Annotated in this window: 51 protein-coding genes, 1 pseudogene and 1 riboswitch; of the genes and pseudogenes, 34 read left to right on the top strand and 18 right to left on the bottom strand. The window is 63.6% G+C overall.

Annotated features, from left to right (window positions below; translation table 11 throughout):
• The first annotated feature begins 74 nt into the window (after positions 1 to 74).
• The 6 genes from ACW5W7_RS18785 (at position 75) to recD (ending at position 10916) form a co-directional block, all read left to right on the top strand.
• A complete protein-coding gene (locus ACW5W7_RS18785) occupies positions 75 to 407 on the top strand; it encodes a hypothetical protein (RefSeq protein WP_349920037.1) in 333 nt (110 codons plus the stop codon).
• Positions 408 to 436: 29 nt separating this feature from the next.
• Complete coding sequence (locus tag ACW5W7_RS18780) at positions 437 to 1123, top strand: pirin family protein (protein ID WP_456502685.1); 687 nt, start codon at positions 437 to 439, stop codon at positions 1121 to 1123.
• Positions 1124 to 1206: 83 nt separating this feature from the next.
• Positions 1207 to 1599 (top strand): DoxX family protein, encoded by a 393-nt coding sequence (locus ACW5W7_RS18775; protein WP_349920033.1) that lies wholly within the window; start codon positions 1207 to 1209, stop codon positions 1597 to 1599.
• A gap of 274 nt (positions 1600 to 1873) precedes the next feature.
• Positions 1874 to 5260: an exodeoxyribonuclease V subunit gamma gene (gene recC / locus ACW5W7_RS18770; protein WP_456502684.1), complete on the top strand. Its 3387-nt coding sequence runs from the start codon at positions 1874 to 1876 to the stop codon at positions 5258 to 5260.
• Complete coding sequence (gene recB / locus ACW5W7_RS18765; RefSeq protein WP_456502683.1) at positions 5260 to 8859, top strand: exodeoxyribonuclease V subunit beta; 3600 nt, start codon at positions 5260 to 5262, stop codon at positions 8857 to 8859. Before recC ends, recB begins: the two co-directional genes overlap by 1 nt.
• On the top strand, positions 8856 to 10916 hold the full coding sequence (gene recD / locus ACW5W7_RS18760) for an exodeoxyribonuclease V subunit alpha (protein WP_456502682.1): 2061 nt from the start codon (positions 8856 to 8858) through the stop codon (positions 10914 to 10916). Before recB ends, recD begins: the two co-directional genes overlap by 4 nt.
• A gap of 198 nt (positions 10917 to 11114) precedes the next feature.
• Here the strand turns inward: recD and ACW5W7_RS18755 are convergent, their stop codons facing one another.
• Positions 11115 to 12644: an aryl-sulfate sulfotransferase gene (locus ACW5W7_RS18755; protein WP_456502681.1), complete on the bottom strand. Its 1530-nt coding sequence runs from the start codon at positions 12642 to 12644 to the stop codon at positions 11115 to 11117.
• A gap of 92 nt (positions 12645 to 12736) precedes the next feature.
• Positions 12737 to 12850: riboswitch (TPP riboswitch) on the top strand.
• Between the two features lie 266 nt (positions 12851 to 13116).
• Here ACW5W7_RS18755 and thiC point away from each other — a divergent pair.
• The 6 genes from thiC to thiH all read left to right on the top strand — a co-directional run bounded on the left by thiC (position 13117) and on the right by thiH (position 19730).
• Positions 13117 to 15141 (top strand): phosphomethylpyrimidine synthase ThiC, encoded by a 2025-nt coding sequence (thiC, locus tag ACW5W7_RS18750; protein WP_456502680.1) that lies wholly within the window; start codon positions 13117 to 13119, stop codon positions 15139 to 15141.
• Positions 15138 to 16703 carry a thiamine phosphate synthase gene (gene thiE, locus ACW5W7_RS18745; RefSeq protein ID WP_456502679.1) on the top strand — a complete coding sequence of 522 codons (1566 nt, stop codon included), beginning with the start codon at positions 15138 to 15140 and terminating at the stop codon, positions 16701 to 16703. The genes thiC and thiE overlap by 4 nt, the downstream gene beginning before the upstream one ends.
• Positions 16693 to 17469 (top strand): HesA/MoeB/ThiF family protein, encoded by a 777-nt coding sequence (locus tag ACW5W7_RS18740; protein WP_456502678.1) that lies wholly within the window; start codon positions 16693 to 16695, stop codon positions 17467 to 17469. The genes thiE and ACW5W7_RS18740 overlap by 11 nt, the downstream gene beginning before the upstream one ends.
• Complete coding sequence (gene thiS, locus ACW5W7_RS18735; protein ID WP_456502677.1) at positions 17460 to 17672, top strand: sulfur carrier protein ThiS; 213 nt, start codon at positions 17460 to 17462, stop codon at positions 17670 to 17672. The genes ACW5W7_RS18740 and thiS overlap by 10 nt, the downstream gene beginning before the upstream one ends.
• An 85-nt stretch (positions 17673 to 17757) precedes the next feature.
• A complete protein-coding gene (locus ACW5W7_RS18730) occupies positions 17758 to 18525 on the top strand; it encodes a thiazole synthase (protein WP_456502676.1) in 768 nt (255 codons plus the stop codon).
• The gene (gene thiH, locus ACW5W7_RS18725; protein WP_456502675.1) at positions 18522 to 19730 is read left to right on the top strand and encodes a 2-iminoacetate synthase ThiH; all 1209 of its coding nucleotides are present in this window, start codon (positions 18522 to 18524) and stop codon (positions 19728 to 19730) included. The genes ACW5W7_RS18730 and thiH overlap by 4 nt, the downstream gene beginning before the upstream one ends.
• Positions 19731 to 20199: 469 nt before the next feature.
• On the opposite strand, the pseudogene ACW5W7_RS18720 reads toward thiH, so the two are convergent.
• Both ACW5W7_RS18720 and ACW5W7_RS18715 read right to left on the bottom strand, forming a co-directional pair.
• Positions 20200 to 20741, bottom strand: a pseudogene (locus tag ACW5W7_RS18720) (GNAT family N-acetyltransferase).
• On the bottom strand, positions 20738 to 21157 hold the full coding sequence (locus tag ACW5W7_RS18715) for a GNAT family N-acetyltransferase (protein ID WP_456502674.1): 420 nt from the start codon (positions 21155 to 21157) through the stop codon (positions 20738 to 20740). Before ACW5W7_RS18715 ends, ACW5W7_RS18720 begins: the two are co-directional and overlap by 4 nt.
• A 306-nt stretch (positions 21158 to 21463) precedes the next feature.
• Here ACW5W7_RS18715 and ACW5W7_RS18710 point away from each other — a divergent pair, with 306 nt between their 5' ends.
• Together ACW5W7_RS18710 and ACW5W7_RS18705 are read left to right on the top strand one after the other, a co-directional pair.
• Positions 21464 to 22039, top strand: coding sequence for a penicillin-binding protein activator LpoB (locus tag ACW5W7_RS18710; RefSeq protein ID WP_349920014.1), 576 nt, complete (start codon positions 21464 to 21466; stop codon positions 22037 to 22039).
• A 442-nt stretch (positions 22040 to 22481) separates the two neighbouring features.
• On the top strand, positions 22482 to 23381 hold the full coding sequence (locus tag ACW5W7_RS18705) for a GGDEF domain-containing protein (protein WP_456502673.1): 900 nt from the start codon (positions 22482 to 22484) through the stop codon (positions 23379 to 23381).
• 59 nt (positions 23382 to 23440) lie between these two features.
• Here ACW5W7_RS18705 and ACW5W7_RS18700 read toward each other — a convergent pair whose 3' ends face one another.
• Positions 23441 to 24079: an exopolysaccharide biosynthesis protein gene (locus tag ACW5W7_RS18700; RefSeq protein ID WP_434664538.1), complete on the bottom strand. Its 639-nt coding sequence runs from the start codon at positions 24077 to 24079 to the stop codon at positions 23441 to 23443.
• 248 nt (positions 24080 to 24327) lie between these two features.
• On the opposite strand from ACW5W7_RS18700, the gene ACW5W7_RS18695 reads away from it, so the two are divergent.
• Both ACW5W7_RS18695 and ACW5W7_RS18690 read left to right on the top strand, forming a co-directional pair.
• The gene (locus ACW5W7_RS18695) at positions 24328 to 24927 is read left to right on the top strand and encodes an outer membrane beta-barrel protein (protein WP_434476203.1); all 600 of its coding nucleotides are present in this window, start codon (positions 24328 to 24330) and stop codon (positions 24925 to 24927) included.
• 43 nt (positions 24928 to 24970) lie between these two features.
• Positions 24971 to 25498, top strand: coding sequence for a GNAT family N-acetyltransferase (locus tag ACW5W7_RS18690; protein ID WP_456502672.1), 528 nt, complete (start codon positions 24971 to 24973; stop codon positions 25496 to 25498).
• Here the strand turns inward: ACW5W7_RS18690 and ACW5W7_RS18685 are convergent.
• Positions 25479 to 25784, bottom strand: coding sequence for a monooxygenase (locus tag ACW5W7_RS18685; protein WP_434664533.1), 306 nt, complete (start codon positions 25782 to 25784; stop codon positions 25479 to 25481). The genes ACW5W7_RS18690 and ACW5W7_RS18685 overlap by 20 nt on opposite strands.
• A gap of 121 nt (positions 25785 to 25905) precedes the next feature.
• On the opposite strand from ACW5W7_RS18685, the gene ACW5W7_RS18680 reads away from it, so the two are divergent.
• On the top strand, positions 25906 to 26247 hold the full coding sequence (locus ACW5W7_RS18680) for a winged helix-turn-helix transcriptional regulator (RefSeq protein WP_434664532.1): 342 nt from the start codon (positions 25906 to 25908) through the stop codon (positions 26245 to 26247).
• Between the two features lie 5 nt (positions 26248 to 26252).
• Here the strand turns inward: ACW5W7_RS18680 and ACW5W7_RS18675 are convergent, their stop codons facing one another.
• The 3 genes from ACW5W7_RS18675 to ACW5W7_RS18665 form a co-directional block, all read right to left on the bottom strand.
• A complete protein-coding gene (locus tag ACW5W7_RS18675; protein ID WP_456502671.1) occupies positions 26253 to 27287 on the bottom strand; it encodes an acyltransferase in 1035 nt (344 codons plus the stop codon).
• Positions 27288 to 27487: 200 nt separating this feature from the next.
• Complete coding sequence (locus tag ACW5W7_RS18670) at positions 27488 to 28108, bottom strand: PepSY-associated TM helix domain-containing protein (RefSeq protein ID WP_456502670.1); 621 nt, start codon at positions 28106 to 28108, stop codon at positions 27488 to 27490.
• Positions 28109 to 28152: 44 nt separating this feature from the next.
• Positions 28153 to 30195: a TonB-dependent receptor gene (locus ACW5W7_RS18665; RefSeq protein WP_456502669.1), complete on the bottom strand. Its 2043-nt coding sequence runs from the start codon at positions 30193 to 30195 to the stop codon at positions 28153 to 28155.
• Positions 30196 to 30474: 279 nt separating this feature from the next.
• On the opposite strand from ACW5W7_RS18665, the gene ACW5W7_RS18660 reads away from it, so the two are divergent.
• Both ACW5W7_RS18660 and ACW5W7_RS18655 read left to right on the top strand, forming a co-directional pair.
• Positions 30475 to 30957, top strand: a complete 483-nt coding sequence (locus tag ACW5W7_RS18660; protein ID WP_456502668.1) for a GNAT family N-acetyltransferase — start codon at positions 30475 to 30477, stop codon at positions 30955 to 30957.
• Between the two features lie 474 nt (positions 30958 to 31431).
• Positions 31432 to 32202, top strand: a complete 771-nt coding sequence (locus ACW5W7_RS18655) for a class I SAM-dependent methyltransferase (RefSeq protein ID WP_456502667.1) — start codon at positions 31432 to 31434, stop codon at positions 32200 to 32202.
• Positions 32203 to 32406: 204 nt separating this feature from the next.
• Here the strand turns inward: ACW5W7_RS18655 and ACW5W7_RS18650 are convergent, their stop codons facing one another.
• A complete protein-coding gene (locus ACW5W7_RS18650) occupies positions 32407 to 33465 on the bottom strand; it encodes a porin (protein WP_456502666.1) in 1059 nt (352 codons plus the stop codon).
• 219 nt (positions 33466 to 33684) lie between these two features.
• On the opposite strand from ACW5W7_RS18650, the gene glpX reads away from it, so the two are divergent.
• Together glpX and ACW5W7_RS18640 are read left to right on the top strand one after the other, a co-directional pair.
• The gene (gene glpX, locus ACW5W7_RS18645; protein WP_456502665.1) at positions 33685 to 34695 is read left to right on the top strand and encodes a class II fructose-bisphosphatase; all 1011 of its coding nucleotides are present in this window, start codon (positions 33685 to 33687) and stop codon (positions 34693 to 34695) included.
• A gap of 163 nt (positions 34696 to 34858) precedes the next feature.
• Entirely contained in the window at positions 34859 to 35110 is a 252-nt protein-coding gene (locus tag ACW5W7_RS18640; protein WP_349919991.1) for a YkgJ family cysteine cluster protein, read from the top strand.
• Between the two features lie 155 nt (positions 35111 to 35265).
• Here the strand turns inward: ACW5W7_RS18640 and ACW5W7_RS18635 are convergent, their stop codons facing one another.
• The 4 genes from ACW5W7_RS18635 to hemC are packed head-to-tail and all read right to left on the bottom strand — an operon-like array spanning position 35266 to position 39205.
• A complete protein-coding gene (locus ACW5W7_RS18635; RefSeq protein WP_456502664.1) occupies positions 35266 to 36429 on the bottom strand; it encodes a heme biosynthesis HemY N-terminal domain-containing protein in 1164 nt (387 codons plus the stop codon).
• Between the two features lie 10 nt (positions 36430 to 36439).
• A complete protein-coding gene (locus tag ACW5W7_RS18630; RefSeq protein WP_456502663.1) occupies positions 36440 to 37510 on the bottom strand; it encodes a uroporphyrinogen-III C-methyltransferase in 1071 nt (356 codons plus the stop codon).
• Positions 37507 to 38241 carry a uroporphyrinogen-III synthase gene (locus ACW5W7_RS18625; RefSeq protein WP_456502662.1) on the bottom strand — a complete coding sequence of 245 codons (735 nt, stop codon included), beginning with the start codon at positions 38239 to 38241 and terminating at the stop codon, positions 37507 to 37509. The genes ACW5W7_RS18630 and ACW5W7_RS18625 overlap by 4 nt, the downstream gene beginning before the upstream one ends.
• A 34-nt stretch (positions 38242 to 38275) precedes the next feature.
• Positions 38276 to 39205 carry a hydroxymethylbilane synthase gene (hemC, locus tag ACW5W7_RS18620; protein WP_456502661.1) on the bottom strand — a complete coding sequence of 310 codons (930 nt, stop codon included), beginning with the start codon at positions 39203 to 39205 and terminating at the stop codon, positions 38276 to 38278.
• Between the two features lie 322 nt (positions 39206 to 39527).
• On the opposite strand from hemC, the gene ACW5W7_RS18615 reads away from it, so the two are divergent.
• The gene (locus tag ACW5W7_RS18615; RefSeq protein ID WP_349919984.1) at positions 39528 to 42047 is read left to right on the top strand and encodes a class I adenylate cyclase; all 2520 of its coding nucleotides are present in this window, start codon (positions 39528 to 39530) and stop codon (positions 42045 to 42047) included.
• A 76-nt stretch (positions 42048 to 42123) separates the two neighbouring features.
• Here ACW5W7_RS18615 and ACW5W7_RS18610 read toward each other — a convergent pair whose 3' ends face one another.
• Both ACW5W7_RS18610 and cyaY read right to left on the bottom strand, forming a co-directional pair.
• Entirely contained in the window at positions 42124 to 42777 is a 654-nt protein-coding gene (locus tag ACW5W7_RS18610) for an alpha/beta hydrolase (protein WP_349919983.1), read from the bottom strand.
• Positions 42774 to 43088 (bottom strand): iron donor protein CyaY, encoded by a 315-nt coding sequence (cyaY, locus tag ACW5W7_RS18605; RefSeq protein ID WP_456502660.1) that lies wholly within the window; start codon positions 43086 to 43088, stop codon positions 42774 to 42776. Before cyaY ends, ACW5W7_RS18610 begins: the two co-directional genes overlap by 4 nt.
• Before the next feature lie 73 nt (positions 43089 to 43161).
• On the opposite strand from cyaY, the gene lptM reads away from it, so the two are divergent.
• From lptM to ACW5W7_RS18570, 7 genes are all read left to right on the top strand, one after another.
• Positions 43162 to 43371 carry an LPS translocon maturation chaperone LptM gene (gene lptM / locus ACW5W7_RS18600; RefSeq protein ID WP_349919980.1) on the top strand — a complete coding sequence of 70 codons (210 nt, stop codon included), beginning with the start codon at positions 43162 to 43164 and terminating at the stop codon, positions 43369 to 43371.
• Between the two features lie 20 nt (positions 43372 to 43391).
• Positions 43392 to 44642: a diaminopimelate decarboxylase gene (lysA, locus tag ACW5W7_RS18595; protein WP_456502659.1), complete on the top strand. Its 1251-nt coding sequence runs from the start codon at positions 43392 to 43394 to the stop codon at positions 44640 to 44642.
• A 112-nt stretch (positions 44643 to 44754) separates the two neighbouring features.
• Positions 44755 to 45585 (top strand): diaminopimelate epimerase, encoded by an 831-nt coding sequence (gene dapF / locus ACW5W7_RS18590; RefSeq protein WP_456502658.1) that lies wholly within the window; start codon positions 44755 to 44757, stop codon positions 45583 to 45585.
• Between the two features lie 89 nt (positions 45586 to 45674).
• Positions 45675 to 46355: a DUF484 family protein gene (locus ACW5W7_RS18585; RefSeq protein ID WP_456502657.1), complete on the top strand. Its 681-nt coding sequence runs from the start codon at positions 45675 to 45677 to the stop codon at positions 46353 to 46355.
• Entirely contained in the window at positions 46342 to 47301 is a 960-nt protein-coding gene (xerC, locus tag ACW5W7_RS18580) for a tyrosine recombinase XerC (protein ID WP_456502656.1), read from the top strand. Before ACW5W7_RS18585 ends, xerC begins: the two co-directional genes overlap by 14 nt.
• 30 nt (positions 47302 to 47331) lie before the next feature.
• Positions 47332 to 48042: an HAD-IA family hydrolase gene (locus tag ACW5W7_RS18575; protein ID WP_456502655.1), complete on the top strand. Its 711-nt coding sequence runs from the start codon at positions 47332 to 47334 to the stop codon at positions 48040 to 48042.
• A 108-nt stretch (positions 48043 to 48150) separates the two neighbouring features.
• Complete coding sequence (locus ACW5W7_RS18570; protein ID WP_456502654.1) at positions 48151 to 48555, top strand: hypothetical protein; 405 nt, start codon at positions 48151 to 48153, stop codon at positions 48553 to 48555.
• Here the strand turns inward: ACW5W7_RS18570 and ACW5W7_RS18565 are convergent.
• The 3 genes from ACW5W7_RS18565 to ACW5W7_RS18555 form a co-directional block, all read right to left on the bottom strand.
• Positions 48552 to 49325, bottom strand: a complete 774-nt coding sequence (locus tag ACW5W7_RS18565; RefSeq protein ID WP_456502653.1) for a gamma-glutamyl-gamma-aminobutyrate hydrolase family protein — start codon at positions 49323 to 49325, stop codon at positions 48552 to 48554. The genes ACW5W7_RS18570 and ACW5W7_RS18565 overlap by 4 nt on opposite strands.
• Positions 49326 to 49695: 370 nt before the next feature.
• Positions 49696 to 50505, bottom strand: coding sequence for a sugar-phosphatase (gene yidA / locus ACW5W7_RS18560; RefSeq protein WP_456502652.1), 810 nt, complete (start codon positions 50503 to 50505; stop codon positions 49696 to 49698).
• 122 nt (positions 50506 to 50627) lie between these two features.
• Positions 50628 to 52292, bottom strand: a complete 1665-nt coding sequence (locus ACW5W7_RS18555; protein ID WP_456502651.1) for a DUF342 domain-containing protein — start codon at positions 52290 to 52292, stop codon at positions 50628 to 50630.
• Positions 52293 to 52545: 253 nt separating this feature from the next.
• Between ACW5W7_RS18555 and ACW5W7_RS18550 the strand changes: the two genes are divergently transcribed.
• From ACW5W7_RS18550 to ACW5W7_RS18530, 5 genes are read left to right on the top strand one after another with little or no spacing between them, the layout of a single operon-like run.
• Positions 52546 to 53514, top strand: a complete 969-nt coding sequence (locus tag ACW5W7_RS18550) for an HlyD family secretion protein (RefSeq protein WP_456502650.1) — start codon at positions 52546 to 52548, stop codon at positions 53512 to 53514.
• 7 nt (positions 53515 to 53521) lie between these two features.
• Entirely contained in the window at positions 53522 to 54451 is a 930-nt protein-coding gene (locus tag ACW5W7_RS18545) for an ABC transporter ATP-binding protein (RefSeq protein ID WP_456502701.1), read from the top strand.
• Positions 54448 to 54576, top strand: a complete 129-nt coding sequence (locus ACW5W7_RS18540) for a hypothetical protein (protein WP_349919963.1) — start codon at positions 54448 to 54450, stop codon at positions 54574 to 54576. The genes ACW5W7_RS18545 and ACW5W7_RS18540 overlap by 4 nt, the downstream gene beginning before the upstream one ends.
• Entirely contained in the window at positions 54573 to 54698 is a 126-nt protein-coding gene (locus ACW5W7_RS18535) for a hypothetical protein (protein WP_456502649.1), read from the top strand. Before ACW5W7_RS18540 ends, ACW5W7_RS18535 begins: the two co-directional genes overlap by 4 nt.
• A complete protein-coding gene (locus tag ACW5W7_RS18530) occupies positions 54695 to 55789 on the top strand; it encodes an ABC transporter permease (RefSeq protein ID WP_349919959.1) in 1095 nt (364 codons plus the stop codon). The genes ACW5W7_RS18535 and ACW5W7_RS18530 overlap by 4 nt, the downstream gene beginning before the upstream one ends.
• The last annotated feature ends 70 nt before the right edge of the window (positions 55790 to 55859 follow it).

Here is a 55859-nt window from a genome sequence, read left to right as displayed (position 1 = left end):
TGAATGACCTCTTGCATGGATGCATTGATTCGGGCCAGTCGGCCTTGGCAATGACATATAAAACAAGAGAGTGAATGAACATGAAAAACGTAATCAAGATGCTGGCCGTTGCAGGCCTGATGACCGCTGGTGTGGCTCACGCTTCCGTCCCCGCTGACTTCAGCGCCGCACCGGGTGTGCTGGTCGTGAACTGGCAGGCAAGCGCCGCCATCGACGGCAAGTCCAACCCCATGCTGGAGGTGCGTGACGAAGCCGGTGATGTGCTCGCCTCGGTTCATGCGAACCTGACCGGCACCCAGATCGTGAAGATCCCGAGCCGCACCCAGGGCAACCTGACGGTCAACCTGGGCAATGAAAGCAGCAATTACCGCATCCCGTTCGGTCTGGGTGACGGTCGCCAGCGTTAATACACGCCTTGCTACATGAGGAGCACACCATGATGAAATTGAGAGCCGCAGCAGAACGAGGTCACGCCAACTTTGGCTGGCTGGATGCCCGTCACAGCTTCTCGTTCGGTCACTACTATGACCCGGACTGGATGGGACACTCTGTCTTGCGAGTCATCAATCAGGATCGGGTGTCGCCGGGTGGCGGTTTTGCCACCCACCCTCATGCCAACATGGAAATCCTGACCTGTGTGCTGAGCGGCACCATAGAACACAGGGACAGCCTCGGTCATGCCGAGCAGATCCCGGTGGGGGAGTTCCAGTTGATGAGCGCAGGCTCCGGCATCCGCCACAGCGAGTACAACCCCTCGCAGACAGAGCCGCTCTCCCTGCTGCAGATCTGGATTGAGCCGAACGAGTTCGGTACCGAACCGGGTTATCAGCAGAAGAAGATTGAAACCCAGCCCGGTATGACCCTGGTGGCGTCACCGGACGGGGAAGCCGGATCCTTCAGGATCCGCCAGCAGGCCCGGGTATGGCGACTGCAACTTGCACATGGGGAGACCCTCGAATGGGCATTGCAAGGACGCCACGGTTACCTGCATATGATTTCGGGGGAGCTGACTGGCAACGGTCTGGCTGCCCAACCCGGCGATGGTCTGCTCAGCCGTGATGAGCAGAGTTGGTCGCTGGTGGCTTCGCAAGACAGTGAAGCCCTGCTGTTTGATCTGCCGTGATTTATAAATCATGGTGAAATTAATGAGTTACTAAATCGGTCTTACACTATTAACGAGTGATGTGTAATCAAAGGAATCTGGAGATGGACAAAATGAGAGACGTGGCACTGCTGGTAGGTCGTGTATTGCTGGCACTGATGTTTGTGGTGGCTGGCTGGGGCAAGATCGGCGGCTATGCCGGTACCCAGGGGTATATGGAAGCCATGGGGGTTCCCGGATTCATCCTGCCGCTGGTGATCCTGCTGGAGCTGGGTGGTGGTCTCGCCATCATGCTGGGCCTGTTCACCCGTAGCCTCTCCGTGCTGATGGCTGGCTTCACCCTGATGGCGGCCTTCATCTTCCACTATCAGCCTGCCGAGCAGATGCAGATGCTGATGTTCATGAAGAACGTCTCGGTGGCCGGTGGTTTCCTGGCCCTGGCGGCGGCCGGTGCCGGTGCCTTCAGCCTGGATGCCCGCCTCGGCAAGAACTGGTAATGCCCTGATAGTTGAAGTTTTCCAACGCCTTTGGCCGGTGCGAGTGCACCGGCCTTTTTATTGTCCGCGTTTCAGGGCCGCCCTGTCAGGAACTGTGATCGTCCCCCGCCATGGGGGGACAAGCGCCTTTTGCATCTTATCCCCCAATCCTCGACAATCTCCTCTCCCATGACGTGACGGGCCCCGGGTTCTTCCCGCGCCCTGTCTCGTCATGGCGGGAGTCGCCCACGTCGACTATCCACCCCATCATCTTCTGACCTGGCGGGCGTTGATCATGTTTACCCTCTACCACTCCAATTCACTGGACTTGCTCAAAGAGCTGCTGGTGAACCACATCCGGCAGGCACCCCTGGCTCACCCCTTCGCGCGGGAGCAGATCCTGGTGCAGAGTCCGGGCATGGCCCAGTGGCTCAAACTGGAGCTGGCCAAGGCGTTCGGCATTGCCGCCAACATCGACTTCCCCCTGCCTGCCAGCTTCATCTGGGAGATGTTCACCCAGGTGCTGGCGGACGTGCCCCGCCAGAGTCCCTATAACAAGGGGTCCATGAGCTGGCAACTGATGAGCATATTGCCCGCCCTGCTGGACAGACCCGCCTTCGCGCCGCTCGCCGCCTATCTGGGGAACACCAGTGAGGAAAGCGAGGCGCAAGGCTCTTCCCAACCGGAGCAGGTGCGGCTGTGGCAGCTGTGCCAGAAGATTGCGGATCTGTTCGACCAATATCTGGTCTACCGGCCAGACTGGATCGCCCGCTGGGAGCAGGGGGAGGGACTGGTCGGCACCGGCAGCCAGGAGCTGGCCGAGGTGAGTGGCCAGGATTGGCAGCCCGAGCTCTGGCGCGAACTGGTGGCGCGCACCCTGGCGCTCTCCCCGAGCGGCTATCACCGCGCCAATCTCTACGAAGAGTTCATCCACGAGCTGGCGCGCACCCATGATCTGCCGGGCACGCTGCCCAAGCGGGTGTTCGTGTTCGGTATCTCGGCCCTGCCGCCGCGCTACGTGGAGGCGCTGCAAGCCCTCGGCAGCCGGGTGGAAGTGCACCTGTTCATCACCAACCCCTGCCGCTACTACTGGGGGGATCTGCTGGACAGAAAGACCCTGGCGCGGCTCGAGCGCAGGCTCAAACCCGGTACCGATCTCGAGGCGCTGCAAGGCCCCGCCAACCCGCTGCTCGCCTCCATGGGCAAGCTGGGGCGGGACTACCTGCACCAGCTGATGGAGCTGGAGGTGCCGCAGATCGAGGCCTTCGTCGATATCGACGAGCAGGATGGCACGGGCAAAACCAGCCTGCTGCGCTGCATCCAGAAGGATGTGCTGGAGCTGGCCTCGCGGGGGGAAGGCCAGTTCGAACTCGACAGCAGCCGCCACAAGAGCACGCTCGACGCGAGCGATGGCTCCCTGCAGATCCACGCCTGCCACGGCCCCATGCGGGAGCTGGAGGTGCTGCACGATCGGCTGCTGGCGATGTTCGACGCGGATCCCACCCTCACCCCGAAGGACGTGGTGGTGATGATGCCGGATGTGAACAGTTACGGCCCCTATATCCAGGCCGTCTTCGGCAAGGAGCGGTCGGGTGACCGTGCCCGGATCCCCTTTGCGGTATCGGACCGCGCCGCCAGTCAGGAGAGTCCGCTGCTGCAAAGCTTCCTCGCCCTGCTGGGGCTGCCGAGCGCCCGCTTTGGGGCCGGGGAGCTGCTGGCCATCCTGGAAGTGCCCGCCGTGCTGCGCCGCTTCGAGCTCGGGGATGATGAGTTCAACCAGTTGCGGCGCTGGGTGCAGGAGACCGGCATTCGCTGGGGGCTGGACGATGCCTATCCCGCGCGCTTCGATCTGCCGCCGCTTGCCGGCAACAGCTGGCTGTTCGGTCTGCGCCGCATGTTGCTTGGCTTCGCCATGGGGGACGGAGAGCCGGTGGACGGTATCCTGCCTTACGCGGATATCGAGGGTCAGCAGGGGCTCATTCTCGGCAAGCTGGCCTGGTTCGTGGATTCCCTCGCCGAGTTCCTGCCGCGGCTGCAACAGCCCCAGCCCCTGGGGGAGTGGATCGGCTGCCTCAACGCCCTGCTGGAGCGCTTCTACCTTGCCGACGAGGGTGAGGAGCGGCTGTTGCAACTCATCCGCACGGCACTCGCCGACTGGCAGCAGGGGCTGGCCGAGGCGCACTTCGAGCAGCCCATCTCACCGGATCTGCTGCGGGACTATCTCGGCAGCGTGCTCGGGGAGTCCCGCTCCAGCCAGCGCTTCCTCGCCGGCCAGGTCAACTTCTGCACCCTGATGCCCATGCGATCCATCCCGTTTCGCCAGGTCTGCCTGCTCGGCATGAACGACGGTGTCTATCCGCGTACCCTGGCTCCCATGGGTTTCGATCTGATGGCGGTGGCGGGCCGGCGCGGGGACAGATCCCGCCGGGACGACGACCGCTACCTCTTCCTCGAGGCGCTGCTCAGCGCCCAGCAGGGGCTCTACATCAGCTATCAGGGTTTCAGCGCCGAGGACAACAGCGAGAAGGTGCCGTCCGTGCTGCTGGCGGAGCTCATCGACTATGTGCGCCAGGGCTTCGTGCTGGCGGGGGATGAAGCGCTCTTTGACGAGGCGTCCGGCGAGCGGCTGCTGGCACACCTGGTGACAGAACACCCCCTCACCCCCTACAGCCACAGCTACTTCTACCCGACGCCGGGATCCGGTCTCTTCACCTATGCCGCCGACTGGCTGCCGGCCCTCAATCCCGCCCCCGGGGCGGCGAATTTCCAGAGCGGCGAGCTGCCGCTGCCCGCCGAATGGGGCAAGGAGCAGGGGCTGGAGCTGGCCGAATTGCTGCGTTTCTACCGCCAGCCCGCCAAGTACTTCCTCAACCGTCGCCTCAAGGTGTGGTTCGAACTGGACGAGGCCAATATCGAGGACAGCGAGCCGTTCGAGCTGGACGGCCTGCAGCATTATCAACTCAAGAGCCTGCTGCTGGATGCCCATCTGGCAGAAGGGGAGGCCATGAGCAAGCGCCGGGAGCGGCTGCGCCTCTCCGGTCAGTTGCCCCAGGGCTGGTTCGGCAACCTCTTGCTGGACGATCTGGACGCCGACATGGGCAAGCTGGCGGCGCGCCTGCGCCCCTGGCTGGCGGTTGACGACGGGGACAAGCGAGCGGTGGAGATCGACATCTCCCTCACCCAGGGGCAGTTGCAGGGCTGGATAGACACCCAGCATGGCCGCGCCCTGGTGGTGAAACCCGGCAGCTTCAACGGCAAGGATCTGCTGCTGGGCTGGGTGCAGCACCTGTGCCTCTGCCTCAGTCAATATCCCGGCGAGACCCTGTTGCTGGACGCCAAGCAGGGCTGGCGCCTGCCCGTGCTGCCCGCCGAGGAGGCGCGCCCCCGACTGGCGGCCCTGGTGGCGCTCTGGCAGCAGGGCATGAAGCGGCCGCTGCCGTTTTTCCCGAGCACCGCCTGGGAGTGGCAGAAGGCCATCGAGAAGGATCCGGAGAAACCCGATGCCGCCGACAAGGTGGCGCTGGCCCGCTTCAATGGCGGCTACATGGTGACTGGCGAGGGGCAGGACATCTACGTCGCCCGCTGCTTCCCCGAACTCAATGACGAGGTGCTCGGCCAGTTGCAGGCCCTGGCCCGGGAACACCTGAGCCCGCTCTCTGCTGCCCTCGAGGGACTGGAATAATGGCGAATCTGCTCAATACCCTGCGCTTCCCCCTCTATGGGGAGCGCCTGATCGAAGCCTCCGCCGGTACCGGCAAGACCTACACCATCGCCGGTCTCTACCTGCGCCTGTTGCTGGGTCACGGCCCCGTGATGGAAGAGGGGAAGGCGGCGGGCGAGCCCTGCGCCCACGAACGTCCCCTGTCGGTGACCGAGATTCTGGTGGTGACCTTCACCGAGGCCGCCACCGCCGAGCTGCGGGGGCGGATCCGCGCCCGCATCCATGAGGCTCGCCTCGCCTTCCTGCGCGGTGAAAGTGGCGATCCCCTGCTGGCACAGCTGCTGGTGGAGGTGGAGGATCATGCCCTGGCGGCGAGCCGCCTGCTGGCCGCCGAGCGGCAGATGGACGAGGCGGCGGTCTTCACCATCCACGGCTTTTGTCAGCGCATGCTCAAACAGAACGCCTTCGAATCCGGCGCCCTGTTTGAAACGGAATTCTTGACCGACGACAGCCAGTTGCGGCTGCAGGCGGTGAGTGACTACTGGCGCGCCGAGTTCTACCCGGTGGACGAGGCCCTGGCCCGGGCGGTACGCAAGCTCTGGCCGAGCCCGGCGGCCTTGTTGCGGGAGATGAACGGCTGGCTCGACAACAGCGAGCTGGCGATCCGCCCGCCTCTGGGGGAGGAGACGCTCATCGAGCGCCACCGCGAGGCCATGGCCCGCATCGACGAGGTGAAGGGGCGGTGGCTGGCGCAAGGAGACGAGATCCGCCGCCAGACCGAGGGCCACATCAGCCGCTATACCGGCAAAAACTACGAAGGCTGGCTCGGCAAGCTGGCCGACTGGGCCCGGGATCCCGCCAGCGGCTACGCCATTCCCAAGGAGCTGGAGCGCTTCGGCCAGCGGGCGCTGGAGGATAACCTGAAGAAAGGGGGGACGGTGCCGACCCTGCCGCTGTTCACCGAGATCGACGCCCTGCTGGCGAGCCGTCCCGGCATCCGGGATCTGGTGTTGCAGCGGGCGGCGCGGGTGGTGCGTGAGCGGATGCAGGCCAGCAAGCGTCAGGCCCATCAGCTCTCGTTCGACGACCTGCTGAAAGATCTCGACGGGGCGCTGGGCTCCGGGCTCGGGGAGCGGCTGTGCGAGCGGATCCGGGCGACCTACCGGGTTGCCATGATCGATGAGTTCCAGGATACCGATCCCCAGCAGTACCGCATCTTCCACCGCCTCTACGGCGGCAGACAGGATACCGCGCTGCTGATGATCGGCGATCCCAAGCAGGCCATCTACGGTTTTCGCGGCGCCGATATTTTCACCTATATCCAGGCGCGCCGGAATGTGAGTGCCCACTACACCCTCGGGCGCAACTACCGCTCAAGCCGCGCCCTGGTGGCGGCGGTCAACGGTCTGTTCGAGCGGGCGAAAGATCCCTTCATCTATGAGGCGGACATCCCCTTCCTGCCGGTGGAAGCCCAAGGCAAGGGCAAGACGCTGCTGCTGGAGGGAGAGGTCGCTCCCGTGCTGCACTGCTGGCAGCTGGGCGGCCAGCCCACCTTCAACCGGGGGGAGTATCAGAGCCTGATGGCCCGCGCCACCGCCGCCGAGATTCGCCGCCTGCTCGGACTCGCCCGCGAGGGCAAGGCCATGATAGGGGACGCGCCGCTCATGGCGGGGGAGATCGCCGTGCTGGTGCGCACCGGCGCCGAGGGGCGGCTGGTGCAGCAGGAGCTGGCCCGCCTCGCCATCGCCTCCGTCTATCTCTCCAACCGGGAGAGCGTGCTGGCTCAGGTGGAGGCGCGGGAGATCCTCTTCATCCTGCATGCCTGCCAGAACCCGAGCGAGGAGCGCAGCCTGCGGGCGGCGCTCGCCACTGGTCTGTTCGATCTCGACGCCAGGGCGCTGGATGCCCTTGCCTCGGACGAGCGGGCCTGGGAGAGCGCGGTGCAGGAGTTCATGGACTACCGCGCGATCTGGCACCGCAACGGGGTGCTGGCCATGCTGCGGGCCCTGCTGCACAGGCGCAACCTCGCCGCCTCCCTGCTGGCGAGCCCCTATGGGGAGCGGCGGCTGACCAACTACCTTCACCTCGCCGAGTTGCTGCAACAGGCAAGCTGCGAGCTGGACGGGGAGTATGCCCTGCTGCGCTGGCTGGGGGAGGCGGTGAGCCACCCCAACGGCCAGGTGGCGGAGCAGGTACTGCGCCTCGAATCCGAGCGAAAGCTGGTGCAGATCGTCACCATCCACAAGTCCAAGGGGTTGGAGTACCCCCTGGTGTTCCTGCCCTTCATCTGCAGCCATCGGGCCGCCGAACTGCCCCTCTATCACGAGGAGGAGGATGGCCAGAACCGCACCGTGCTCGATCTGACCGAGTCGGAAGCATCCCTGGCCGAGGCCGACAAGGAGCGCCTCGCCGAAGACTTGCGGCTGCTCTACGTCGCCCTGACCCGGGGGGTCTATGCCACCTGGCTGGGGCTGGCCCCGGTGCGCTCCGGCAACGGCAAATCCGAGCAAACCGATCTGCACCAGTGCGCCATCGGTTACCTGCTGCAACGGGGGGAGGCCGGCGATGCCGCGACCCTGAACACGGCTCTTGGCGAGCTGGCGCAGGCCCTGCCCGGGGTGGCGGTCGGTGAGCCCTCGCTCACCCGCCCGGCCCCGCTGGAGCCCGATCAGGCGTCCCTCGGTGAGCCCCTGGTGCGCCGCTTCGAGGGGCGACTGGAGCGGGACTGGTGGATCAGCTCCTACTCCGGCCTCGCGGCCCAGGGCCAGGGGCACAGCAAGGGCGTGCTGGCCAATCCCGGCTTCGATGCGGAGGTGGTGACGGAGGCGGCCGCGCCGCTGCTGGAAGAGGTCCCCGAGGCCTCCATCTTCAGCTTCCCCAAGGGCGCGCGCCCCGGCACCCTGCTGCACAGCCTGTTCGAGACCATCGACTTCCAAAGTGCGCAAGGGGACGAGCTGTGCGCCCATATCGCCACCCTGCTGGCCCAGGAGGGGTTCGACGAGCACTGGGCCCCCGTGCTGCAACGGCAGGTGGAAGCGGTGCTGGATACCCCCCTCGAGACTGGGTTTGGGGAGCCGGTGCGGCTGCGAGCGCTCGGGGCGGGCAGCAAGCAGGTGGAGCTGGAGTTCTTCCTGCCCATGGGGCGGGTCACTGCCCCGGCCCTGACGGCCCTGTGCCAGCGCCATGATCCCTTGTCGGCGGGCAACAACCCCTTAAGTTTCAGTACGGTACAGGGGATGCTCAAGGGCTTTATCGATCTGGTGTTCGAATGGCAGGGGCGCTGGTATCTGCTGGACTACAAATCCAACCACCTCGGCATGAGCCCGGCGGATTACGACCGTCCGGCGCTGGAGTCTGCCATGCGGGAGCATCGCTACGACCTGCAATACCAGCTCTATTCGCTGGCGCTGCACCGGCTGCTCAGCCTACGGCTGCCGGGTTACGACTTCGAGCAGCACTTTGGCGGCGTCTATTACCTCTTCCTGCGGGGCATGCCGGCGGGGGGCGTCTTCCACTGCCGTCCGAGCCGGGAACTGGTGCTGGGGCTGGACGAGTTGTTTAGTCAAACTGTGATGCCTGATGAAGATCGTTTAGAAAAATCAAACAAGGTGGACGCATGACGGGCGCTGTGATGATCGAACGCTTGAAACAATTGGCCCTGGCGGGGCGCATTCGCCAGCTGGATCTGCAATTTGCCAAATTGGTGGCGGATCTGGGGGCCGGTCCCGAGCTGGTGCTGGGGGCGGCGCTCACCTGTTTCGAGCTCGGCCGTGGCCACGTCTGTCTGCCGCTCAACCTGCTGACGAGCCAGGGTGGCTGGCGTCCCTTCGGGCTGGATCCGGATCAGAGCCGGGATCTGCTGATGGATCTGGCAGACCCTGCGCTCTGGCCCGGGCTGTTCGCCACGAGTCCGCTGGTGGGCCAGGAGGAGAATGACGGGGAGGCGCCGCGCTGGCCCCTGCGGCTCTGGCAGGAGCGGCTTTACCTCACCCGCTACCACGACTTCGAGCAGGGGGTGGCTCGCCATCTGGGCGCCTTGAGCGAGCAGGCCGAATGGCCCGAGATAGCACCGACCCTGTCGCGGCTGTTTGCCCGGGATGACGCCTTGATCTTCTCGGCCCTGCTGGAGGCGCGCCTTGCCCCCGATTTCTCGGCCCCCCAGTTTGTGGAGAAGTATCTGGATCTGGTCTTCCCGGACGAGGTGAACTGGCCCGAGGTGGAGGCCTTGCTGGCCCGCGCCCAGGCGGCGAGCGACCTGGCTGCGCTGGATACCCTGGTGCCCGAGGCGCTCTGCTGCAACGGCCAGAAGCTGGCAGCGGCCACCGCGGCGGCGCGTCCCTTCGCGGTGATCTCCGGCGGCCCCGGCACCGGCAAGACCACCACGGTGGCCAAGCTCTTGGCCATCCTGGTGGAGACCGGCCTGCAACAGGGCAAGGCCCCCGCCATCCGGCTGGTGGCCCCCACCGGCAAGGCGGCGGCAAGGCTCACCGAGAGCATCGGCAGCGCCCTGCAGGCGCTGGATCTCGCCCCCGAGGTGGTGGCGGCCATCCCGACCGAGGCGGGCACCCTGCACCGGCTGCTCGGGGTCATCCCCGGTCGCAGCCAGTTCCGCCATCACAAGGGCAACCCCCTGCACCTGGACCTGCTGGTGGTGGACGAGGCCTCCATGGTGGACTTGCCCATGATGGCGCGCCTGCTGGATGCGCTGCCCAGGCATGCCCGCCTCATCCTGCTCGGTGACAAGGATCAGCTCGCCTCGGTGGAGGCCGGAGCCGTGCTCGGCGATATCTGCAGCTTCACGGAAGAGGGCGTGAGCCAGGCGCAGGCACAGTGGCTCTCCCGCCAGACCGGCTACCGGCTGCAGGGCACGCCTGCGGGGGCAACCGTGCGTGACAGCCTCTGCCTGCTCACCAAGAGCTGGCGTTTCGACCAGCATTCCGGCATCGGCCAGCTGGCGCGGGCCTGCAACGGCGGCGACACGGCCGCGGTGGAAGCGGTCTGGAGTCAGGGCTTCAAGGACATCAGCCTGCACCCCTGGGCGGGGGAGGCCTACGAGGGATTGATCGCCCAGGGGGTGGAGGGGTATGGGGCTTATCTCAAGGCGGCCCGGGAGGGGCAGGATCCCGCCGCCGTGTTCAAGGCGTTCAACGGCTTTCAGATCCTCTGCGCCCTGCGGGACGGCCCCTTCGGGGTGGAGGGGCTGAATCAGCGCCTCGAACTGGCGCTGGCGCGAGCCGGGCTTGTCCAGCGTGACGGCGACTGGTACGCGGGCCGCCCGGTGATGGTGGTGCGCAACGATCACGGCATCGGCCTCTACAACGGCGACATGGGGCTCTGCCTGCCGGACTACAGCGATGAGCACGATAAGAGCGGCCGATTGAAGGTGTGGTTCGAGCAGCCGGACGGCAGCCTGCGGGCCCTGTTGCCGAGCCGATTGCCCCCCCACGAGACCGTCTACGCCATGACCATCCACAAGTCCCAGGGGTCGGAGTTTGCCCATACGGTGCTGGTGCTGCCGGATGGCCCCAGCCCCCTGCTGACCCGAGAGCTGGTCTACACCGGCATCACCCGCGCCAAGCGCCGTCTCGATCTCTACGGCGATCGTGCCCTGCTGGCCCAGGCGGTACGGAAAAAGACCGAGCGGTATTCGGGATTGGCGCAGCGGTTGGGGGAGTGAGCGATTGGATGGTGGTGAAGGGATTTACCGGGATTCCCATCTATGAGGCGAAGATTCAAAAGGGAAAATAGAGAGTGGTATCAGATATGTCATCTTGGTCATGGGGTTGTGTAATGACATGGACAAGCTCTTCATGGTATCGATACGAATAATTTGGATACGAGAATAATGGCGCCGCATGACGGCGCCATTACATATTCAATTGTAAATTATGTTGTCCAGGGGAATTTGGATGGCATTCCAAGAGGTTGCGCAAGGTACTGTGCTGGGGTAGCTAAATTCGAAGAGTTTTTGCTTTTCCTTGTTCACTCCCTGGATCACCACGCGAGCTCTGTTGTCTGCTGCGGCATAATTTATAAGATAATCTCCTTGAGATGTTGTTTTATCTTGATAGATGCTTGAACAAATGTCTGAGTAGATACCGTCATCGAAATTCCATACCATCTGACCCATTTTATTCTGAGAGTTGATATCAAAAATAGCGACCTGACTGCTGGCCAGATCAATGCCAGCCGAGGTTCCTGATGGGTGATTGAAGCTTTGCCGTCCATTATTAAACAGCATTAATCTCCCCTCGTTGGTGATCGATACGGCGTGTTGACCTATGGGAACCTGGCCTGGGCTGAGAGAGACGGCCAGTTTTTGCAATGAAGGATAAGAGTACCAATGCTTGGTTTCATCCCCCAACAACCAGATTATTTTTCCTGTGTCGTAATCCAGTTTTACGACGAAATTTTCACGACTGGAGATAATCAATGAATTATCTGAGGGATCGTAGGTGGCTGCGTTCATATGAAACCAGTCAATGCCATTACGAACGAAGTTACTGGGGTCATCACCTTCCTGCAGCATGTACTCAGAGAATATCTTTCCGAGATCCCACTCTTTTATGACGTTGCCATCTGTATTCATTTCACTCAGAAAAGACTCAATTTTCAGTGCCCCATCAGTGGTGCCATCCAACTCAATAAGCATTCCATTTTTACCAGGATCAATATTGTGATGAAAATAGGCATCAGAGCCCATAGATGTGCCGGTGAGATTGATTTCTTTTTGTACTCCATAGAGTGACAGACTGTCAATTTTTTTACTCTTTGTGTTACCGGTAACAAATGTGTTATTCATAAATATGGATGAACCGGATTCTCTTTTAATATCCATATCCCAACGTATTTCACCATCTATATCCATGATGATTGGTGTTTTTAATGAGCCTTTTATATAAAAATAGCTAAAGCTGGGAGTGGACGTCGGCTTGGTAGTTATTTCAGGGGTGTCATATATACCCACGTTATCTATATAGCGCTGTGTTGTGATCGTTTTCTGGAATGAATAAATGCTGCTGTCGATGAATGAAATATTCAGGGTTAATATGTTGTCATAATTACTGTACAGTCCAAAAATAGGGACCTGTATTTTGTTGTTAGTGGGGTCGTATAGATTGTTACGGGATAGATATTGTTTGTTGTAGGTAGCTGATACTGCCTTCGAAAAACTTCCATTCTTAGGTTTTATTGTGAAAGAGATGCTTTTTATATCAGCTTCATTCAATCCTGAGAGATCAATGGCGGAGACGAAGACAGAAGGGCTGATGTCATTTTCTGTAGCGTGTTCCTCAGGAGCATAATTTAATTGTTCTGCCAGCGTCTTATTGTCGTTATCGCTATTGCAGCCATTGATTCCAAAACAAACTAGGCCAATCAAGCAGATTCGTACATGTATCTTCATAAATATCATCCCTATTTTAATGAAATACCGCTATTGTAGCTAGTTAGCGAAAAAATCATAGTTGAGTTCACAACAGAGCCGTATATACTGGCGCCATCTTGTCGGAGTGCTGACCGTCGAACGACGCTAAGCTGAGACCGTTAATTCGGGATCCGTGGAACCTGATCAGGTTAAGACCTGCGAAGGGAAACAAGGGTAACTTGCGAGTTGCCGCGCTTGGGAGCCTCCGCTCCCGACTTGCTACAGGGCAGCCCTCGGCAAGCCAGCGCACGAGAGGGAGCCTGCCTCGCCGAATCATCCCATCAGGGAGAGTCTGTGCGGGGCAGGAAGGTAAGCCAGGATAATCAGCCCGGTTGGCCAAGACAGCACCACCACTCCCTCTCGTAAGCACATCCGCTCGCAGGTTCATCTTCTCCTCGAACTCCAGACAAGCAAACACCCATAACTTCAACCAGTTAATGTGAGTTTTGCTATGTCTACCCCAATCCAGTCCGCACCAGAAGTCCAGCCCGTTTCCGACAACGCCAAGGCCGTCCCGGCCAGCCGCCGCGAGCAGCGTGCCAGCGCCCAGCGCTTTATCGACAACTTGAAGGGGATGGCCCATCCCAACTCCAAGCGCATCTTCATTCAGGGCTCCCGTCCCGACATCCGGGTGGGACTGCGCGAGATCCAGTTGGCCGACACCTTCGTCGGTGGCACCAAGGAGGAGCCCAAGTTTGAATCCAACGATCCTGTGCCTGTCTACGATACCTCGGGCGCCTACGGGGATGAAAACGCCCGGATTGACGTGCGCCTCGGCCTGCCGCGCCTGCGGGAAGCCTGGGTGCTGGAGCGGGGTGATACCGAGCCGCTGCCGGGCCTGAGCTCCACCTTCACCCAGGAGCGCCTGGCTGACGAGGGGCTGGATCACCTGCGCTTCGAGCACCTGCCCAAACCCCGTCGCGCCAAGGCTGGCCACTGGGTAACTCAGCTGCACTACGCCCGCCAGGGGATAGTCACCCCAGAGATGGAATTTATCGCCATTCGCGAGAACATGGGCCGCGAGCGGGTGCGCTCCGAGCTGCTGCTGCGCCAGCATCCGGGCCAGGGCTTCGGTGCCCGTCTGCCCGAGAACATCACCCCGGAATTCGTGCGCGATGAGGTGGCCGCCGGTCGCGCCATCATCCCCAGCAACATCAACCACCCGGAAGCGGAGCCCATGATCATCGGCCGCAACTTCCTGGTGAAGATCAACGCCAACATCGGCAACTCGGCGGTAACCTCCAGCATCGAAGAGGAAGTGGAGAAGCTGGTCTGGTCCACCCGCTGGGGCGCCGACACCGTCATGGATCTCTCCACCGGCCGTTACATCCACGAGACCCGCGAGTGGATCCTGCGCAACAGCCCTGTGCCCATCGGTACCGTACCCATCTACCAGGCCCTGGAGAAGACCAACGGCATCGCCGAGGATCTGACCTGGGAGTTGTTCCGCGACACCTTGCTGGAGCAGGCCGAGCAGGGGGTGGATTACTTCACCATCCACGCCGGCGTGCTGCTGCGCTACGTGCCCATGACCGCCAAGCGCCTTACTGGTATCGTCTCCCGCGGCGGCAGCATCATGGCCAAGTGGTGCCTGTCCCACCACAAGGAGAACTTCCTCTACCAGCACTTCCGCGAGATCTGCGAGATCTGCGCGGCCTACGACGTGGCGCTCTCCTTGGGGGATGGCCTGCGTCCGGGCTCCGTCTATGATGCCAACGACGAGGCGCAATTCGCCGAGCTGCACACCCTGGGTGAGCTCACCAGGATCGCCTGGGAGTACGACGTGCAGGTGATGATCGAGGGGCCTGGCCACGTGCCCATGCACATGATCGAGCGCAACATGACCGAGCAGCTGGAACACTGCCACGAGGCCCCCTTCTACACCCTCGGCCCGCTCACCACCGACATCGCCCCCGGCTACGATCACTTCACCTCCGGCATCGGTGCCGCCATGATCGGCTGGTACGGCTGCGCCATGCTCTGCTATGTCACCCCCAAGGAGCACCTGGGGCTGCCGAACAAGGAAGACGTGAAGCAGGGGCTCATCACCTACAAGATCGCCGCCCACGCCGCCGACTTGGCCAAGGGTCACCCGGGTGCCCAGATCCGCGACAACGCCATGTCCAAGGCCCGCTTCGAGTTCCGCTGGGAGGATCAGTTCAACCTGGCGCTGGATCCCGAGACCGCCCGCGCCTACCACGACGAGACCCTGCCCCAGGAGTCCGGCAAGGTGGCGCACTTCTGCTCCATGTGCGGCCCCAAGTTCTGCTCCATGAAGATCACCCAGGACGTGCGCGACTACGCCGCCAAGCTGGAAGCGGTCGAAGTGAAACTGGTGGGCATGGACGGCCAGCAGGAGCGGGTCGTGGCGGAGGTGGAAACCGGCATGGCCCAGATGGCGGAAGTGTTCAAGGAGAAGGGGGGCGAGCTCTACCATCAGGCCGCCGCGCTCAAACAGGATCGGGAAGAAGCATGAACGGCGAATCCAAACCCATCGTCTGGACCATAGCGGGTTCGGACTCCGGGGGCGGCGCCGGCATCCAGGCCGATCTGCATACGATGCATGCCCTCGGGGTGCACGGCTGCTCGGTGATCTCCGCCATCACGGCCCAGAACTCGGTGGCGGTGAAGATGGTGGATCCCGTGCTGATGCAGAGCTTCTGCGCCCAGATCGACGCCCTTGGCGTTGATCTGCCCCCCGCCGCCATCAAGATAGGCCTGCTGCCGACCCGGCTGCATGTGGAGGTACTGGCTCGGCGGCTGGATACCCTGAGCGCCCCCTTTGTGGTCTATGACCCGGTGGCCATCGCGAGTACAGGCACCCCCATGGCGGAGCCGAACATGCTGGCGGCGGTGCGCGAACACCTGCTGCCGCGCCTGTCTCTCATCACCCCCAACGGCCCCGAGCTGGAAGCCCTGACCGGCATTCCGGCGACCAGCCCGGCGCTGGTGCGGGCGGGCGCGGCGCGGCTGCGCGAACTCGGCGCCCGCGCCGTGCTGGTGAAGGGCGGCCACCTCGATTGGAGCGGGGATCACTGTCTCGACTACTACCAGGATGAGGGTCGGGAGTTCTGGCTGGCGGCGCCGCGCCTCGCCACCCGTCACGGCCACGGCACCGGCTGCTGTTATGCCAGCGCCATCGCCGCCGTCGTGGCGCTGGACTACCCCATCGAAGACGCCATCACACTTGCGCGCGCTTACCTGCAACAAGGGCTGGCAGGGGCGCAGGGGGTGGGAGCCGGCCCCGGCCCCATCGCCCACCTCGGCTGGCCGGTCGATCTCCCCCGGTTCCCTCGCGCCGTGTTGCCAGGTTCCGAGCTGGATCGCCGCTTCGGTCTCTGTCCTGCCAGCGAGGCCCGCCTGCCCCGAGGCCCTTTCGCCGAGACCGAACATCGCCTCGGCCTCTACCCTGTGGTGGATTCGGTGTTGTGGCTGGAGCGGCTGCTGGCGGCGGGGGTCAAGACCATACAATTACGGATCAAGGACTTGCCAGAAGCCGAGGTGGCGCCAGCTATTCGAACTGCGGTGGCTTTGGGCCGCCAGCATGGCGCCCGGCTCTTTATCAACGACTACTGGCAGCAAGCCATCGAGGCCGGTGCCTACGGGGTGCACCTGGGGCAGGAGGACATGGAGACGGCGGATCTCGCCGCCATCCAGTCCGCCGGCCTGCGCCTCGGCATCTCCACCCACGGTTACTTCGAGCTGATGCGGGCGCGGGAACTCGCCCCCTCCTACATCGCGCTCGGCCATATCTTCCCTACCAACACCAAGCAGATGCCCTCCCGCCCCCAGGGGCTGGTGCGCCTGCACCACTATCGCGCCCTGATGGCGGACTGGCCCACGGTCGCCATCGGCGGCATCGGCGAGCCCCGCATAGGGGCGGTGCAGGAGAGTGGAGTGGGCAGCATCGCCCTGGTCTCCGCCATCACGGCGAGCGATGACTGGCAGGGGGCCACGGCCCGGCTGCTGGCCGCCGTGGGGGCGGGGGATCCGGCGCACTCCGCCATCCCGGAAAAGGAGGCTGCCTATGCGCTCTGATGAAGGGTCTCTGAGTGACGAAGAGTACCTGAGATACGGCCGCCAGCTGATGCTGGCGGAAATCGGGGAAGCGGGACAGGTGCGGCTCAAAGGGAAGTCGGTGCTGGTCGTCGGCCTCGGGGGGCTGGGCTCACCGCTCGCCCTCTATCTCGCCGGGGCTGGCGTGGGCACGCTCTGGCTCGCCGATGGCGACGTGGTGGATTCCAGCAATCTGCCGCGCCAGTTTCTCTATACCGGGGAGGATCTGCGCCGCTCCAAGGCCGAGCTGGCCCGCGAGCGCCTTGGCCAGCACAACCCGCTGGTGGAGCTGATCGCCATCAACCAGCGGCTCGATGAACAGAGCCTGCCGGCGTTCGTGGCCGAGGTGGATCTGGTGATCGACTGTTGCGACAACCTCGCCACCCGCCACGCCATCAACGCCGCCTGCGTGGCCTTGGGCAAGCCCTGGGTCTCGGCCGCCGCGGTCGGCTGGCAGGGTCAGCTGATGGTGCGAAGCGCCCCCGAGCACGCCTGCTACGCCTGCCTCTACCCGGCGGATACCGACATCAAAGAAAGCTGCCAGAGCAGCGGCGTCACCGGCCCGCTGGTCGGCGTGATGGGCTCTTTGCAGGCGCTGGAGGCCATCAAGCTGCTGCTTGGCCGTGAGAGCCCGGTGGCGGGCACCCTGCGCCGCTTCGATGCTTTGACTCACGAGTGGCAGACTCTGCGCCTGCCTGCAGATCCCGCCTGCCCTGTTTGTGGCAGCGCCAACAAGGATTGCCCATGAATATTCGATTGAACGACAAGGCGCTGGCCCTGACGGCGGAAGAGGTCGCCAGTGTGGCCGCCCTGCTGGCGGCGCAAGCGGTCAACCCTCAGGGGGTGGCGGTGGCCCTCAACGGCGCCGTGCTGCCCCGCAGCCGCTGGCCAGAGACCCCCCTCAATGACGGGGATGAACTTCATCTCTTCACTGCCATTGCCGGAGGGTAACGCATGAAGTTTGCTCTCTCACTCCTGATGGGGCTGCCTTGCGGCGGATCGCCATCTCTTCCTACCACTATGACCGGAGGCTAAGATGCTGCGCATTGCCGATCACCATTTCTCATCGCGTCTGTTTACCGGCACCGGCAAGTTCGCCCGCCCGGAACTGATGGCCGCCGCCATCGAGACGAGCGGCTCAGAGCTGGTCACCATGGCCATCAAGCGGCTGGAGCCGGGCAAGCGCCACGACGATATCCTCACGCCCTTGCGAGCGCTCGGGGTCAAGCTGCTGCCCAATACCTCGGGGGCCAAGACCGCCGCCGAGGCGGTGTTTGCCGCCCACTTGGCCCGCGAGGCGCTGGGCACGAACTGGTTGAAACTGGAAATTCACCCCGACCCCAAATACCTGCTGCCCGATCCCATCGAGACACTTAAAGCCGCCGAACAGCTGGTGAAGGAGGGCTTCGTGGTGCTGCCCTACTGCGGCGCCGATCCCGTGCTCTGCAAGCGGCTCGAAGAGGTGGGCTGCGCCGCCGTCATGCCGCTTGGCGCCCCCATCGGCTCCAACCAGGGGCTGGTGACCCGGGAGTTCCTCGCCATCATCATCGAGCAGGCCAATGTGCCCGTGGTGGTGGATGCGGGCATAGGGGCGCCCAGCCACGCGGCGGCGGCGTTCGAGCTCGGCGCCGATGCGGTGCTGGTCAACACGGCGATTGCCGTGAGTGGTGACCCGGTCGCCATGGGCCACGCCTTCGCGCTCGCCTGCGAGGCGGGTCGCAGCGCCTATGCGGCTGGCCTTGGCAGCCGCGGCTTCCAGGCCAGCGCCTCCAGCCCGCTTACCGATTTTCTGGAGGCCCTATGAGCCAGGGAGTCGTCGTCACGGGACAAGCTATTATCTCCCCTCTCCCTTTGGGAGAGGGGGTGAGGGCCGCGGCCGAGACAAAGGAAGCGAGCTTTGTCGACCGCTGGCAGGCACTCGACTGGGACGATGTGGGCATGCAGATCCGGGCCAAGACGGCCCGGGACGTGGAGCTGGCGCTGGGGAAATCCCGCCGCAATCTGCAGGATTTTATGGCGCTGATCTCCCCGGCGGCAGAGGCTTATCTGCCCCGGCTAGCCCAGCTGGCAGAAAGTCTCACCCGCCAGCGCTTTGGCAACACGGTCGGCTTCTATGTACCGCTCTATCTGTCGAACCTCTGCGCCAACGACTGCAGCTACTGCGGCTTCTCCATGAGCAACCGCCTCAAGCGCAAGACCCTGAACGCAGAGGAGATAGAGCGCGAGTGCTTGGCCATCAAGGCGCGCGGTTTTGACAGCGTGCTGCTGGTGACCGGCGAACACGAGACCAAGGTTGGCATGGCCTATTTTCGCGAGATGATGCCGATCATCCGCCGCCACTTCAGTACCGTCGGGATGGAGGTGCAGCCCCTGTCCGAGGCCGAATACGCCGAGCTGAAAACCCTCGGCCTCGACGCCGTCATGGTCTATCAGGAGACCTATCACGCCCCCGCCTACGCCCGCCATCACCTGCGCGGCAACAAGCAGGATATCGAATGGCGCCTCGCCACCCCGGACCGGCTCGGCCGCGCCGGGGTGGACAAGATTGGCCTCGGGGCACTAATCGGTCTCTCCTCGGACTGGCGTGCCGACAGCTATTTTGTCGCCGAGCATCTGGCCTGGATGGAGCGCCATCACTGGCAGAGCCGCTATTCGCTCTCCTTCCCGCGCCTGCGCCCCTGCACCGGGGGGCTGGAGCCCGAGGTGACCATGACGGACCGCCAGCTGGTGCAGCTTATCTGCGCCTGGCGCCTCTTTTCGCCGACCCTGGATCTTTCCCTCTCCACCCGCGAATCCCCCGCGTTTCGCAACGGCGCCCTGCGCCTTGGCATCACCCAGATGTCGGCGGAGTCGCGCACCCAGCCCGGCGGCTACGCAGACGGCGGCAAGGATGAGCTGGAGCAGTTCGCCATCCACGACGACAGATCCCTCGGTGAGGTCGCCGCAGCCGTGCGGCAAGCGGGGTTGCAGCCGGTGTTTAAGGACTGGGAACCTTTCCTTGGCCGGTAGCCGCCCGGCGTGGCGGCGGGACTCCGCTACCTTCGGCAAGTCTGATGGCACGGCGTCGCCGTACCGTCGTAGGTTTGATTAGCGAAGCGTAATCAGACGATCGAGTGGGGAAATTGGCACGTTCCACAGGGTGGGGGAAATGGCACGGCTTCGCCGTGCAGGACGCGTGGCTGCCGGCCTCGAAGGGGTTTCGCCCGCCCTTCGGGCCGGGGCGAGTGACTTTGGAAAGACCCAAAGTCACCAAAGGTCTTCTCCCCCGCCAATCCGACCGCTACGCGGTTGCCCTCGGATCAGGTGCAAGGTTGGACGGATCGCCGCAGACGGCACATCCCTGTGCCGGCTGCGTCTGCGCCATCATCCCTGATGGCGCTCCTGACCTTGCCCCTTCCCCTCGGCGGATTGGAGGGGGACACCAAGAGCGTGCTCGCGTACCTCCGATAGCCATATGGAATACTCTCAGCTAAAAGATTTAGTCTGCGGGAATAAAGGCGTAGACATGTGCATCAAGGGTTGGTCATGAAGGAAAATGTGGTTTCTTGCCCGGCATTCGAAGGTGGCACCTGCGGCGATGGTGACGGCTTCGCTGGCGGTGTTGCCAACTCCCATCACGATCTCCAGCCGAAATAGACCCAACTGTGTAAAGTCGAAGTCACGCAGCAGGGCGACTGCTTGCCGGGCTATGCCTTGGCCCTGCTTGGATTGCCTCACCCAATAGCCGATATTGCCGTAGCGATGATGGGAAGACAGCTGATTGATACTGGCGCCACCCAAGAGCTGGCCGGTGGCGGCGCAGAAAATCCCCATGTCATAGGCGCGCCCCGCCGCGCGATCCTGATCGCAGGTGGCAAACCACCCTAGCGCCTTGTCCCGATTGAATGAGGGAGTGCACCAGCCCATCCAGGTGCCGACTGTCTCGATGGATTCGTGGGCCGCGCGGACAAACTCATTGGCATCGCTCGGATCGAAGGGCCGGATCAGGATCCTGGCGTTGGCAAGGGGCTGGAATGTCATTGGCAACCCTGCTTTTTGAGGAAATAACTGACATGCCCCGGCGGCATATCCGGCAGTTCGCCAAAGATGGAATATCCCTGCTTCTGGTAGAAGGGCAGGGCCTGGAAGCTGGTGGTTTCGAGGTGGAAGTTGGTGATGCCTTTGCTCTGGGCGTACTGCTCCATGGCGCCAAGCAGGCGGGCGCCCCAGCCATCCTTGCGAATGCGTTCGTCGATCCAGAGCCAGTCCACGTGCAGCCAGCCCCACTTGATGTCGGCGAGGATGCCTCCCAGTACCTTGCCCTCTTCGTCCTTGATAAAGCTGGCTATCTGCTCTCTCTGATGGGCGCCCGCCATGGCCAGGTTGTAGCCGGAGAGGCCGGCACGCAGGGCATCCAGATCATCGCTCTGTGGGACTTGGGGTGGGGTCAGTCTCATGGTGGTTAGCTCCAAATGAAGAGTGAGCAGCATCACCCGGCAACGGCAGAGGGTCAAGGTGGAGAGCGAATGGTTGTCGGCCCTCTCTCACTGTTGCCCTAGTGGAGATGAGATCTTGATTGGGCCAATCCCTGTCGCTGGGTGGGCAAGGCGTCTCGCGCTCGGGCCGGTTTTTCTCTAGCATGGAGGGGCGCGGAGCCGGGCTCCGCTATATGGATGGTTGGCGCTGCCCGGTTGATGGGCGTTGATGGCGCCCGATTGCGGATGTTGGCGGCGTCCGGTTACGGACTTTGGTGGAGAGAGAAGATGAAGCTGCGTTCCTTGTTGGTGTTGGGTGCCCTGGTGCTGGGCGGTTGTGCGGTCAATCCCTATGGCGGCACTCAGGCGCCGGTGTCAGAGCCCAAGCAGCCTGTGGTCCAGCCGGAGAAGCCGGTGACCGAGCCCGAGGTGGTGAAGCCTGCCCCCAAACCCGTGGCGCCGACCGGCCTGGCACTCGCCATGGCGGATGCCTTCTTGAAAGCTCCGGAGGTGAAGGCGCTGGCGGGCAGCAACCCCGTGCTGCTGCTGACCCCGCCGCGTAACGGCACCACTGAGCCCTTCAGCACCCAGCCCATGGCCATCGCCATGAGCCAGCGCATCCAGCAGCACGGCGGCTTCAGCTTCGCCGATCCCGGTCAGGTGGCGGCCATCACCGGTCAGCTGGAGTATCAGCAGGGGGGCAATCCGGCGTCCCTGGTGCGGCTGGGTCGTCAGACCGGCGCCAACTATATGCTGTACGGGGATCTCGTCTCCGAGGGGACCGGCTACCGGCTCGCCATGACCCTGATGGATCTGAAAAGCGGTGAACTGCTGTGGAACGCGAGTCGCTCCGCCAGTCGTTAAGTGCCTCCTTGCCCCCGACAACGCCACCCACGAGGTGGCGTTGTCGCATGGGCTGTTTGAATCTGCCTGGCCGACCCCTTCCTATCAGCCCATCCTCGCCACTTTGTGGTGGTGTATTGAACTGCCGCCACTGCATTTTACCTGTCAAATATGCTGATTGTTTCATCATGACGATATGAATGATGAGATTTGAGCGCATCCATTGAAATTATCGATTGCCAGACTTTCGGGGTGTCGGCTCTCGCCGACGGCTCGGCCTGAATAGGGGGCTGTTTGATTCCCAGTTCACCTATGCCATCGAGAGGCAGATGACCGCCATGACAGGGGTGTCTGGCTGGCGCAGAGGCGCCGTCCTGCCCGTAGAAAGACCGTGTGCGATATTTAACGGGTCGTGTATAACAGAACACACGGGGCCTGCGCCCGGATCCTGGAAGGAACACAGATGGCTCTCTCGGTGGCACAGCTCTACGAAGTGATGGCTCAGTTGCCCGATCCCGTCTTCATCCTCAGTGAAGATGGCTACTACGTGGAATACATCGGCGGGGTTGAGCAGCAGTCCTATCAGGATGGCAACCCCTTGATCGGCAAGCGCTTGCTGGATGTGCTGCCCCTGGAGAAGGCGCAGTGGGTGCTGGATCAGATGGCGCAGGCCTTTGCCAGCGGCGAGGTGCAGGTGGTGGAGTATGACCTCTCTCCGGTGGAGGTGGAGGTGGAGGGGATCAACGCAGAGGCGGGCCCCCAGGGGATGCAGCGTTTCGAGGGCAAGTTGGCCCCCCTGCCATCCCTCTATGACGGCAAGCGGGCGGTGGCCTGGATGACCCGCAACATCACCCGCCAGCACGAGTTGCAACTGCGGCTCAAGCGGCTCGGGGAGACGGATCAGCTCACCGGCCTCTACAACCGCCACTTCTTCTTCGAGCACTATCAGCAGCGGCTGCAGGGGGAGGGGGGGAGCGGTCTCATCATGCTGGACATCGATCACTTCAAGCAGATCAACGACCGCTTCGGCCATCAGGAGGGGGACAGGGTGCTGCGCAGCTTCAGTGCCTGCGTGGCGGCCCAGCTTCGGGCCGAGGACATGTTCGTGCGCAGCGGCGGCGAGGAGTTTTTGATCCTGCTGCCCCAGATAGGCGAGCAGACGCTGCTCAAGGTGGCGGAACGCATTCGCACCGCGGTGGCAGCCATGGCGCCGGATCCGGCCCCCATCACGGTGAGCCTCGGCACCACCCTGATCCAGCCGGGGGAGACGGTGGGCGCCGTGCTGGCCCGCGCGGATGAGTGGCTCTATCGGGCCAAGCGGGGCGGGCGCAACCGGGTGGCCCACGATGACATCTCGACGTGATGAGGCAGTCATGACAACAAGGGCGACCAGGAGGTCGCCCTTGTTGTTTCAGTCAGGCCCTAGCCGAACAGGGTCGAGACGCTCTGGCCCGCCATCAGCAGGCCGATGGCCAGCACGCTGAACCAGACCAGGGTCGCGCTCACCAGGGCGTAGCCGCCGGCGATGAAGAGACCGTCCCGCTGCAACATGCCGATGGCCAGCAGCAGGATGGCCCAGGCGGGCATGGCGTTGGTGAAGGGGATGGCGCCGAGGGGCAGCATCAGCAGCAGGGCTGCCAGCATGATCAGCAGGCCGTTGCAGCGATTGATGGTGGTGCTGCCGGTCAGCAGCAGCAGGCGCGGGCGGATGAAGCGATCGATGCGGGCCAGCAGATCGGCCCCCTTGTGCAGGGCTGGTTTCAGGTGCTCGGCAGCGAAGCGGCGCTCCATCAGGATGGCGGGCAGCCAGGGCACCCGGTTGAGGGTGATGCCGATGCCGATAAACAGGATCAGCAGGCCAAAGGGGGTGCTGACGCCGGGAATGGAAACCGGCAGCAGGAAGGGCACGGTGAGCAGCACGCAAAACAGCAGCATGCCCTGCTCACCCACCAGAGCCAGCATGTCCCGCAGGCTGATGTGGCTCTCCTCGATGGCGTGGGCCGTGGCTCGCAAGGTGTCTGACAGCTTGTTCTGTGGGTCGTTGAGTTGCGCGGCAACCATTCCTGAAATCCTCGTTCTGTGATGCCACCCCTGTGGCGCCGCCAGCTTACGGGCTCGAGGTTAATCCCAGATGAATGACGCATGCAGGATGGATCTTTATCTCGGGGGATGGAGAAGGACATGCGGCCTAAAAATATTCGATACAGCCCCTGTGCAGCATGGGGCGCCGGGGGCCCTGATATGCTTTTGGCACAACGCGTTGCAATCAACTGACGAGCAGGGAGAGAGCCGTGACGAGAGCGGGCATGATGGTGATGGGGCTGCTGCTGCCGCTGGGTCAGGGCTGGGCGGCCGAAGACGGGGATCGCGGCTGGCAGCTGACTCCCTTCGCGGGATACAGCTCGGCCATCGACTTTGACAAGGCGGATGACGCGGTCCCGACCCCGCATGGGGGCACGGTCACCTCCCTGCAGGGGGAGAGCTCGGCCAACTGGGGCTTCTTCATCAGCAAGGAGGTGGACGATCCCGGCCTGATAGAGCTGCTCTACAGCCACCAGTCCACCCCCCTCTCCCCGACGCTGCCGGATCGGCTGACGGTGGATACCCTGCATTTTGCCGGGGTGCTGACCCTGTCGGACAACGTCATGGCCCCCTACATCGGCGCCGGGATCGGGGTGACCCGCTTCGATGCCCATGACAGCGAGACGGCCCCCTCCATGTCCCTGGCGCTCGGAGTGCAGCCGCGCCTGACCGAGCATCTGGCGCTGCGGGCCGAAGTGCGTGGTTATGGCTCCCTGCTCGACGAGGATGGGGATTTCCTCTGCGACCCCGAGATCTGCGCCTTTCGGGTGCGGGGGGATCTGGTCACCCAGTGGCAGGCGAATGTGGGATTGACCCTGAGGTTCTAGGCGTCATCATGGGAGACACACCCATACCTTCAAGGGATTGAATTTGCTGAACCCGCTGCCCCATACACTCCCCGTGCTGCACACCCCGCGACTGTTGCTGCGTCCGCTCAACGGGCAAGACAGCGTGGATCTGTTCGCCATCTACGGGGATCCCGTCGTGATGCGCTTCACCGGAGAGCCCGCCTTTCCCGAACTCGCCACCGTGGCGCAGATGCTGGCGAGCGTCGAACGCCTGCTGGCAGCCGGGGAGTCTCTGGAGTGGGGGCTGGTTGAACGGGATGGCGAGCGCCTCGTCGGCACCTGTGGCCTGCACAGCTTCGAGCGGGCGAGCTGTCAGGCAGAAGTGGGTTGCATGCTGGCCCGGCGCCATTGGGGGCAGGGGTTGATGGGGGAGGCGCTGGGTGCCCTGATGGTATTCGCGAGGGAGCTGGGGCTGACCACGCTGCTGGCGGATATCGATCCGGACAATCTGCCCAGCCAGCGGTTATTCCGGCGGCTGGGCTTCGTCTGGCTGGGGGATAGCCATTACCGGCTGGGGCTTGGCGAGGGGATCAGAGGATACCGCGGGTGATCCGGCTCAGGGGCTCGTTGACCTCGAACAGCTTGTACTGCACGCCGCTCGCACCCATGGCTAGCACACGCTGCTCGTGCATGGTCGCGTAGGCAAGGGCGCTCTTTTCATCCTCGAACAGATAGATGCCGCCGGCCTCGCCGGTATTCGGGTTCTCGGTCCAGATCTTGGAGATGAAGCCGGGCTCCCGGGTGATGGATTCCGCCAGCGGCAGCGCCGCCTCGGTGAGGGCCGGCCCCATCATCTCGCGGGGAAAGTTGAAATGGATCTGCAGCAGGCTGGGCATGGTTTACCTCTCTCTGGACTGAACTGGCTGAGCCCACATCATAAGAAGCCGGCATCTTGGCTGCAAGAAGGCACCTTTTCGTGGCATAGTTACCTCAAAGTAACCACATATGAGCCTTGCCGTGTCTTCTGTTCCCTGTCCTGCCTATGAGGTGCTGCGCCTGCTGACCGGCAAGTGGAAGCCCGCCATCCTGTTTCATCTGCGTGATCAGACCCTGCGCTTCGGGGACTTGCGCCGCTGCCTGCCGGAGGTGAGCCAGAAGGTGCTCACCGCCCAGCTCAAGGAGCTGGAGGCCGACGGGGTGATCCGCCGTACCCTCTACCCCGAGGTGCCCCCCAGGATGGAATACGCCCTGAGCCCGCTCGGCACCGCCCTCATCCCCTTGCTGCAACAGATGCACGACTTCGCCCTGACTCACGGCGAGCTGTTGGCGCGCCAGAATGAGGCCGAGACCGCAGACTGATCCGGTCAGCGGGCCCGCAGCAACCAGCGGCTGGCCGGCGTGGCGGCCAGCAACCGATAGGCCAGCAGGGAGCAGGCGAACAGGGCCGGCACCTTCAGCAGCTCCCACCAGACGAGCTTGCCCTGGGGGCCGAACACCATCAGCCAGACCACCAGCATCATGTGCACGCAGTAGAGGCCGAGCACCTTGGGGGCCTGGCGTGCCAGCCAGCTCCCTTCGCCCCAGCCGGGATTGGCCAGTAGCAGGCCGAACAGGCCAATGGCCCAGGGGACGGATCCCAGCAGGAAGTCGTGACGATTGAGGGGTACCTCGCCAAAGCGCAGCAGTCCCCAGGCCTCCAGGGCGTAGAGGGCGAGCCCCATACCCAGCAGGCGAACGCCGAGGGCGGTGTCCGGCCGCCAGTTGCGAGCCTTGAGATAGGCGCCGAGGGCCACGAACAGCAGCGAGAAGAAGGGGCCGTTGCGGGTCAGCAGGGCCCACTCGCCCCCCAGCAGCGGCTTGCCATAGGAGCCGCCGAGCAGGGCCAGCAGATAGAGTCCCGCCCCCATCACCAGCGCCAGTCCGGGCAGCCCTGCACGCTGGCACAGCCCCAGGATCAGCACCGCCAGTATCAGGGCGGGCAGGAACCAGAGGTGGATCATGCCGCCCACCAGCCAGGCGTTGAGGCTATCCCCGATCTGCATCTGCCACTGGCCCGCCATGGTCGGCAGATAACCCTGCTGCACCGCCGCCACCGGGTTGAAGGGCACCAGCAGGTAGATGAGGCTCCAGCCCAGCCAGAGCAGTAGCAGCGGGCGGCAGTAACGCAGTGCCACCCCCAGGGGATCCTGGCTCAGCCTGGGTTGCAGGAAATAACCGGCGCATAGGAAGAACAGCGGCACCGCGAAGCGACACAGCTGGTTGATGATGCCCCCGAGCCACAGATAGAGGGGGTCCCCCCAGAGGGTGGGATCGAAGGGGTTGCTGAAGGGGGAGATGTGGATGGTCATCACGGCCAGGATGGCCAGCACCCGCCCGCACTCGATACTGGAAATGCGCATGATTCCTCTTGGGATCTGGAGTTCTGGCCGCACCCTAACAGCCGCATCCGACCCCCGCCAGCCGGTGTGCCGACAACTGTGACCCTTGCCCGCGCCGGGTTACCCTTTGTTACCTCCCCCGAAAATGACGTTACCCCCGGTGAGAGCAGGATCCCGTTTTGGTGTATGTAACGGGCCGGGGCCCCTGGCCAGGCTGGCGCCTAGAGCAAGGCGATCAGCAGGGTGACGAGAGCTCCGCCAAGGAGCAGGGCAATGCCACGGCGGGACGGGCCGTGCAGCTTGTTCCACATCAGCAGACTGGTGAGGGCGAGCAGCAACAGCGCCAGGGCGGCGAGATCTCCCATCAGCTGCCAGGAGAGCCCGGTGCCCATGCCGCGATGCAGCCGGTTGAGGCTGGCGGCGAAGTTGGCCTGCTGGCGCTCGATGCGTACTTCCAGGGTGCCGACCACATAGCTGGCAGCCAGGCTCTCGCTCAAGGTGACGCCCTTGAGCTCCCAGCGTGCGGGCAGAGTGAGCGTGCCGCTCGGGGTGGGCAGGATCTGGGGCGGGGTGATGGCGGTGCGCGCCTCTGCCAGTCCGTCGGCATAGTGCTGTTGCAAGAGGGCCGTGAGCGCGGCGGGATCCGCCAGCGGCGTCGTCAGCGTCAGGATTTCACTCTGTTTGTCGGTATGGGGGCCAGGCAGGGGCAGCACGGCCCTGTGTTGCAGCCAGAGGCCGGTGAGGCCGTAGATCAGCATCAGGGCCAGGGTGGCAAAACCGGCCCAGGCGTGGATGCGGCGCACCCACTTGTTGTTGTGGAGCGGGAGTTTCTTGGTTTTCATGCGTTTCTGGCCGGCTTGCGCCGGCCAGTCTGGTCAGGGGGGGATCAGAAGCGGTAGGCCGCGGTCAGGTTCAGCTGACGGGGGCTGCCCGGCATGATCTGGGCCGCGCTGGTGGCGCTGACGTAGTAGTGGTGATCGGTCAGGTTCTCCACGCTGAGCTGGGCATCCCAGTGCTGCCAGCGGTAACCGGCGCGGGCGTCATAGCGGGCGTAGCCCGGCAGCACCGTAGTGTTGGCGTTGTCGGCGAAGCGATCCCCCACCGCCGTCACCCCGGTTTCCCCATACCAGCCCTGCGGGCCGCTCTGGTAACCGGCGAACAACTGGCCGTTCTCGCGCGAGACGTTCATCGGCCGCTTGCCCTGCAGATCCGCATCCGCCTTGACCTGCTCCGCGTCCTGGATGGCGACGCCGCCGTGCAGGTAGATCTCGTCGGTCAGCTGGGCGCGGGCACTGAGTTCGATGCCGTCGGTGCGCTGCAGACCGGTCAGGATCACCCTGGTGGGGTCCAGCGGATCCTTGCTGCGCTTGTTGTACATCTCCAACCGGTAAAGGGAGAGGGTGGTGGCGAGCTTGCCATCCAGCCAGTCGCTCTTCACCCCACCCTCATACAGCCGGGTGTGCTGGGGATCCAGGTTGTTGTTCTTGTCCCCCGGGGTGATGCCGATGAGCTCACCGCCCACCGGGGTGAAGGTCTTGCTGTAGGAGGTGTAGAAGGCGTGCTCCTCGAGGGGGTTCCACACCAGGCCCAGGCGAGGGCTCAGGCTGGTGACCGAGAGGGTCTCCTCCTTGTCGAGATCGTTGCGGCGGCTGGTGACGGTGAACGCGTCCCGGCGCAGGCCGCCGAGCAGGTGCCAGTCACCCAGGCTGAGCTGATCCTGCACATAGAGGCCGTAGCCACGAACCTTGTGGTTGGCGTCGCTGGAGAGCTTCATGGCACCGTTATAGGTGGGCAATGAACCCGGATCGTAGAGGTTGCCCGGCGGGATGGCAGTGGCGTTCTGATAGAGCTTCGGCGTGCGCTCCTGCCAGCTCTGCTCCAGTCCCACCAGCAGACGATGCTCGACGGGGCCGGTCTGCAGCTCGCCTTCCGCTTCGGTGTTGCTGGTCAGGCTCTTGGCCTTGAGATCCTGCTGCCAGCGGGCGCGGGTGACCTGATCGCCTTTCACGCTGGTGACATAGGTGTTGTCGAACTGGCTGTCGAGGGTGGTGTAGCCGAGCTGCTGGCGCAGCTGCCACTGCTCGCTCAGATCCCAGGTCAGCTGGGAGCGGGTGGACTGGGCCACGTCATCAATGTAGTCGCGGCTGGTATCGCTGTAGACACTCTCGATGGGCACATCGGCGGGGCGGCCGTTGACCCCTGGGATACCGCGATCCGGGGTGCGGTCACTGCCGTTGCGCTCGTACTGTACCAGCCAGTTCAGGTTGTCGGTGATCTCCCAGTTGGCGGACGGGGCCAGCAGGGTGCGTTTGCTGGTTACGCCATCGCGGAAGCTCTCCTTGTCCTCCTGGGCCAGGTTGAGGCGCAGTTGCACCCGCTCACCGGCCTCGGCGTTGAGATCCGCCGCGAGTCGCTGGCTGTCGAAGCTGCCGACCCGGGCGGTGACACTGGAAGCCTGGCCCCGCTGAGGCTTCTTGCTGACCCGGTTGATGATGCCGCCGGTGCTGCCACGGCCGTAGAGCACGGCGGCCGGACCCTTGAGCACCTCGACCCGCTCGATGTTGCCGAGATCGCGGGTGTACTGCATGTCGTCGCGCAGACCGTCCAGGTAGAAGTCGTTGCTGGCGTTGAAGCCACGAATGGTGACGCCGTCAAAACGGGTGTCACCGCTGGCGTTGACCCCGGGAATGCCGCTCAGGGCCTCGCTCAGGGTGGGTTGGCCATAGGCGGTCAGCTCGCTGGCCGGGATGCTCTCTATGGTCTGGGGTACCAGCTTGGCCGGGGTGGAGGTGCGGGTCGCGGTGGCGACCTCTTCGTGTTGACTGCGTTTGCCGATGACGGTGAGGGTCTCGTCTTCGGCCCGGGCGCTGGCGCAAAGGGACAGCAAGGCGACGCCCAATAGGGCGCGCTGGGGGTTGGGGTTCTGCATCTGCGTGTGACTCTTCTAATCGACCTGTTGGCCTGAACTTATTGATTTATTTGTAGTTATTAAAAAGCTCCCGAAGCAGGAGGGCGCTAATGATATTCATTTACATTTGGCTGGCAAGGCAAAGATGCAAAAGTGGCACACCTAAGACCAGTTGTGCGGTCAGTTGAGGCTCATCGTCCTGAAGTAATGCATCGGATGAGTCTTGGTTGTGGCAAGGGGCTGGTTTACCATCCGGGTGCGGTGGCGCCCATGCCACCTTAAGGAAACAGGACACGGAACATGGAAGAGATCATCAGGGCAGATCTGCACAACCCGCACCACGGCGAGGCGCTGGTCTATCTGCTCAACGAATACGCGAAAGACGAGATGGGGGGTGGCAGCCCGCTCTCGGATGAGGTGCTGGCCAATCTGGCCAAGGCGCTGGCGGCGAGAAGCGGTGCTCATGTGCTGCTGGCCTGGGTGGAGGGTGAGCCCGCCGGGGTGGTTACCTGCTTCGAGGGCTTCTCGACCTTCGCTTGCCGCCCTCTGCTCAACATCCACGACATCGCCGTACACCCGGCGCATCGCGGGCGCGGTCTCGGCAAGCGATTGCTGGCGGAGGTGGAACGTCTGGCCCGGGAGCTCGGCTGCTGCAAGCTGACGCTGGAGGTGCTGGAGGGCAACAAGGTGGCGCAGGCCGCCTATCGTGCCAGTGGTTTTGCGGGCTATGAACTCAGCCCCGAGGTGGGCCGCGCCCTGTTCTGGCAGAAGACATTGCCGTGAGCCACCTGGCAGAGTCGGGATCCTCTGCTTGTCAGCGGGCTGCTCAGCCCCTAGAGTGGCGCCCAGTTTCTCCCTTCTCTCAACGGCCAGCCTTGGCCCGGTGAACCAGATGACACTTTATGCCTCGGATCAGCGAGTGACCCGAGTGAACTCCGAACAGATGCGTGCGATGAAGCATTGTCCGGAGCCCTGGGAGGCCTGAGCCTCCCACTCATTCATCGTGCCGTCACCTTCCGGATCTCGCCCTGACGCGAGCGCCGGGTCGCAACTGCACGATTGAATCAAGGCCATAGACGCTGCCTCGTCTATGGCCTTTTTTGTTGGCCCGCATCCTGGATGCGGGGACGAAGCAGAGCAGAGGCCCGCCCGGGTTCTCTGCTTTTTTTTGGCCGGTGATGGCGGTTCAAGGGGTATGCTCATGGCTGTACCGCTCAGCCTCCTGGCCGCGATGACCCTGAATAAGGAAAGCGTGAGATGTCACAAAATATCTATGATAACCAAGGCTTTTTTGAAGGCTATGCCCAGTTGCCCCGCTCCCAGCAGGGGCTGGCAGGGGCGCCGGAGTGGCCGGCGCTGCAGGCCATGCTGCCGGCCTTGAGCGGCAAGCGGGTGCTGGATCTGGGCTGCGGCTACGGCTGGTTCTGCCGGGCGGCCCGGGAGCTGGGGGCGGGGGAGGTGACGGGGATCGATCTCTCCACCAGGATGCTGGCCCGCGCCGCCGAACTGACCCGGGACGACCGGATCCACTATCAGCAGGGGGATCTGGCCCGGCTTGAGCTGAGTCGTGAGCCCTTTGATCTGGTCTACAGCTCGTTGGCGCTGCACTACCTGCCGGAGGTAAACAGCCTGTTCGCGCAGATCCACGGTGCCCTGGTGGCGGGCGGCAGCTTTGTGTTCTCGGTGGAACATCCCATCTTCACCTGCCCCCAGCCCCAGGGCTGGCTGGTGGACGAGGAGGGACGCCGATCCTGGCCCATCAACGGCTATCAGCGGGAGGGCGAGCGGGTCAGCAACTGGCTGGCGGAAGGGGTGATCAAGTATCACCGCACCCTGGGCACCTATCTCAATGCCCTGATCGGGGCGGGATTCGAGATCCGTCACGTGGAGGATTGGGGCCCCACGGCCGGGCAGATCGCCGCCAACCCGGCGCTGGCGGAGGAGGCGGAGCGACCCATGCTGCTGCTGGTAGCAGTGCAAAAGCCGCTTCGCCGAGAAACTGTCCATGATCTTGCTGCGAGGCCGTGATCAAGGCTCATGTGCTGCTCGCTTGTGTGTGGTAAAGAGGCTCATGTATTCACATACACTCCGGTTCCTGCGCTGCTCTTCACCGTGCTGACGACCTCTCGCGACAGATCGTGAACCGCTTCTGAGGCCAGGGATGAAATAGAAACGGCGCGCAGAGAGTTCTGCGCGCCGTTTTTATGGCATTCAGCTTGAGCGAGGCCCGACTTAGAAGTCGTAGCGGGCTGCCAGCTGGAAGTCGTCTTTGGTGTTCAGCTTGCCGCTGTCCTGGCTGTCCAGGTTGTTGATGCGGTATTCGCCGATGACCCGCAGGTTCTTGTTGAACTTGTACTGGGCACCCAGGGTGTAGTAGTCGATGGAGTCATAGTCGGCCTTGCCGTCCTGCTCTACCTTCTGCTTGTTCCACAGGGCCAGCAGGCCGATGCCGTTCTCGAAGTTGTAGCCGAGGGCGGCTTCCCAGCCGGTGTGATCCTGGCCGGTCTTGAGGAAGTCGGTACCGTCCGCATAGCTCAGGGCGGCATAGACGGCCTTGTTGTCATATTTGGCGGAGAGCAGCCACAGCTTGGCGTCTTCCTCGTTGTTCTTGTCGCGGATCCCCACGTTGTAGGCGGTGCCGAGCGCCAGATTGAACGGGAAGGTATAGGACACGGCGGCGCCGTAGGCGGCATCGCTGTCCTTGCTGGTGGTCTCTTCGGTGTCACCGCCGTCGAACTTGTAGCTGGTATCGACCTGGAAGCCGTTGAACAGGCCGGAGTATTTCAGGACCGAGCCGGCACGGTTGGTGGCGAAGGTGTCGGTCTTGGCGCCGAGGGCGTCGTTGCCATAGCCGTCGGAGAGGGAGACGTCAGTCCAGTTGGCCAGCATGCCGGGGGCGCCTTGCTGACGACCGAAGGTCACGTTGCCCCAGTCGGCGCCCACACCGGCGAAGGCCAGACGGGTGCGCAGGTTGTCGGAGTTCTCGCTGACGGTCTTCTCGCTGTCGTTGATGTAGAACTGCAGCTCGTACTGGGCCAGGGCCTTGAGCCCCGGGTTGATGGCGCTTTCTACCTTTGCGCCCAGACGAACAAACTGGTTTGCACCCTGTTTGTCGCTATATTCGTTTTTGATGCCACCGTTGGCATCCAGTTCCTTCTTCTCTCCGAAGAATTGGCCGGCATAGATGCGGCCGTAGATATCCAGCATGGTGCTGTCATTTTTGTATACTTCGACGGCTTGAGCCTGGAAGGCAGCGGTGAGAGCCAATGCGACTACTGTCAGCTTTTTCATCTTAATCCCTTGTGTTGCAAGCTTCTGTTTTAAAAGACGGGGCCATGCTAGAAGTGGCAGATGACAGCGGGGTGACCGTGTCATGAACAAGGGGTTGCGGTTGTGTGTCATTCCGATGAAAGCCGCGATTTATGTGGCGATCCGCCACTTTTACGCGCAAAGGTTTGCCCTTGTGGTAGAATGCCGCCCGTTTTCGGGCTCCAAAGGTTGGATATTGCGATGAGACGTGAACTGGCAATCGAGTTTTCCCGAGTGACGGAAGCGGCTGCACTGGCTGGCTACAAGTGGCTCGGACGTGGTGACAAGAATATCGCCGATGGGGCGGCCGTGGCGGCCATGCGTCACATCCTCAATCAGATCCAGATCGACGGTGAGATTGTGATAGGCGAAGGGGAGATCGACGAGGCTCCCATGCTCTACATCGGCGAGAAGGTGGGTACCGGTCTGGGCGACGCGGTGGATATCGCGGTCGATCCCATCGAAGGCACCCGCATGACCGCCATGGGTCAGGCCAATGCCCTGGCGGTGCTGGCGGTCGGCGACAAGGGCTCCTTCCTCAAGGCCCCCGACATGTACATGGAGAAGCTGATCGTCGGTCCCAAGGCCAAGGGCGCCATCGACCTCGATCAGGCCCTGGAGCTGAACCTCAAGGCCGTGGCCAAGGCGCTCGGCAAGCCGCTCTCCCGCCTGACCGTGATCACCCTGGCCAAACCGCGCCATGACAAGGCGATCAAGGAGATGCAGGGACTGGGCGTGCGCGTGTTCGCCATCCCAGACGGCGACGTGGCTGCCTCCATCCTGACCTGTCTGCCGGACAGCGAAGTGGACATGCTCTACGGCATCGGCGGCGCACCGGAAGGGGTCATCTCGGCGGCGGTGATCCGCGCCCTGGACGGCGACATGCAGGCTCGCCTGGTGCCGCGCCATCAGGTCAAGGGCGACAGCCCGGACGTGCGTGCCCTCGGCGAGCAGGAGATCGCCCGCTGCGAGGCCCTCGGCATCGACGTGAACAAGGTGCTCAAGCTGGAAGATCTCGCCAAGAATGACAACGTCATCTTCTCGGCCACCGGCATCACCAAGGGTGATCTGCTGGAAGGCATCACCAGCGATGGCGTCATGGCGACCACCGAGACCCTGCTGATCCGCGGCAAGTCGCGCACCATTCGTCGTATCAAGTCGATCCACTTCCTGGATCGCAAGGACAGCGTAGTGCGGGATATCATCCTCTGATGAGCAAGCGCTGAATTCCTGTCACAAAAAGCCCGACCGTCAACACGGTCGGGCTTTTTGCTGCCCGCAGTAGGCGAAGGGTTCTTTTGGCGGTAGCAGGGATAAGGCTTAGGGGAATGCGGACTCCTTGCTACACTGCTTCGCCCTACAGAGGAAGAATCACATGGAATGTCGTCAGGGTTGCGGCGCCTGCTGCATCGCCCCCAGCATCAGCAGCGCCATTCCCGGCATGCCCCAGGGCAAACCGGCAGGCGTCCCCTGTATCCAGCTCGATGCCAGCCTGGGCTGCAAGATCTTCGGCCAGCCCGAGCGTCCGGCGGTGTGCAGCGGCTTTCGACCCATGCAGGATGTGTGTGGCACCCATCGTCAGGAGGCCATCTGGCTCATCGGTGAGCTGGAGCGGCTGACCGCCTGAGCGTTGGATTTTCTCCCTCAGGGAGGGGATTGGATGAGGGCGGTTGCTTGTTGTCCTTCATCCCTGCTCCTTCTCCCGCGTGGCGACAACATTCAAAACCCCATTCATAAAAAGAGGCCGCGATTGCGGCCTCTTTTCCGTGACGTGGGCTGGACTCAGATCCCGGCCAGTTCCAGGGCCTGACGATAGTATTCGTTGGCCTTGTTGGTGAGGCGGCGCTTGTCCATCAGCTGGCCGAGGGCGTGGCAGAGGGCAGGGCTCGGCGCCTTGGCCACTTCCTGCTCCAGCAAACGCTGGGCCTCATCCAGCTGGCCCGCCAGCAGATAGACCTGGGCCAGTGCCGCTTCGGCGCCCGGTTGATCCTGCATCTTCTGGAGCTGGGTCAGCATGGGCTGGTAGTCATTGAGCTTCAGCTTGGGCAGACGGGCGAACAGCTCGGGGGCGGGTTGCTTGCGCAGTGCCTCCAGCCAGAGGTCGGCCGCCTCGCTGTCGGCACCGAGCCGGCGCAGGCGATCCCCGTAGCGGATGAGCAGGGCGGGATCCTGGCGCAGCTTGCGCGGCAGTTCCTGCCAGACCGGGCGCAGGCTGTCGAGGGCGTCCCCGGCGGCTTCAAGCCGGCCGCACCAGGCCTGCTGCAACAGTTCCTCTTCCTGCTGGGGGGTCAGCTTGCCGACCTTGCGCAGGGCGGGGGCCAGTTCGATGAGTGCGGCCCAGTCCTGGCGAGCCAGATAGACCTGACGCAGTTGGTCCAGCACCATGGGGTGGCGGGGATTGAGGGCATAGACGGATTCGAGGCGGCCGAGGGCGCTGTCGTATTGGCCCTGCTCTATCTGCAACTGGGTCTGGAGCAGGGTCAGCGCCAGCTCGGCCTTGGGGTTCTCCTCCTGCGCTTTTTGCAGGTAGTGATCCCGGCGGATGTCATCGCCGCGCGCCTGGGCGACCTTGGCGGCGCTCAGGTAGTTCAGCAGTGGGGTGTCGCTGTTGTCGGCCCCCTTGATCAAGAGTTTCTCGGCCTGGTTGTAGTGCCCCTCGGCCATGGCCAGGGTGGCGTTGACGGTTTGCAGGTTTGCCTTGCGACGGCGACGGGAACCGAACCAGCCCTGGGTCTTGCGGCGCAGGCCGAATACCCGGGTCAGCAGCCACTCGACGATGAGCAGGGCGCCGTAGAACAGCACCGCCAGGATCACGGCGCTGGTGACTGAGGATTCTACCGTGTAGTTGCCAAGGGAGATGAGCACATAGCCCTTGTTGCCGGAGGCTTGCGGGCCGAAGATGAGGCCCGCCACCATGACGGCGACGATGACGATCAGACGAATCATGGTGCCCTCCTCAGTTGCCGGCCAGGATGCGTTGCAGGCGCTCGGTCAGCACCTGCTCCAGCATGGCCTGAGTCTTGAACTGATCCGGATAGTCGAACTGGATCTGCTCCCCCTTGAGCTTGTCGAGCTCGGACTGCATGTACTGGGTGGCGCTGTTGTCGACGTCGAAATACTGGGTCAGCCAGCGCTCGGCCTTGTCCAGGCTGTCGGTGTAGAGCGTCTGCTGCTCGCGATAGACGGCGAGCTGAGCCTGCAACAGCTTGGTCTTGAGGTTCTCACGCAGGAAGATCTCCTGCTGGGGGGAGAGCAGGGCCTCCACGGCGCCATCCCGGCGACGGATGGTGATGAAGTTTTCGGTGAACTTGACCCAGTTCTTCTTGAGGTTGCTCTCCCACTCGTCCGGATTGGTGCTGACGGCCTGATCCGCCTCGGCCTTGGCTTCCGGCATGCTGACGGTGGAGAGGGGCAGCAGCTCGATTTGATCGGAGAGGGCGGCCAGCTTCAGGGTCAGCCCCTCGCGATCGACCCGCGGCATCCCTTTGAGCTTGGCGATATCTTCCGCCAGCGCCTTGCGGATGGGCATCAGGCTGGGATCGTTGAGGGCCTTGATCCGCTCGTCGGCATTGCCGAGCAATGTGATGGCGGAGATGAGGTCATGCTCGAGCCACAGTTTGCGACCCGCCATCCGCACCAGGTACTCGGATTCGGCCAGCATCCAGTCGTTGGGACGCTTGTCATCCAGATCCAGCACCTTGTGCTGCAGGGCGTCCAGGGCATCTTGCAGTTGCTGCTGACCCTTGCCGAAGGCTGCCAGCTGATCGGCATCCTTGCTGTTGCTCTGGTCCAGCTTGCCCATGGCCTCGGCCAGTTGCTGCTTGAGGGCACCGAGTTCGGCCTGCTGGGCGGCGGCAGTCTGTTGTCCGTGCAGATAGAGGCCGCCGGTCAGCCCCAGGGCCAGCAAAATGGCGACACCGCCGAGGAGTACGCCGGAGCGACCCTGTTTCTTGCCGGGCACATCGCTGGCCACGGGGGCCGCAGCGCTTGGCTGGGATTTGACCTCGGATTCTTGTTGTTCAGTCATTCCATCTTCCTCAGTTCCAGGGCGGCCACCAGAGCCTGGTTGGATGCACCTTGGGCAATCACGATACGGGTAAAGCCAGCCGCCTCGGCCTGTTCGGCCACGCGCGGGCTGGGTACCACCAGCAGACGATCATAGAGCCAGGGCTGATGCTGGCTTGGCACCAGTGCCAACAGTCGCTGCAACAGTTCACCACTGGTGATGAGCAGGCTGTCGAGGCCGGCACGCTGCCAATGGCGGGTCAATGCGTCCCCGTCGAGTTCGGGGTAGTGGCGCTCATAAGTGGCACAATAGTGCACCAGTGCGCCGCGTGAGGCCAGTGTAGTGGCGATGAGATCCCGCCCGCCGTTGCCGCGCAGGATCAGCACGCGCTTGCCGGCTACCCCCTGCAGGCTTGGCAACAGCAGCAAGCCTTCGCTGCGGGGATCGTGCGGGCACTGGGCCTGGATGCCCACCTCGGCGAAGGCATCCGTGCTGGCCTGGCCAACCGCAAAGTACTCAATATGTGGCCAGGTCAGACCAGTTTGCAACAGAAAATGATGAGCGAAATGAATCGCATGCATGCTGACGGCGATGACGATGTCCGCCGCAGGCAGCATGTCACTGAGACGGGATAGCTCGCTCCCCGGCCGGGTTTCCAGCAAGGGACAGCAGAGGGGCTGGTGGCCTTGCTGGCGCAAGAGTTGCGCCAGCTCGTCGGCCTGCTCGGCGGGGCGTACCACCAGCGGGATCATCAGGCCACGCGCTCCGCTACCCGCCTGCCCACTGTCATGGGTGATACACCTCGGCCAGGATGACGTCGGCGCCATCGGCCAGCAGGTGTTGGGCCAGGGTCTCCCCGAGCCGCTCCGCATCCGCGACAGGGCCGCGGATCTCGTCGCGGATGATGCGGCTGCCATCCGGGCTGCCCACCAGGCCACGCAGCCAGACTTCCTCTCCCTGCACCAGGGCATAGGCACCGATAGGGACCTGACATCCCCCTTGCAGGGCCCGGTTCATGGCGCGCTCGGTGAGCACCCGTACCCGGGTCTCGCCGTGTTCGAGCGGCGCCAGCAGGGCGTGCAATTCATGATCATCCAACCGGCATTCGATGCCGACGGCGCCCTGGCCGTTGGCAGGCAGGCTCTGTTCCGGTTCGATGAAGGCGGTGATGCGATGCGCCATTTCCAGCCGTTTCAGACCGGCAGCGGCGAGAATGATGGCGTCGTACTCACCGGCATCGAGCTTGGCGAGACGGGTGTTGACGTTGCCACGCAGGTCGCGGATGTCCAAGTCCGGGCGGGCAGCCCGCAGCTGACATTGGCGGCGCAGGCTGGAGGTGCCGACCACGGCGCCCTGGGGCAGCTCGTCAATCTGCGTGAAACGGTTGGAGACGAAGGCATCGCGCGGGTCTTCCCGCTCGCAGATGGTGTGCAGGCCGAGCCCCTCGGGGAACTCCACCGGCACGTCTTTCATGGAGTGAACCGCGATATCGGCGCGCCCCTCCAGCATGGCAGTCTCCAGCTCCTTGACGAACAGCCCCTTGCCGCCCACCTTGGCGAGCGGCGTATCCAGGATCTTGTCCCCCTGAGTGCTCATGGGCACCAGTTCGACGTCCAGATCGGGATAGAGCGCTTCGAGGCTGTCTTTCACGAAGTTGGCCTGCCACAGGGCCAATGGGCTCTTGCGAGTGGCGATTCTCAGAGTTCGGGCTGCCATATCAATCAGTTGTTTCATCTTTAGTGAGGAAAACGATCTTATCACCCTTTGCAGGGGCTTTCATGGCGCAGCCGGCAAAAGCGGGGGCAGGCTCAAAAAAGGCAGCTGAAAATGATTTTCATTAAGCCGCTACGGATATTTAATTAATTGAAAACATTAAAATTTATTACTTTCCCATGATACCGTTATTGACAGGGTCAGAAATAATCCGGTGATTCCATGCGGGCTTGTTTACCACGGCGGTTTGCATTGTTAACATGATCACACTTTTTTGACGTCTCCCCATTTTGGTGCGTCATTTCTCTCCCCGATAGGTAGGGCATTGCTGGTAAAACTCGACACGCTGGTGGCGCGCTACGACGAGATCAATCGTCTCAAGACGCAACGGGCGCTGGATCTCATGAGTCGCTATGGGCAGCAGGTGTTTCAGTTGCTGCCTGTCATGCTGCACTTCAATCACCCTCTCTTGCCCGGTTATGTGGCAGGTGATGTGCCCCATGGCATCTGGAGCTTCGTGGCCAACGAGGCTCAGCAAGCCTTCATCCAGGATCTGTGTCAGAACGCGAATTGTCAGGGGGGCCTCAGCACCCACGACAAGTCGATCCAGGGTCTTTATTCCATGGGCAGCACCTCCTCCATCGGGCAGTGCTGCCATTCGGATCTCGATATCTGGGTCTGCCACGTGGCGGGCCTCTCCCAGGAACGGTTGGCGCTGCTGGAGCAAAAATGCCAGCTCCTCTCCAAGTGGGCCGAGCAGCGGGGGGTCGATCTCAACTTCTTCCTGATCCCCGAAGACAAGTTCCGCCAGCGCAACGATGCCCAGATGCAGGGGGAGAGCTGCGGCAGCGCCCAGCACCTGCTGCTGCTCGACGAGTTCTATCGCAGCGCCATGCTCATCGCCGGCAAGCGCCTGCTCTGGTACCTGGTGCCCGCCGAGTATGACGATCATTACGACGACTATGTGAACGGCCTGTTTGCCCACGGCAAGCTGAGCCAGGACGACTGGCTGGATCTCGGTGGTTTCAACCGTATTCCCGCCGAGGAGTACTTCGGTTCCGCCCTCTGGCAGCTCTACAAGGGGATCGACTCCCCCTACAAGGCGGTGCTCAAGTCCCTGCTGATGGAGGCCTACTCCCACGAGTATCCCAACACCCGTCTGCTGTCGGTGACCAGTCGCGACTGGTTCCAGCACAACGAAGGGATGCACTATCGGCTCGACAACTACTGCCTGATGCTGGACAAGGTGACCAACTACCTCAAGTCCATCGGCGACATGCAGCGCCTCGATCTGGTGCGCCGCTGCTTCTACCTCAAGGTGTGTGACGGCCTGAGCCATCCCAAAGAGGAACACAGCCCGAGCTGGCGTCGGGAGTTGATGGCCCAGCTGGTCTCCTACTGGGGCTGGGGCCCGGAGCGCCTGCACCACCTGGATCACCGGGAGGAGTGGAAGGTCGAAGAGGTCAAGGTGGCCTATGCCGAGTTGCTGGAAGCCCTGATGCAGAGCTACCGCAACCTCATCCAGTTCGCCCGTCGCAACAACATCAGCGAGTCCATCAACCCGGAAGACATCGGCATCTTGTCGCGCAAGCTCTATGCCGCCTTCGAGAGTCTGCCGGGCAAGGTGCAGCGCATCAACCTCAAGATAGCGCCGGACTTGAGCGAGCCGGATCTCAGCCTGGTGCAGGTGCCCCATGGCCGCCTCAACCGCGCCGGCTGGTATCTCTACAAGCACTCTCTGGAGCCGGTGGACATCATCGGCCGGGCGCCGCTCGAATATAACGGCTACATCAGCAAGCTGGTGGCCTGGGCCTACTTCAATGGCCTGATGACGCCCCAGTCCAGGGTGCACCTCTTCAATCAGGGCTCGGATCTGCACATCGACAACCTGCACCAGTTCTGCCGCGATCTCTCCGGCACCTTCCCGGTCAAGTATCCCCGTGCCACCAACCTGGCCCTGAGCCGTCCCTGCGAGATCCACCAGCTCTCCATCTTCCTCAATCTGGAGACGGATCCGTCCAGCCACTGGGTGGGGCAGGTGATCGAGTTCGACGCCAACGCCGCCGACGTCTTCTCCTTCGGCCGCAACCAGGAGTGTCTGGTGGGCTCGGTGGATCTGGTCTATCGCAACTCCTGGAGCGAGATCCGTACCCTGCACTTCCAGGGGGAAGAGGCGGTGGTGGATGCCCTCACCACCATACTCGGCAAGATGCACCAGGATGCCGCCGCGCCGGAGATGATAGAGGTGTTCTGTTATAGCCAGCACTTCCGCTCCCTGGTGCGCTCCCGCTTCCAGCAGCTGCTGGCCGAGTGCATCGAGTTGCGCCTCGCCCGGGACAAGCAGCAGCTGGTCAAGACGCTGGCCCTCGGGCGCGAGAAGTACGGCATCTTCTTCGAGCGGCGCGGGGTGTCGGTCAAGAAGCTGGAAAACGCCATCGATTTCTATCGCCACATCTCCCACAACAAGCTGGATCACCTGCCGCTGCGTCTGGACAGGAGCCATAGCCAGCACCTGCCCGGCATCGTCGATGCCTACGCCAGCGAGGGGCTGGTGCAGTTCTTCTTCGACACCCGCAATGCGGGCACCAACATCTATATCCTGGACGAGGCCAACCGGGTGGAGATCTACCAGCACTTCGCCGGCAACAAGGATGAGCTGGTACAGGGGGTGAACCGCTTCTACACCTCGGGCAAGGAGCGTGCGGGGGATGCCGGCCAGTTCAGCAACTTCAACCTGCCCCAGTACTACGAAATCGTGCAACAGGGTGATGAGTTGGAGGTGATCCCCTACCGCAGCCAGAATCCACAGCGAGATAATCCAGGGCCTGCCCGCGAGGTAGGTTGATATGCTGCCGGATTGCCGATGAGCCAGCGAAAACGGCCTGCAGATGCAGGCCGTTGTCATATGCGTCGTCCGGGATTCAGCCGTCGAGGCGTGCCAGCAGCCAGTGACGGATGTCGGCGAGCTGGGGACGGCAGATCTCGTGGCGCATGGGGTACTCGTGCCACTCGGGGGCGAGGCCCGCCGCTTCCAGCCGGTTCTTCGCCTCCCAGCCCATGGAGAGCGCCACCACGTCGTCATAGATGCCGTGCATGTAGCAGATGGGCAGACGCTGGGCCGCCTCGCTCATTTCCCCCATCAGGGCATCGGGCGCCGCCAGATAGGTGGACATGCAGAGCAGGCCCGCCAGGGGCTGCGGGCAGCGCAAGGCCGTGAAGGAGGCGATGACGCCCCCCTGGGAGAAACCGGCCAGCACGATGCGCTCGGGGGCGAAGCCCTCGGCAATCAGCTGATCCAGCAAGCCCTGGATGCGGGCGGCGGATTCGCGGACATGGGACTCCACGGCGCGATCCGCCGGATCCTCGAAGCTCTTGATGTCGTACCAGCCGCGCATCTTGTAGCCCATGTTGATGGTGATGGGCCGCTCGGGGGCATCCGGCAGCAGGTGGCGTACCGGCAGGGTGGCGGGCAGGTCCAGGGCGTCCACCAGGGGCGCCAGACCCGCACCTGAGTCTCCCAGCCCGTGCAGCCAGATCACCGCATGACGGGCGCCATCGGGGTGCAGGTCAATCATGGGAAGCGCACCGGCTCGCCCGCCTGGGCTGTGCAGGCCCGGGTCAGCAGAGTCTTGAGCTCGTCGCCGAAGCGGTTGTCTATCCAGCTCTCCCCGCGCAGCTCGAAGTGGAAGCCGTTCTCCCGGGTGGCGACCCAGATCTGGTGCAGGGGCTCCTGCTTGTTGATGATGACCTTGGTCTTGTTCTCGAAGCTCAAGGTCAGCACGCCGCCGGCCCGTTCACAGTCGATATCCGGATACCCCTCGTCGATGACGTCCTCCACGTACTGGAAAAAGGCGTCTGTCAGGGCGTGATACTCGTGATCCTTCATCGGTTTATCCTGTTGCTTTTAACAATGTGAGTGCGATTATAGAGGGCCAAAAATTTTTTCGCAGCGAACCATTATGACTACCCAGTTCACCAAGTGCCTGTTGGCCGCATTTCTCTCCCTTGGGTTGGGCGCCTGTGGTCTGACGGGGCCGCTCTATATGCCGCCCCCCGAGCAAGCCGCTCCTGCCGAGCAGCCTGCCCCCGCCAAGCCCGAGACAGAGAGTACACCGCAAGCCACCTCGTCTGCGACCGCCAAACCGGCCTCCGAGGCCGCGCCGCAATAATTTAGGAAGGAACCGCCCCCTTGGATCACTTTAACTACGACGCCGACGGCCAGTTGCAGGCCGAGCAGCTGCCCCTGCAACAACTTGCCGAGCAGTATGGTACCCCGCTCTACGTCTACTCCCGTGCCACCCTGGAGCGCCACTGGCACGCCTTCGATCAGGCGGCGGGCGACATCCCCCATCTCATCTGCTATGCGGTCAAGGCCAACTCCAACCTGGCGCTGTTGAACCTGCTGGCCCGCCTGGGATCCGGGTTTGACATCGTCTCCGGCGGGGAACTCTCCCGGGTGCTGGCGGCGGGCGGTGATCCGGCCAAGGTGGTCTTCTCCGGCGTAGCCAAGAGCGAGGCCGAGATGCGCCTCGCCCTGGAAAAAGAGATCCTCTGCTTCAACCTGGAGTCCGAAGCCGAGCTGGAGCGTCTGAACCGGGTGGCGGGTTCCATGGGCAAGACCGCCAGGGTGTCGGTTCGGGTCAACCCGGACATCGACGCGGGCACGCATCCCTATATCTCCACCGGCCTCAAGCAGAACAAGTTCGGCATCCCCATCGAGCAGGCTCCCGCCATCTACCGCAAGGCGGCGGCCATGGCCCACATCGAGATCAAGGGGGTGGATTGCCACATCGGCTCCCAGCTGACTGAACTCACGCCCTTTATGGAGGCGGCGGACAAGCTGCTGCGGCTCATCGACGAGCTGGCGGCGGAAGGCATCCATATCCATCACCTGGACGTGGGCGGTGGTCTTGGGGTCAACTACGGCGCCGAGCAGCCCCCTCATCCGAGCGAGTATGCCGAAGCCCTCAAGCGCAAGCTGGCGGGCCGGGATCTGACCCTGCTGTTCGAACCGGGCCGGGCCATCGTCGCCAACGCCGGGGTGCTGCTGACCAAGGTGGAATTCCTGAAGCCGGGCGAGACCCGCAACTTCGCCCTGATCGACGCCGGCATGAACGATCTGCTGCGCCCCTCCCTCTACGGCGCCTGGATGAACATCATCGAGGTGGACAGCCGCGCGACCCACGAGAAGGCGCTGTACGACGTGGTGGGCCCGGTGTGCGAGACCGGCGACTTCCTCGGCAAGGAGCGTACCCTGGCGATTGGCGAGGGATCCTTGCTGGCGGTACGCTCCGCTGGTGCCTACGGCTTCACCATGGCGTCCAACTACAACACCCGCCCCCGTGCGGCCGAGGTGCTGGTTGATGGGGACAAGGCGTTCCTCATCCGGGAGCGGGAACAGCTGGCCGATCTCTGGCGCGGTGAGCACCTGCTGCCCTGAGTGCGCGGGCATTGCCGAGTTTTCCAGACGTTCCGCCGAATCGAGAGCGTGAGCCGTTGACCCGTCGCCGGTGTGGTGGGGATTTACTGCCCAAGGGGCACAGGAACGCAGGATGTTGATAGATTTTTCCAAGATGCATGGGCTGGGGAATGACTTCATGGTGGTGGACGGCGTCACCCAGAAGGTGTTCTTCAGCAACGACGTCATCAAGAAGCTGGCGGATCGCCATTTCGGGATCGGCTTCGATCAGCTGCTGCTGGTGGAGCCTCCCTATGATCCCGAGCTCGATTTTCACTACCGGATCTTCAATGCCGATGGCAGCGAGGTGGAGCAGTGCGGCAACGGTGCCCGCTGTTTCGCCCGCTTCGTGCGCCTGAAGGGGCTGGTCAACCGGGACAAGATCGCGGTCAGCACCGCCCGTGGCCGCATCACCCTGCAACTGGAGGGGGAGAACCAGGTCACGGTCAACATGGGGGTGCCCCAGTTTGAACCGGGCAAGGTGCCGTTCCGGGCCCAGAAGGCAGAAAAAACCTACCTGCTGCGCGCGCAGGAGCATACTGTGATGTGCGGTGTGGTCTCCATGGGCAACCCCCATTGCGTTATCGAAGTGTCCTCGGTGGAGGAGGCCCCCGTGCTGACCCTGGGCCCCATCATGGAGCGTCACGAACGCTTCCCCGAGCGGGTCAACGTCGGCTTCATGGAGATGGTCAACGCCAGCGAGATCAAGCTGCGGGTGTTCGAGCGCGGGGTGGGGGAAACCCTGGCCTGCGGCACCGGCGCCTGCGCCGCCGTGGTGATCGGCATCAGTCAGGGCAAGCTCAAGGAGCGGGTCACCGTCACCCTGCCGGGGGGCAAGCTTACCATCGCCTGGAAGGGGCCGGGTCAGCCGGTCTACATGACGGGGCCGGCCGAGCATGTGTTTGATGGTCAGATAGAGTTGTAGACGGCTTGCTGGCATGAGGGAGGGTCAGCCCTCCCTGTCACGATAATGTCGGGGCCCTGCGCCCCTTTTTCAGATGGATCAACCAAGTTATGAGCGAACTCAAGCGGCAGGAATCACTGATGGATGAAGCCACAGTGCTGGAGTACCTGGCCCGTTATCCCGAGTTTTTCCAGCGTCATGCCGCCATGCTGGATCGCATTCGCATTCCCCACGAGCGCAAGGGCAGCGTCTCCCTGGTGGAGCGCCAGATGGACAGGCAGCGAGAGCGTATCGAGCAGCTGGAGCAGGAGATCACCGAGCTGATGGGGATTGCCAGCGAGAACGAGCGGATCTTCAAGATCTATGCGGATCTCTACGGTGAACTCTACGGCTGCCAGAGCCTGTTCGAAGTCAGCGCCGTCATGGGCAAGGCCTTCGTGCAGCGCCTGCGCCTGACCGGGGTACGGCTCTGGCTCAACCCGAAACGCTTCCCGCTGAGCGGCCCGGAGCAGCGCTTCCTGGCGAAGGGCAAACAGCTCGATCAACTGCTGGGTCAGCGCCTGCCGGGGACAGACTATTATTTCGGGCGGCTGAATCAGGGCGAGAAACAGACGCTGTTTGGGAGCGATGTACTGGTCAATTCTGTTGCCCTGATGCGAATTGGCGATCTGGGTGTGCTGGCCTTCGCCAGCTCGGATCCGGGCCACTTCACCCCCCACACGGATACCCTGCTGCTGGGACAGCTCGGCCGCCTGCTGCAACTGCGCCTGCCCGAGATTGGCCGTGGCTGAGGCTTCTGGCGCCGCCGATGCCCTGCCTGCCACCCTGGCCGAGGCGCTGACGGCCTTTATCGAGTATCTGCGAGTCGAACGTCAGCTCAGCCCCCACACCCGCAGCAACTACCAGGCTCACCTGGAGGCCATGACTGCCGAGCTGGTGCGTCTCGGCCTGACCGACTGGGCCAGGCTGGAGGCGAGCCAGGTGCGCAGCCTGGTGACCCGGATGCACAAGGCAGGGTTGGCGCCTCGCTCCCTTGCCACCAAGGTCTCGGCCCTGCGCAGTTTCTGCGACTGGCAGGTCCGCCAGGGGCGGCTGGTGGCCAATCCGGCCCGCGGCATCGTGACCCCCAAGCAGGGGCGCCCCCTGCCCAAGAACCTCGACGTGGACGAAATGTACCAGCTGCTCAACATCACCGACGAGCAGGATCCACTGGCGGTGCGGGATCGCGCCATCATGGAGCTGATGTACTCCTCCGGTCTGCGTCTGGCCGAACTGGTGGGGCTCAACCTCGCGGACATCAAGCTCGATGATCGTCAGCTCAGGGTGACCGGCAAGGGATCGCGGGAGCGGGTACTGCCCATGGGGCGCATGGCGGTGGAGTGGCTGCAGAAGTGGCTCAAGGTGCGTCCCCTGCTGGCGGGAGACGAGCTGGAGGCGCTGTTCGTCTCCAAGCGCAAGCAGCGGCTGTCGGCGCGCTCCGTGCAGGAGCGGCTCGATGGCTGGGGCAACAAGCAGGCGCTCAACGCCCACGTGCATCCCCACAAGCTGCGTCACAGCTTCGCCACCCACATGCTGGAGAGCTCGGGGGATCTGCGGGCGGTACAGGATCTGCTGGGTCACGCGGATCTCTCCACCACCCAGATCTATACCCACCTGGATTTCCAGCATCTGGCCAAGGTGTATGACGGTGCTCACCCTAGAGCCAAGCGGGATCCGGGTTCAGAGGAAAACGAATAAGGGGGCAGCCCAGCCACCCAAGGAGAGTCCATGCAGTTCTATCGCCGCTGGCAGCCGGTGGCCGCCATCTCGTTCGATCTCGACGACACCCTTTATGACAACGGCCCCGCCATCACTCGTGCCGAGCAGTGGATGCTGGCTCACCTGCGCAGTGAATACCTGGCGACCGCCATGCTCGACAAGGCGGGCTGGCTCGCCCTCAAGCGCGACCTGCTGCTGGCGCGCCCCGAGCTGCGCGACGACGTCAGCCTGGCGCGCGAGCAGGGGATCTGCGCAGCCCTGATGCAGGGGGGAATGGCACGGCAACAGGCACAGCGAGAGGCCAGGGCAGTATTCGCCGGCTTCCTCGCAGAGCGTTCGAAGATCGTTGTCAGCGACGAAACCCACGCCCTGCTGGCCCGCCTTGCGGCGCGTTACCCCCTGGTGGTGATCACCAACGGCAACCTGGATCTGGCGCAGGCCGGGTTGGCGGACTATTTCACCCTGGTCTGCAAGGCGGGGCTGGGCGCCCGGATGAAACCGGCCCCCGACATGTTTCTGGCGGTGCAGGCGGCCCTCAAGCTCTCCCCCGAGCGGATCCTGCACGTGGGGGATCACCCCGAGAGCGATGTGCTGGGTGCCCGATTGCACGGTTTTCGGGCCGCCTGGCTCAACGAGGGCGGCCGGTCAGCTCAGGGCTTGCAACTGTTGCCGGATGTTGAGCTGAATGCCCTCGACGAGCTGGCTACCCTGTTGCTCTGAGGGGCGCGGCCGATAAGCAAGGTACCGTCTCCGGTGCCTGCCATGGGGCCTGGCGCGGGGTGATTATCTTTGGCACAAGTAGATGAAGGAGCGGCGGGTTTGAACTGCATGAAGAGAGGCATCTGGTTGCTGATGCCCATGGTGCTGGCGGGGTGCGATCTGCTGAGGGATCACTACCGGATGGAGTTCCGAGATGGATCCTGGCGGGAGATCACCATTTCCCCCTTCTCCGACGAGGCTACCTGGCGCGAGGGCTGCGCCACGGGAGAAATCCAGGTGGACATGACGCTGCCCCTGAAGCGGGGCAAGGTGGTCGACGGTCGGGAGCAGCTCCTGATTGGGGGTGAGCTGTTCGAGCTGGAAGAGACCAAGCTCTATCGCGGCAACGGCATGGTGCTCGGCCAGGCCCCGGATCATGTCCAGCGGGGCCTCAAGGGGCTGGATGTGTGCCGCACCCTGCGCCCCGATCGCGGGGCGCTGCCGAGACTCAAAGCCAAGGGCTTTGGCGACTAGCCCAGCTGCTGCCTGCGCTCGCGGCAGGCGGCCCCGAAGGCCTCGAACAACTTGATGGAGTGGGGGTTCTCGCTCGCCTTCCACTCCGGATGCCACTGCACCGCCAGGGTGAACTGGGGCAGTTCGGGGGCATGGAGGGCTTCAATCAAACCATCCTCGGCATAGGCCAGCGGGGCCAGCCCCTTGGCCAGCGTCTTGATCCCCTGACCGTGCAACGAGTTGACCGGGATCCGCTCCTCTCCCATCAGTTCGGCAAACCAGCTGCCAGGCACCAGGCTGACCTGATGGCTGTGACCATACTGATCCTCCACCGTATCCTCCGTATCCTCCCGGTGATCCGCGTAGCCGGGCTCGGTATAGACCTTCTGATAGATGTCGCCACCCAGGGCCACGTTGATCTCCTGCATGCCGCGACAGATGCCGAGCAGGGGCAGACCCCGGTCGATGGCGGCCCGCACCAGCGGGATGTCGAACAGATCCCGGTCCCTGTCCTGGGGTTTGTCCGGGGTCAGGTTCTCCTGACCGTAGAGGGCGGGGTCTATGTTGGAGCCGGCACCGCTCAGATAGACGCCGTCCGCCAGATCCAGGTATTGCTCCAGATCTTCGGCGCCGCAGCAGGTGGGAACCAGCAGGGGCACGCAGCCGCTGATCTCCACCAGGGGTTTGATGTATTTGTGGGTCATCACCTGATAGGGGTGACCGTTACGGGGCTGGGCCCCCATGGTCATCAACACGACGGGTTTGGCATGGGATCGGGAGGGGTTGGGCATAGGTCACCTGGCTATCCTTGGCTGTGGTGTCTCATCCTGCGCCTTGGGAAGGCCCTTTCCACGGGGTGGCGACAAGGGCATGCCTCAAGGCATGGTCATGGGATCCGGGGTCGTGCCGGGGTGCCAGAATCGTCGGTCAGCCTGGGCGATGACAGCCTGGATCCTGATCCCAGTCTGCCAAGGCCGTTCAATATGTCAAACGAAATGATGCGTTTATGTTAATTTTGATAAGGCGGGAGCCAGCTCGAGTCCCGTTATCAGGGGGCTGAAGGGATGAGGGTGTGAGAGGGGGTGGTCATAATGGTGGATATATTAAACATGCAGGCTGGGTGGTGAAAAATGCGGGGCACCCTGGGTGCCCCGGCCGGGATCACGCATTCAGGATGAACTGCTCGATCACCTTGGCGACCCCGTCCTCGTCGTTGCGGCTGGTGGTGTGCTGCGCCAATTGCTTGATCTCGTCGGTGGCGTTGCCCATGGCGACCCCGAGTCCGGCGTATTCGATCATGTGGCGATCGTTGCCCGCATCCCCCACGGCGATCACCTCATTGGCATCGATGCCGAGGTGCTCCGCCAGGGCGGCGACCCCGGTGCCCTTGTTGCTCAGCTTGTTCATGAACTCGAGGAAGTAGGGGGAGCTGCGCACCACGGTATAACGCTCATAGAGCTCGGCAGGCAGTTGGGCGATGGCGCGGGAGAGCTGGGGCTCCGGGTCTATCATCATCACCTTCATCACCTGCTCGCCGGCGGGCAGGGTGGCGAAGTCCACTAGGTTGATGGGCATCTTCACCAGTCGGGATTCGTGTTCGGTATAGGTGCTGACCCTGGGGCTGATGAGTCCCTGACGCACGGAGAAACCGTGGATGTTGACCCCGAGTTCATCCGCCAGATGGGCGATGGCGCTGGCGTCCTTGCCGGTCAGCAGCTGGCTGCGGATGATGCGCTGATCCGAGACTTTCTGTACCAGGGCGCCGTTGTAGCAGATGACGTAGTCATCGGGGCCGGTGAGGCCGAGTTCGGCCAGATAGGGGGTCATGCCTTCCAGTGGGCGACCCGAGGTCAGTACCACGGTGACACCCTTGGCGCGGGCTGCCGTGATGGCGGCGTGGGTGCGGGGGGTGATGCGGCCCTCTGGGTTCAGCAGGGTGCCATCCATATCCAATGCGATCAGCTTGTACATCTTCTCACTACCTGAGTCTGGCTGGCCCGCCCCATGGGGCCAATGGGCTGTCGAGTGTAGCGAAAATCACCGTCGGGATCACGCCACGCGGTGGGGGACGCCGACGACAGATAGCGTTGGGATCAGCGCTGGCCCTGATAGGGGGTCAGTTGTAACTGGTCATCCCGGATGGCGAAATGGATGGGGCCGTGCTCGATGTCGACCCTGTTGTGGTGGTGAGCCATCTCCACCTCGACCCCGGGGAAGAGACGCTGGGTGGCGATGATGTCCATCTTGGCCATCAGGGCCTGCAGCTCGATCTGGGCCGTCGCCAGCTGCTCGTCCAGAGACCGGTTCTCGTCGAGCTGGCGGATGCGGATCTCCTTGATCTTCTGCAGGGTCTCGGGGTTGCGCTTGTCGTGGGGTAGTTGCAGCAGCCGCAGTATGAGATCCTGCAGTTTGTCGAGCTGTTCCCGGCAGGCCTGCTTGCGCTGGCGCAGGGCCTGCTCCTGTTCCTTGTGGCTGAAGTAGCCGCCGAGGATCTGCAGCCGGGTGCGATTCGCCGCCGAGGCGCCGAGCACGGGAGCCATGATCAGCCGGTTGGCGATGTTGATGCCCCCGATCAGGTGGCCCTTGCGCATGGCGCTGTCTCCCACCTTGAGATCCTGGCCGCTGCGGCAATAGCTGTGGCTGAGCTGGCTCTGGATATGGATGTCGCCATCGGCCTCCAGTCGGGCGTACTGGGCATAGCTGGCGTGGATCTCGCCGCCGGCATAGAGGTGACAGAGGTATTCGTCGTTATCCTGCTTGCGGCCGATGACGCCGCTGCGCACCGTGATGGTCCCCCCCGACTCGATATATCCCCCTTCGACGAAGCCGCCGATCACCACGTCGCCGCTGGTCTTGATCCGCATGCCGGGCATGACGTCGCCGGTGACCAGCAAGGATCCCTCGAACATGACGTGACCGTGGCGGATATCCACCTGCTTGACGCTCAGCACCTCGTCGACCCGCATGCCCGCACGCTCCTGACAGGGCAGGCCGGGCCGGGTCGCCAGCAGCAGATCCGGATCCTCGGGGGAGAAGCAGCTGCCTTCCCCCGCCACCATGGCGCTCTCCTTGCCCGCCTTGGCGGGCAGGGGCTGGTCCGTCACCGTGAAACCGTCGATGCCCCGGGTGGCGGGGTGGCGCCGCATCAGCTGGGAGCCCGCCTTGACGGTCAGCAGGGTGCCCAGGTCGCGCATGTCCACCTTGCCGTGATCCCGCTCCTGGGGTCTGAGGATCCGCTCCGCTGCCGTCTCCACCAGTCGCTCCAGCCGGGTATCCAGCCCGTGCTCGGCGGCCTGGCCAAGGGCGATGACAGGGTTGATCTGGGTGCCGGGAGCCGCCTCCCTGGCCGCCTGCACGGCGGCAAGCAGCCTGGCCGGCTCCACCCCGCGCTTGATCTGGCTCTCCGTCAGAGCTTGTTGCAACTGCTCCAGGGTCAGGGGCTTGCCCCCCCAGTCTGCGGTGATCTGGGCCCTGGCGCTCATCAGATCCTTCTCGACCTGCAGCAGCAACCTGGCGTCCTGGCGCTGGGCGATGGGGACGGGGGCATGGGAGGGGGCATCGGGATTGTCTTGCAGGGCGCCGAGCAGGGTGACCGCTTGCCGGATCCCTTCGGTGAGGGGCTGGTAGCGGCGACAGTTGGAGGCCCGCAGCAGGCCAAGCACGTCGGCCTCGGCGACGGGGTGGGTCAGTCCGGGGGCGATGCGCAGACAGACATAGGTCATGTCCGCCGACAGCTGAAACCACGTTTTGTCTAACACCGGGTACCTCCTTGTCTCTCCTTCGCCAGCGTCCCTGGCGCTCTGCGCTGGCGGCAAGGGATGCTGCCTGAACGGCCCTGAATCGCAGTATTCTGATATTTTTCTTTTTAGGTCAACGAGCTGAATGCAAATGAGTGAGCTGGCTTGAGGAAAAAAATACTGACAATGGATATGCTGGCGACAGTCATGCATCAACGCCCACCCCGGGCGGCCCCTGCCGGGTCAGACTCGGGTGCCGGGCCAAGGAGCCCCCATGCTACGTCACTGCCTGCTCTTCATTCCCCTGCTGGGTCTGCTCGGCGCCTGCCAGCCTGACCACCGCGGCGAGGCGCTCGGCACCCTGGAGCGGGACAGAGTACTGCTCACCGCCACCGCCAACGAGATTGTCCGCGCCCTGCCGGTGGCGGAGGGCAGCCGGGTGGAGGAGGGCACGGTGCTGGCCCGGCTCGACGACAGCCGTCAGCAGGCTGTACTGGCCCGGGCCCGTGCCGAGGAGGCCAGTGCCCGGGCGGCCCTGGCCCGCATGACCAATGGCGAGCGGCCGGAGGACATCGCCGCCGCCCGCGCCAGCCTGGACAAGGCCCAGGCGACCCTCAGGGAGAGCGAGCGCAGCTTCCAGCGAACTGAACGGCTGGTGCGGCAGAAGCTGCAGAGCCCCTCGGAGCTGGACAAGGCCCGCGCGGAGCGGGATGGCGCCCTGGCCGAGCGGGACGGCGCCCGTCAGCAGCTCGACAAGCTGACCCGGGGCGTGCGGGCGGAAGACATAGACGAATCTACTGCCAAGCTTGAAGCGGCCAGAGCGGATGTATTGCTGGCAGAGCGTGAACTGGCAGATCTCACCGTGGTTGCCACCCGCAGCGGACGCCTCGACAGCCTGCCCTACAACCTCGGCGAGCGGGTCCCGGTCGGTGCCGTGCTGGCTGCCCTGCAGGCGGACAATGCCCCCTACGCCCGGGTCTATGTGCCGGAGACCGCCCTGGCACATTACCCCGTAGGTCAGAGCATGCGGGTGCGGGTGGATGGTCTGGCGGATCCCTTGAACGGCCGGCTGCGCTGGATCTCCCAGGAGCCCGCCTTCACCCCTTACTACGCCCTCAACGAGCAGGACAGGGCCAGGCTGGTCTATCTGGCGGAGATAGACTTGCCCGCAGCCCGGGACCTGCCAAGCGGCCTGCCCGTGCAGGCCGAGCCTGTCGATGACGGGGAGCCCGCCCATGAGTGAGGCATCCGTGGGTGAACTGGCCATCAGCGCCCGGGGGGTGAGCCGCCGCTTCGGTGACTTCCTCGCCGTGGACGGGCTGGCGCTGGCGGTGCCCAGAGGGCAGATCCAGGGGTTCCTCGGCCCCAACGGCTGTGGCAAGTCCACCACCCTGCGGATGCTGACCGGCCTGCTCACCCCATCCGAGGGGGAGATCGAGGTGCTGGGCCTCGCCATCCCGAAACAGGCGGAGGCACTGCGCCGCCGCATCGGTTACATGACCCAGAAGTTCTCCCTCTACGACGAACTCACCGCCTGGGAAAACCTGGAATTCATGGGGCGGATCCACGGCATGGGCAGCCGGGCCCTCGATGCCCGTCTGCACGAGCTGCTGGCGACCTATGAGTTGACGCCCTTGGCGCGGCGCCGGGCCGGGGCCATGAGCGGCGGTCAGAAGCAGCGGCTGGCGCTGGCGGCGGCGGTGATCCATAGCCCGGATCTGCTGCTGCTGGACGAGCCCACCTCGGCGGTGGATCCCCAGAACCGGCGCGACTTCTGGGAGAAGCTGTTCGACTTGAGCGAAGGGGGTACCACCATCCTGGTCACCACCCACTACATGGATGAAGCGGAGCGTTGCCACGGCCTCGCCATCATGGAGGCGGGCAAGGTGCGCGCCCAGGGCTCCCCCCTGGCGCTGATGGAGGCCATGAACACCCGGGTGGTGGAGGTGCAGGCCCCGGATCTGCGGCTGCTCAAGCAGCAACTCTTGCAACTGGTGCCGGTGCGATCCGCCGCCCAGCTCGGCCAGCGGCTGCGAGTGCTGGTGGACAAGGATCTGGCGGATCCTGTCTCCTGGCTGCGGCAGGCCTGCCCGGCCCTGGCGAACGCCAGTCTGGTGCCGGTCAGACCCAGTCTCGAGGATGTGTTCGTCAGCTGTACCGGACAGGAGCGCAGGGCATGAACAGCTTGCAACAGCTCTGGGCCATCACCCGGAAGAAGCTGAGACCGCTGGCGCGGGACAGGCTGACGGTCGGCAACGTGGTGGTGATGATCCCGTGGATCTTTGCCGAAGGAGCGAACCCATGAACAGCCTGAGACGGCTCTGGGCCATCACCCAGAAGGCGCTGAGGCAGCTGGTGCGGGACAGGCTGACGGTCGGGATGGCGGTGATGATCCCGTGGATCTTGGCCAAAGGAGCGAACCCATGAACAGCCTGAGACGGCTCTGGGCCATCACCCAGAAGGAGCTGAGGCAGCTGGCGCGGGACAGGCTGACCTTCGGCATGGTCGTCATGATCCCCCTGCTGCAACTGCTGCTGTTTGGCTATGCCATCAACACGGATGTGCGCCAGATCCCGGCCGGGCTGGTGGACATGAGCGAGAGCGTGCCGGGGCGGCTGCTGGTGGAGGCGGTCAGGGCCACCCAGGTGGTGCAGATCGAGCGGCGCTACGTGGGCTTGCAGGAGGCGGAAGCCGCCCTGACCCGGGGGGAGGTGCGCGCCGTGCTGGTGCTGCCCCGGGATCTGGCTCGCCGCCTGAGCGATGGGGAGAGCGCGGGCCAGTGGCTGGTGGATGGGTCCGATACCGTCATCGCCAATGCCCTGCTTGGGCTGCGCGCCATGCCCCTCAGTGGACTCAAGCCGGGGGCCGAACGTGCGCCCCCCACCTTCGAGACGGTGCTCTACTTCAACCCCTCCCGCCGGGCGGCGGTCAACATAGTGCCCGGCCTGCTCGGGGTGATCCTCACCATGACCATGATCATGTTCACCTCGGCGGCCATCGTGCGGGAGCGGGAACGGGGCAACCTGGAGCTGCTCATCACCACCCCGATCAGCTCGCTGGAGCTGATGATCGGCAAGATCCTGCCCTACATAGTGGTGGGGCTCGTCCAGGTGGTCATCATCCTCGGCCTTGGTCATCTCATCTTCGCGGTGCCCATCAACGGTGCCCTGAGCCAGGTGCTACTGGCGACCCTGCTGTTCATCGCCGCCAGCCTGACCCTGGGGCTGCTCATCTCCACCCTGGCCCAGACCCAGTTGCAGGCGATGCAGATGACGGTGTTCATCCTGCTGCCTTCCATCCTGCTGTCGGGTTTCATGTTTCCCTACGAGGGGATGCCGGTGCCGGCCCAGTGGGTGGCCGAGGTGCTGCCCGCCACCCACTTCATGCGGCTGATAAGGGGCATAGTGCTGCGGGGGGGCGACATGGGGGATCTGTTGTCGGACGTGCTCTGGCTGGCGGGGTTCACCCTGCTGATGCTGACCCTGGCCGCCCGTCGCTTCAAGAAGAGCCTGGACTGAGTGGGGCTCGGGCCGCGCCCGCGGGGGGGCCGGCCGGCGTGGGTGGGGGGGTATTTTGTGGTGTTTTGGT

The organism is Aeromonas intestinalis, from assembly GCF_054052485.1.
This window is presented reverse-complemented; position numbering and strand designations above follow the sequence as displayed.

What these genes read in the sequence shown, in the direction of transcription:
- ACW5W7_RS18785 (WP_349920037.1), top strand. Translation starts at nt 75, where the DNA reads ATGAACATGAAAAACGTAATCAAGATGCTGGCCGTTGCAGGCCTGATG.
- ACW5W7_RS18780 (WP_456502685.1), top strand. Translation starts at nt 437, where the DNA reads ATGATGAAATTGAGAGCCGCAGCAGAACGAGGTCACGCCAACTTTGGC.
- ACW5W7_RS18775 (WP_349920033.1), top strand. Translation starts at nt 1,207, where the DNA reads ATGGACAAAATGAGAGACGTGGCACTGCTGGTAGGTCGTGTATTGCTG.
- recC (WP_456502684.1), top strand. Translation starts at nt 1,874, where the DNA reads ATGTTTACCCTCTACCACTCCAATTCACTGGACTTGCTCAAAGAGCTG.
- recB (WP_456502683.1), top strand. Translation starts at nt 5,260, where the DNA reads ATGGCGAATCTGCTCAATACCCTGCGCTTCCCCCTCTATGGGGAGCGC.
- recD (WP_456502682.1), top strand. Translation starts at nt 8,856, where the DNA reads ATGACGGGCGCTGTGATGATCGAACGCTTGAAACAATTGGCCCTGGCG.
- ACW5W7_RS18755 (WP_456502681.1), bottom strand. Translation starts at nt 12,644, where the DNA reads ATGAAGATACATGTACGAATCTGCTTGATTGGCCTAGTTTGTTTTGGA.
- thiC (WP_456502680.1), top strand. Translation starts at nt 13,117, where the DNA reads ATGTCTACCCCAATCCAGTCCGCACCAGAAGTCCAGCCCGTTTCCGAC.
- thiE (WP_456502679.1), top strand. Translation starts at nt 15,138, where the DNA reads ATGAACGGCGAATCCAAACCCATCGTCTGGACCATAGCGGGTTCGGAC.
- ACW5W7_RS18740 (WP_456502678.1), top strand. Translation starts at nt 16,693, where the DNA reads ATGCGCTCTGATGAAGGGTCTCTGAGTGACGAAGAGTACCTGAGATAC.
- ACW5W7_RS18730 (WP_456502676.1), top strand. Translation starts at nt 17,758, where the DNA reads ATGCTGCGCATTGCCGATCACCATTTCTCATCGCGTCTGTTTACCGGC.
- thiH (WP_456502675.1), top strand. Translation starts at nt 18,522, where the DNA reads ATGAGCCAGGGAGTCGTCGTCACGGGACAAGCTATTATCTCCCCTCTC.
- ACW5W7_RS18715 (WP_456502674.1), bottom strand. Translation starts at nt 21,157, where the DNA reads ATGAGACTGACCCCACCCCAAGTCCCACAGAGCGATGATCTGGATGCC.
- ACW5W7_RS18710 (WP_349920014.1), top strand. Translation starts at nt 21,464, where the DNA reads ATGAAGCTGCGTTCCTTGTTGGTGTTGGGTGCCCTGGTGCTGGGCGGT.
- ACW5W7_RS18705 (WP_456502673.1), top strand. Translation starts at nt 22,482, where the DNA reads ATGGCTCTCTCGGTGGCACAGCTCTACGAAGTGATGGCTCAGTTGCCC.
- ACW5W7_RS18700 (WP_434664538.1), bottom strand. Translation starts at nt 24,079, where the DNA reads ATGGTTGCCGCGCAACTCAACGACCCACAGAACAAGCTGTCAGACACC.
- ACW5W7_RS18695 (WP_434476203.1), top strand. Translation starts at nt 24,328, where the DNA reads ATGGTGATGGGGCTGCTGCTGCCGCTGGGTCAGGGCTGGGCGGCCGAA.
- ACW5W7_RS18685 (WP_434664533.1), bottom strand. Translation starts at nt 25,784, where the DNA reads ATGCCCAGCCTGCTGCAGATCCATTTCAACTTTCCCCGCGAGATGATG.
- ACW5W7_RS18675 (WP_456502671.1), bottom strand. Translation starts at nt 27,287, where the DNA reads ATGCGCATTTCCAGTATCGAGTGCGGGCGGGTGCTGGCCATCCTGGCC.
- ACW5W7_RS18670 (WP_456502670.1), bottom strand. Translation starts at nt 28,108, where the DNA reads ATGAAAACCAAGAAACTCCCGCTCCACAACAACAAGTGGGTGCGCCGC.
- ACW5W7_RS18665 (WP_456502669.1), bottom strand. Translation starts at nt 30,195, where the DNA reads ATGCAGAACCCCAACCCCCAGCGCGCCCTATTGGGCGTCGCCTTGCTG.
- ACW5W7_RS18660 (WP_456502668.1), top strand. Translation starts at nt 30,475, where the DNA reads ATGGAAGAGATCATCAGGGCAGATCTGCACAACCCGCACCACGGCGAG.
- ACW5W7_RS18655 (WP_456502667.1), top strand. Translation starts at nt 31,432, where the DNA reads ATGTCACAAAATATCTATGATAACCAAGGCTTTTTTGAAGGCTATGCC.
- ACW5W7_RS18650 (WP_456502666.1), bottom strand. Translation starts at nt 33,465, where the DNA reads ATGAAAAAGCTGACAGTAGTCGCATTGGCTCTCACCGCTGCCTTCCAG.
- glpX (WP_456502665.1), top strand. Translation starts at nt 33,685, where the DNA reads ATGAGACGTGAACTGGCAATCGAGTTTTCCCGAGTGACGGAAGCGGCT.
- ACW5W7_RS18640 (WP_349919991.1), top strand. Translation starts at nt 34,859, where the DNA reads ATGGAATGTCGTCAGGGTTGCGGCGCCTGCTGCATCGCCCCCAGCATC.
- ACW5W7_RS18635 (WP_456502664.1), bottom strand. Translation starts at nt 36,429, where the DNA reads ATGATTCGTCTGATCGTCATCGTCGCCGTCATGGTGGCGGGCCTCATC.
- ACW5W7_RS18630 (WP_456502663.1), bottom strand. Translation starts at nt 37,510, where the DNA reads ATGACTGAACAACAAGAATCCGAGGTCAAATCCCAGCCAAGCGCTGCG.
- ACW5W7_RS18625 (WP_456502662.1), bottom strand. Translation starts at nt 38,241, where the DNA reads ATGATCCCGCTGGTGGTACGCCCCGCCGAGCAGGCCGACGAGCTGGCG.
- hemC (WP_456502661.1), bottom strand. Translation starts at nt 39,205, where the DNA reads ATGGCAGCCCGAACTCTGAGAATCGCCACTCGCAAGAGCCCATTGGCC.
- ACW5W7_RS18610 (WP_349919983.1), bottom strand. Translation starts at nt 42,777, where the DNA reads ATGATTGACCTGCACCCCGATGGCGCCCGTCATGCGGTGATCTGGCTG.
- cyaY (WP_456502660.1), bottom strand. Translation starts at nt 43,088, where the DNA reads ATGAAGGATCACGAGTATCACGCCCTGACAGACGCCTTTTTCCAGTAC.
- lptM (WP_349919980.1), top strand. Translation starts at nt 43,162, where the DNA reads ATGACTACCCAGTTCACCAAGTGCCTGTTGGCCGCATTTCTCTCCCTT.
- dapF (WP_456502658.1), top strand. Translation starts at nt 44,755, where the DNA reads ATGTTGATAGATTTTTCCAAGATGCATGGGCTGGGGAATGACTTCATG.
- ACW5W7_RS18585 (WP_456502657.1), top strand. Translation starts at nt 45,675, where the DNA reads ATGAGCGAACTCAAGCGGCAGGAATCACTGATGGATGAAGCCACAGTG.
- ACW5W7_RS18575 (WP_456502655.1), top strand. Translation starts at nt 47,332, where the DNA reads ATGCAGTTCTATCGCCGCTGGCAGCCGGTGGCCGCCATCTCGTTCGAT.
- ACW5W7_RS18570 (WP_456502654.1), top strand. Translation starts at nt 48,151, where the DNA reads ATGAAGAGAGGCATCTGGTTGCTGATGCCCATGGTGCTGGCGGGGTGC.
- ACW5W7_RS18565 (WP_456502653.1), bottom strand. Translation starts at nt 49,325, where the DNA reads ATGCCCAACCCCTCCCGATCCCATGCCAAACCCGTCGTGTTGATGACC.
- yidA (WP_456502652.1), bottom strand. Translation starts at nt 50,505, where the DNA reads ATGTACAAGCTGATCGCATTGGATATGGATGGCACCCTGCTGAACCCA.
- ACW5W7_RS18550 (WP_456502650.1), top strand. Translation starts at nt 52,546, where the DNA reads ATGCTACGTCACTGCCTGCTCTTCATTCCCCTGCTGGGTCTGCTCGGC.
- ACW5W7_RS18540 (WP_349919963.1), top strand. Translation starts at nt 54,448, where the DNA reads ATGAACAGCTTGCAACAGCTCTGGGCCATCACCCGGAAGAAGCTGAGA.
- ACW5W7_RS18535 (WP_456502649.1), top strand. Translation starts at nt 54,573, where the DNA reads ATGAACAGCCTGAGACGGCTCTGGGCCATCACCCAGAAGGCGCTGAGG.
- ACW5W7_RS18530 (WP_349919959.1), top strand. Translation starts at nt 54,695, where the DNA reads ATGAACAGCCTGAGACGGCTCTGGGCCATCACCCAGAAGGAGCTGAGG.